Below are 57,064 nucleotides of genomic sequence, written 5' to 3'. Positions count from 1 at the left end.
GCAAGATCCCTGCCGGCGGCGGTTGGCGCATGCTGGGTCGCAGCGCAGGCAAGCACAACGCCCGGGCCGATCGCAGCACCGGCGTCCTCGACAAGCACTACCGGCCCGTGCGCGGCTATCACTTCCTGCACACCGCTATCGATGCGCACTCGCGGCTGGCCTATAGCGAGCTGCTGACCGATGAGCGCAAAGAGACCGCAGCAGCGTTTTGGCTACGCGCCAACGCCTGGTTCGCACAGTGCGGCATCTGCGTTCGAAAAATATTGACCGACAACGGATCCTGCTATCGATCCTATGTGTTCCGCGACGCTCTTGGCGGGATCGAGCACCGCCGCACCCGACCGTATCGCCCCCAGACGAACGGCAAAGTGGAGAGATTCCACCGCACCCTGGCCGACGAATGGGCCTACGCCCGGCTCTACCGCAGTGACGCTGAACGATGCGCGGAATTCGCCATCTGGCTCCACACCTACAATCACCACCGCGGCCACACCGCACTCGGCGGCCAACCACCCGCCAGCCGCGTACCTAACCTCTCAGGTCAGTACAGCTAGGCCTCTAGCTCCATTGCGCCTGCTATGGCCCCATGGCCGCGACAAGATCGAGTAGCCGACTACTCAGGCGCTCGCAAACCCGCCGTGAGACGTTGGGGCGGGTTGAGCGCAGTCAGGTTCTGGGACTGGTGAGCGTCGATGAGGGACTGGCGAAGGGATATTCTCATGAACTTGGATCCGACCTGCCGGAATGCACACGCACCATGGAGCGTCGTGATCGCCTCTCAAAGCAGCGCGGCACTGGCGGGCCTGCTTGCCGGATTCACGCTCACGGCGATTGCATTTCTGTTGGGCAGACAACGCAAAGAAGATAGGATTTTTCACGCGGTCGCATTGTTCGCACCCGGTGTATTAGTTCTCGTGCTTGCGTGCAATCAGTTTATCGGCATATGGGCGCTTGCCCCACCTCAAAATGACCCCCACACAGCAGAAGTTGTGTGCAGCCTCGCTTGGACACAGAGCATGGCCGCTAGCGGCATGCTAGCCGTCGGTTTCGTTGTTACCGTCGCCGGGCTGGGCTGGATAATAGCTCACATCGTGGACGCTGAAGCTGTCTTGGGTGCACAGGAAAAAGACAAGGAAGATCGCAGATCTCTGGTGCATCTCGGAAATTTCCTCGCGTTTGTAGCCATTGTCACCGTATCCCTCCTGTTGACCCGGACGTCGCTAAATTATTTCACGGTGATGGAAGACTTTGGCCTGCACGGGCCAAAGCGATTCAACGGCGCAGTATGGTCCATATTCGGATTAATGACGGCGATCAGTGGCGCGATCATTCTGGTCAGAACGGTAAGGTATTACCGACAACGAAACCAAATTTTCGGAGGCCGCGATTTGCTTAAAGAGTCAAATGCCGCTCGATGGTTCCGGCGCGCTTTTGTCATCTGCGTCGTTGTGCTAACAGCGGTTATGGCCTTAGTAGGACCCCTCTACTCCGGCATCGTCGCTCAAAACAATTCTGTGCCCGGCAAACTGGCGGCCTACTTTGGCTTGGGTTTGTGTCTGCTATTGCCGTGCGTGATTTTTCTGTTCATCTCCGCTTCGCTGCCCGGGCCAGATTTCTGGCATTGGATAAAACCGGGCGAGGCCGACGAGAAGCCAGGAGCGACTGAACAAAGCCAACGCAACCCTTCCCCGCCTAGGCCTCCGGCTCCGGCTGCAGCCGTGGGCGCTGGTACTGCGGCCGCGCCGGCATATGCGCCGCCCCGGCCCAGATCTGCACCTGTTCCCGACCGACGAGGCGGCAACGGTGCGTGGTCGCCAGCTGGCGGGCCGCCTTCGTGAACCCCTGATTGGTAACCACGACCGTCTGGTTGCACCGGTGGTGCAGGGCGCCGGCCACCACCTGCTGGACGGCGGCCACGCCGACGGCCTTCGCCTGCCTTTTGCATTGGACCGCCATGCACGCGCCGTCCCGCTTCGCGATCAGATCCACACCGTAGTCACCCGTGCTGGCGGTGTGCGCGACGCTCCATCCCACCGTACGAAGCTGTGCCGCAACGAATTCCTCGAACTCGACACCCGACATCTGGTCGATGGCCGCCAGGTCCGACGTCGCGTATCGCAGGTCACGCCGTCGCTGCCGCCCGACGCTGTAGCGGTCACGCCGAACACCGAGCCACAGCAGGGCGACGACGGTCAGGGCGAGGCCGCCCAGACCGGCCGAAAATCCCGCCGGGACGCTGCCAGTGGCGTGCTGAGCGAAATACCAAGGGACAGCGAACCCCAACAGCAGCAAGGACCCGGCGATTATCTCCATTGCTCCTCGGATTGGCTGCGTGGACTTGTGCGACGAAAGTACCGGATCGCTATGACAATTCGGCGCAGGCCACCTACTAGGAGGTGATGTCGGCCCTCGCCGGGTCGACGGCCGCGCCTATCGTCTGCTCGAGATCCTCCAGCCTGACCTTCAACGGCAGGAACTCATCCATGCCAAGCTCCGCCCGGACCGCATTGATAAATCGGTTCATTACGGCGCTGACATCGCTCGGCTGTATCCGGTTCGCCATCGGAAGGGCCGCGTAGAGCTGTTGGGTGAAGTTCACGGAAGCGGCCAATCCTGCCAGCCTGACGATGTGATTCGGTAGCAGCAAACGCATCTCGGCGACGATGACGCCCGCTTCCGACAACGTCGATTCCGCCGCCCCGATCGCCTCGAGAACGTCGTTCAACAGCTCCAGCTGCGACGCGGCGTCGGCAGCCCGCGAACGATCCGGATCGAATCCCCGCTTCTTGAAACCCGCCAACGCCCCAGCTGGGTCCTCGCCATTCGAGGGGCGACTCATCAGCTCCTTGAGTTCCTCGGCGCTCTCCTGAATCTTGGCGTTGTCGAGTCGTTGTTTGGATACGGCCTGTATGAACCTGACAGAAACATCGCGCATCTGATCGCGTCTTTGGCGTTCGCGCTCTGCCTTTTCTTCGCGGCGGTGGGCGGACGTCGACGTTAAGAATGTGATCAGGCCGCCCAGCAGAGTACCCACGAGTCCCGCCCCGGCCGTGAACAGTGGAAGCCAACACGGGCGCAGCGGATGCGGCACCTTGCACGGCTGCCAACGTCATCTCATCGTCCCCCGCCCCAAAAGAATTGGAGAAAACCGCCCCGATCCTTCCGGAGGCAAGTGTATGAGTCCCGGACCTCGGAGAGGGCGTCGACAAGCCAAAATCCCGAGGCAGCTTTGAGCGGCCGGTTGCGGCAACCTAGGCGTCGGGGCACACACGACCCGGCTCGAGAGGACGGAACCGAACCCTGGTGCCGTTGCGGGGTGCGAGCATGATGGAGCGCCGCACGATCCGCTCCGGCTCCTCGTCGACGGCGCTGAACTCGCCCTCGCGCAGCAGCGTATGCAGGACGGTGATGAGCTCGCGCATCGTGAACGCGGCCCCCAGACACCGTTTGACGCCGCCCCCGAACGGCACCCACGCGAAAGTCTCGGGTCGGGTGCCGAGGAATCTCTCCGGACGGAACTCGTTGGGGTGCTCGTAGGTGTGCGGGTTGCGGTTGACCGCGATGATGTGGACCACGATGCGGGTGCCGGCCGTCACGACATAGCCGCCGATCGGAAACGGCCGGGCCGCAACGCGTGCCGTGAAGGGCGCCGGCGGCCGGACCCGCAGCGTCTCGTGAATCACCGCGGTCGTAAAGGCTTCCTCACCGCTCAGGGCTTCGGTCTGTACCCGTCGTAGCGCGTCGGGGTGGTGCAGCAACAGGTCGAAGACCCAGGCCAGCGTCGTCGCGGTGGTCTCGTGACCCGCCAGCATCAGGGTGATCAGGTCGTCGCGAATCTCGCTGTCGGACAGCCGTTCCCCGTCGTCGCCGCGGGCGCACATCAGCAGCGAGAGGATATCGAGCTGCTCGCCCAGGCGGGGGTCTTCGCGCCGTCGCGCGATGAGCGGCATGACGACGCCGTCGATCTCGTCGTTGGCTCGCGCCCGCTGCGGCCACACCCTCAACGCGCCGAGGTGACGGAGCGCGTAGCGGACGGTCAATTGCTCCGAGACACCGAGGTTTAGCAGGCGCTCGAAGGGCTTGCCCAGCCGGCGGACCTCTTCGGGATCATCGACGCCGAAGGTGACCCGGACGATCACGTCCAGTGTCAGCGCGCGCGCCGCCTTCAGCATTTCGAACGGGCGGTCAACGGGCCAGCTGTGCATCGCCGCGCGGGCGCAGTTCTGCATGATCGGCACGTAGCTGCTCAGCGCGGCGCCGTGCAGCGGGGGCGTCAAGAACTTGCGCCGGCGCAGATGCTCCGGTTCCTCCTGCACGAACATCGACCCGGAGCCGTAGATGGCCGCCGCCGGTCCGACGCCCTCGCCGCCGAGCAGCACGTCCGGCGGGGCGGTGAAGACCTGCTTGACCAGTTCGGGGTCGGACACGATCGCCACGTCGCGCAGGCTGAGCACGGGCATGGTCATGATCGGACCGTATCGGCGGATCAACCGCAGCATCCGCCGCTCGCCGCCGACAAGATAGGCGACCGCATACGCCGCGGCGAACAGCGGCCGAAGTACGCGCGGAGCCGGCAGGCCGGGCGGACGGCTCAAGGCCACGCTGACGACCGAAACACGGCGGGCCTAGATGGTCAAGGCCCCCCGCGACGGCGTTACGCGCAGTCTGCGCAGACCGGAAGACCCGAGCTCGAGGGGCGCAACCGGCTGCGGTGCTGCACTAGAAAGCAGCTCGAGCACGTGAACTCGTCGGAGCGCTGGGGTATCACCGTCACCGACAATTCCTCGCCGGAAAGATCCGCGCCGGGCAGCTCGAAGAAGACCACGTCGTTGGGGTCCTCGTCGACCACCGCGGTGGGTGTACCGGTGGCCGCGAGTTCGCGTAGCGCGGACGCGTCCTGGGTCTCGACGTCGGGTATGCGGCGTGCGTCGTAATCGCTGGTGGTCGTCATGGCTGTTCCTCCCTGCTGGACGACGGGCTGACGCACTTGCCTGTACTCACCCGTGGCTGAGTCGGTACCCCGATCACGTGTCGATAACACCTAATCGGCTCAAAAAATTGCGCCGACGACAATTGGACGCCTCCCATGGCCGTGGAGGGCCGACTCAGCAGGCGATCGGCGTCTTGGCGTGCGCCGCGGAGCCGCCGGCTCTCGTGCCGTGCAGAAACAATGCGACGTTGGAGGCCCGGCGCTGGCTCCGCGAAACGAAAGCCAGGCCGACCCAGGGCGCCACGACGGCGAGGAGCAGCGCCACGATCGCCGCCCCCGCATGCCCGGTGACCAGCGCAAGAACGCCAACCACCAGACCGACCGCCCAGATGGCGGCAGCCACGCGGCCTGCGATGCCGGGACGCAAGGGGCCGGACGCGTCGAGCATGCGCCCCTTATGCCCGGCCAGGCCGAAAATTAAACATGTCGGCGGCGCCTCGGCCGGGCGACGGTCAACTGCTGGGCGGCGGTGCGGGCTTGTCGGAATTCATTGCCTGCCAGCGCACTTCGGCCGCGCGCACCTTGCGGTGCGTCTGCAACAGCCAGGCCACGCCCGCGGCGCCCGACACGGCGGCCAGCAGCACGACGATCGAACCGACCAGAAGGTGCCCGGTCGCGAACGCGTAAAGCCCGATCACCAGGGCGACCACGGCGACGGCCGCCGACGCGAGGCCGGGGGCATTGGCGGCGTGCGTCAACGATTCGCCGGCATGCTGGCGAGAAGTGCGGTGGTGGTCTACCGGGTCACTTTTCGGGGTTCGCAAATTCTCTCCTCGTGAAAACGCTTTTGTCCCAGTGCTGTTCGCATGGCGGATCGTGCCGAAGCCTCGTCGAGGTCTACCCGCCGCCCCCATGGGCCAAACGACGGCTCGTGTCAGCCTGCCCCGCCGCGGGTATGCCCCGCGGATGCGCAAACCCCCGGCCGTCCTGTTCGACGTGGACGGAACCCTCGTCGATTCCAACTATCTGCACGTCTACGCATGGCAGCGCGCCTTCGACGCCGAAGGCATGCCCGTCGCGGCCTGGAAGATTCACCGCTGCATCGGCATGGACGGCGACACGCTGGTGCGCACGCTGTCCGATGACGCATCCGACGACGTGCAGGATCGGCTCAGCGACGGGCACAGCCGCTACTACCGCGAGGCCACCCCGCTGCTGGCCCCCTTGCCCGGCGCCCGGGAGCTGCTGCGGCGCGTCGCCGCCCTCGGACTGCAAGTGGTGCTGGCCAGTTCGGCACCCGAGGACGAACTCAAAACGCTGCTCAAGACGCTCGACTGTGACGACGTCATCACCGCGAAGACGTCGTCGCGCGACGTCGACACCGCCAAACCCGACCCCGGCATTGTGCAGGTGGCGCTCGACCGGGCCGGGGTGGATGCGGACCACGCGGTGTTCGTCGGCGACGCGGTGTGGGATGCCCACGCCGCCGCGGCCGCGGGACTGCCGTGCATCGGGCTTTTGAGCGGCGGCATCTCCCGCGCCGAGTTGGAGTCGGCCGGCGCGTCACCGATTTTTACGGATCCGCAGGATCTCCTCGAGCATCTGGACTCCACCCGGATCGGGGCGCTACATACCGCGCGTGCGGAGCAACAGCGGTAGGAGCCACCAAAAGAACGCAAACAGCGCCAACGCACAAGCTCCCGCTATGAGCCCGGCGCTGCGCCCGGCAACCGAGTCGAAAACGATGACCGTCACCCCGGTCAGGGCGGTGCCCAGCAGCCCGAGCCCGGCGTAGGCGCATCGGTGCGCCGCCGAGACCAGGACCTGGAGGCGGTGCCGCCGGAACAGCAGCCGGTGAATGCCGACCGGGGTGACCAGCAGCACCGTCGCGCCCACCGAGCAGCCGACGGTCGCCAGGTACACGATCCGCATAGGTTCGGCGAGAACGTCGAAGCGCTGCTGGAACGGCAGCGTCAACAGGAAGCCGGTGAGCAGCTGGACGCCCGTCTGCACGACGCGCAGCTCCTGCAGCAGGCTGTTCCAATTGCGGTCCAGCCGTTCGATTTCGGTCTCGCCGCGCTGGCTGCGATCCCACTGCTGGTCATCTTCCGGATGATCGACGTCGTCACCCATAACACCGATCATCCCACCGGAAGTGATTTGTGGGCCAACGACCTTCCGAAGGGCCGGGCCGCGGTGAAGAATCAACCCGACAGGTCCGACCACGGGGAGAACACGATGCCGACCATCGACCACGAATGGAGTAAACCCGCCGCGATGGCCATCCCCGCGGAGGGATATTTCGAACTGCAGCGCGGCCGGTACGGCCCCGTCTTTCCGCGGACGCCCGCCTGTTACGGCTTCTCCATCATCGCCAAGGTCAAGCCCGGACGCGAAGACGTGATCCGCGAATACGGCAAGACGATCCAGGCTGCGATCGAGTCCCAGCCCGACCTGTTGGCCCCGCTGCGCCTGCACTACCTGCGGTGGGTCCTTTTCGACGTCGGCTTCGGACTGCACTTCCAATACCAAGGGATCTTCGACACCGATTTCGACAAGTACACCGAGGACGCGATAAAACTGTTCTCGCAGTCCGGCGTCACCACCGTCTTCACCAACCTCGAGGGCTTTCCGGAGGATTGGCAGACCAACCCGGACGCCTTCATCAAGTTCGTACGTGAGCACCAGTTCCCCAGCTTCCTGGAGTACGGCGAGTACCCCTACGTCACCGCCGACGAGATCAAAAAGGCGCTGCGCCTCAAGGCCGCCTTCTCCGACATGCTCGACCAGATGCAGTAAATGCTCGGCGCATGCTTGAGTTAGACAACATCCAGCACATCCTGGTGACCCGCACACCGGCGATGACGGGGCGCTACGAATTCTTGTCGTTCGACAGTCCGGCGGGGGGACGAGCGTGGCTGGGCGAGCTGGTGGACAAGGCCCAGTCGGCGTCGGACGTCCGGCGGACGATGGACAGCAGCGACCGGTGGATTACTCTCGCCTTCACCTGGAATGGGCTGCGGGCGTTGGGAGTTCCCGACGATTCGCTGGCCACCTTCCCGGACGAGTTTCGCGAGGGCATGGCGGCGCGCGCCGACATCTTGGGCGACACCGGATCCAACCACCCGCGCAACTGGGTGGGCGGTTTGGCCGGTGAGGACCTGCACGCGATCGCGATCCTGTTCGCGCGCAACGACGCCGAGCACCGGCGTTGCACCGCGGTGCACGCCGACCTCGTCGCACGGTGTCCGGGGGTGCGCGTGCTGTCCTTCCTGGACTTGAATGCGACGCCACCCTTCGACTACGCCCACGACCACTTCGGGTTTCGGGACCGGTTGTCGCAACCGGTGATCGAAGGAAGCGGCGAGCAGCCGACGCCCGGATCCGGGGGCCCATTGAAGCCGGGCGAGTTCATCCTCGGCTACCCCGACGAGGAGGGCGTCATCCCGAAACTGCCGCAGCCCGAGGAACTCTCTCGCAACGGCAGCTACATGGCGTACCGGCGCCTGCGCGAGCATGTCGGCCTCTTCCGCGGTTACCTGGCGTCGCAGGCGCAAACACCAGAGGGCCAAGAGCTCCTCGCCGCCAAGTTGATGGGACGGTGGCGCAGCGGCGCCCCGCTCGTCCTGTCGCCCGAGCGCGACGACCCCGAACTCGGCGCGGACCCCATGCGCAACAACGACTTCAACTACAAGGAGATGGACCCGTTCGGGTATGCGGTGCCGTTGGGTTCCCATGCGCGACGGCTGAATCCGCGCGACACGACGGTCAACATGAACCGGCGCCGCATGATCCGCCGCGGCGCCACCTACGGCGAGGCGCTTCCCGAGGGCGCCGACGACGACGGCGCGGACCGGGGCATCGCCGCGTTCATCATCTGCGCCAGCCTGGTCCGCCAGTTCGAGTTCGCGCAGAACGTGTGGATCAATGATCGCAACTTTCACGAGCTGGGCAACGAACGCGACCCCATCTGCGGAACACAGGACGGCACACTGGAATACAAGATTCCGAAGCGTCCGATCCGAAAGGTTCTCAAGGGGCTGCCGGCCTTCACCACGCTCACGGGCGGCGCCTACTTCTTCCTTCCCGGCATCAACGGCCTGAAGTACCTTGCGAGGACACCGTGAGCGCACCTGCACGCACCTACAACCAGAACCACGTATCCCGAGCGCACACCCCGGGTCGTCGCCGCATCAGCATCTATTGGACCTGGAGTTACCCCTGGGAAGCGCAACACGATCCCGCCGCGCTGGACAATCGGTTCTCCACGATGACCGAGGTCCGCCGGGTGGCCTGGCCGAACTACGAGACGGCGGAATGGGACGAGGCGCACTTCCTGCAGGGCATCGCCGGGACGCTCGAGCTGTTTCACCGCTCGACGCTGCACTTCCAGCAACTGGCCGGCGAGGTGACCGGTCACCCGGTCGCTGTCTTCCAGCGCATCGACCAGGCCGGCTATCACCTACCGATCGACGAGCGGGTGCTGGACGACACCGACACCCTAATGGTCTTCGGGCTCGACCACGTGCTCGGGCAGGAAGAGGCGCGGCCCGCGGAGGTCGAGGCGATTCGCGCCTGGCTGCAGCGCGAGGGCACCTGCCTGCTGTTGGCGCCGCACCACGACGTCGGCTTCACCGACGACGCGAAACAGCGCCAGACGGAGTTCCTGCACCACGGCGACCCGCTGGTTCCCCGCCAACAGCGGTTCAGCCAATACACCCGCTCCCTGATGAAGGCCCTCGACGTACCCGTCTACAACAAGTGGGGCCTGCGGCCGGCGGCCACCGACGGCCAGATCGCGCCGCTGACGGGCTTCCGCGACCTGGACGCCCCCGGGCTGCTGAACCAAGTCACGACCTTCAACTTCCATCCCCACCTGCCGCACTACGAATTGACGGCGCCCGAAAGTGCCGCCCTGCGCGTGCTGGGGCGCCAACGAATCGACCCCACGCGGCCACATCCCTTCACCGAGGCCGGCAACACCGAATTCAACGCCCTGATCTGGATGCCGCCCGACGGGGGCCGGGCCGGCGACATCGTGTTGGTCGACTCCACCAACTTCACGACGCTCTTCGGCGGCACCGAGAGCCTGGCGAACTTCTGGCGAAACTTCTCGCTGATGCGATAGCCCGAAGGCGCGTCAGCGGGTGCTGTTGCCGTCCCGGACGGCGGTCAACGCGTCATCCAGCGTCGGGTACAGCGGGAAGGTCTTGTCCAGACCGGTGAGGTGGATCGGCCGCCTGGTCGCCGGCCCACGCGCGACGACACCGAACTCGATGGATTTGCCTAGTCTTTCGTACGTCGCGGCCAGGATCTTCAAACCGACCGAGCCGAGGAACTCCACCGCCGAAAGGTCGATGACCAGTGCCGTCGGACCGTCCGCGATCACGGAGCTGATGGCCTGCTCGAGCGCCGGGGCGGTGACCAGATCGATTTCGCCGCTGACGCTGACCACGGACACGCCATCGTGGTCGGTAACCAGCGTGGTGATCGAATCAGGAGCTGACAATGGCGATCCTTTGTCCCGGGCCTTGAGTGTGGTGCAAGCCTAGCCTGCCATGCGAACTGCGAGAAGAATATGCCCTCGACAGTTGGGGCGCGATTATCCAGGCTAGTCTCCCCCATAGGCATACTGCGGAGCGCGCTGCGGCACATGGGAGGCCAGATGTCAGATTCGCTGTCGGATTTAGGCACCACCAGCACCGCCGCGCAGACGGTCAGCGAGGGCCTGCTGCCTCAGCTGGTCCAGCACCTGCGCCAGAACCGCACCGTCCTGCGCGAGGAGTGGGCGCGCAGGATCACCGAGGCCGAGCTGCTCACCGCGATGACCCCGGAGGAGATCTTCTCCGAAGCGACGACGGTGTACGACAGCTACGTCGAGGTGCTCGAGACCGGTAGCGTCGAGGCGCTGCAGGATTACGCGCGCGACCTGTCGGAACGCATCATCCCCCGAGGCGTGGAAACCGACGAGGTCGTCGGCATCGTGCTGCTGCTCCGCGACGTGCTGGCGCGGTCGCTGTTCGAGAAGTATCAGACCGACTTCGAGATGCTCAACCGCGTCCTCGACGCGTACGAGCCGGCGGCCAACCGCATCGCCAACACGGTGGCCGTGTCGTTCGTGCAGGAACGCGAGCGCATCATCCGCCAGCAGCAGGAGGCCATCCGCGAGCTGTCGACGCCGGTGCTGCAGGTGCGCGAGCAGCTGCTGATTCTGCCGATCATCGGCGTGCTGGACAGCCAGCGAGCCCGCCAGGTCACCGAACAGCTGCTGCGGGCGATCCGCGCGAACCGCGCGAAAGTCGTCGTCATCGACATCACCGGTGTGCCCACCATCGACTCCACGGTGGCGAACCATCTCGTGCAGACGGTCGACGCGTCTGGGTTGATGGGCGCCAGCGTGATCATCACGGGCCTGTCGTCGGAAATCGCGCTGACGCTGGTCACCATCGGGCTGGACCTGTCCAAGATGAACGCCGTCGGCGACCTGCAGGGCGGCATCGAAGAAGCCGAACGGCTGCTCGGTTACGAAGTCACGCGTACCGGTGAGCAGACCGGATAGCCACCATTAGCACGAGCCCCCCATGCCAGTACCGATCCTGAAACAGGGCGCGATTCTGATCGCTTCGGTGCAGTCGGCGCTCACCGACTCCGACGCCGAACGCCTTCGCTTCGACCTGATGGAAAGGGTCAGCCGGTTTCGCGCGCAGGGAATCATCGTCGATGTCACCGCCATCGACGTGATGGACTCGTTCGCCGCGCGCTCGCTGCGGACCATCGCCCACATGACCCGGCTGCGCGGCGCGGACACCGTGATCGTGGGCCTGCAACCGGAAGTGGCCTTCGCGATGGTTCAACTGGGCCTGCAGTTCGACGACATGAACACCGCACTGGATCTCGAAGAGGGCCTCGCGCTGCTGAATCGCCAAGGCGGAGTGGGGAAATCGACGATCGGGCGCGATGGTGGCGGGTGACATCGTCGTCGACATCCGAAACTCCGACGACATCGTCGCCGCCCGCAAGGCCGGACACCAGCTCGCTCTCGATCTCGGCTTCTCGCTGACCGACGTGACCATGATCGCCACGGCGATCTCCGAAATAGCCCGCAACATCACCAGCTACGCGGGGCGCGGGGCCGTCCGGATCGCCGTGGCCGAACGGGACGGGCGCACGGCCCTGGTGGTGCGCGCGGAGGACGACGGGCCCGGCATCGCCGACATCGAGCGCGCGCTGGAGGACGGCTACTCCACCGGTCGCGGGCTGGGGATGGGCCTGCCCGGCGCCCGCCGCCTGATGGACCGCTTGGTAGTGGATTCGAAACTTGGTCACGGAACGGTCATCGAAATGTGGAAGTGGGTCCCCTCCCGTGCATGAGCATGGCCGGCTCGGGCCGATCGAGTGGGCAAGGGCGGGTCGCCCTATGCCCAGTGAGTTCACGTCCGGCGACCGAGGGGTCGCCGTCGACATCGACGGTCACGCCGCCCTGTTCGGCGTGGTGGATGGCCTCGGCCACGGTCCGGAGGCCGCGGATGCGGCGCTGCGCGCCGTCGACGCGGTCAAGCGCGCGAGCTCGGAGCGGCTCGAGGTGTTGATCCAGCTCTGCCACCGCATGCTGGAGGGCACCAGGGGGGTCGCCATGACGCTGGCCAGGGTGGACTTTGCGGCCCGCACCCTGACGTGGACGGGGGTCGGCAATGTCACCGCGCAGCTGGTGGCCAAGGCGCCGACCGGTGTTCAGATCCGATCGACCGCGCGCCTCACCGGCGGCATCGTCGGCTACCGCATGCCCGAAATCAGGCCCGCCCAGGTGGTTCCGGTCCGCCCGGGCGACCTCCTAGTGATGAGCACCGACGGAATCGCCGAGGACTACCTGGATCACATCGACTTCGCTGCCACCGCCGTGGACATCGCCGAAGAACTCCTGGGAAAGCACGCCAAGGAGATCGACGACGCCATGGTGCTTGCCGCGCGTCACCGGGGAGCATCGAGATGAACGGCAACGACGACTTCCACGCCCAGTACGGCGCCGCACTGCGCAGCTACTTGGACACCCGCGACGAGGACGTCCTGACCGTCGGCCACGAGCTCGGCCGCCGCGCCCTCGAGGAAGACATCAGCGTGCTCGAAATCATCGAGCACCACGTTCGGCTGGTTCTCGACACCTGTCAGGACTACCAAGTCGACGCCCCCATCGCCCTGGAATTCCTGTTGCAGACGCTGGCCCCCCTGGACGTCGCGACCCGCGGATTCCTCGACGGCACCAGGCGCTTCGCGCAGGAGCGGGCCCGGGCCGAGGGGCTTGCCGATCGCGACAAATTCCGTACGGCGCTGGTGAATTCGCTGCAGGAGGGCTTTTTCGTCGCCGACCACGAGGGCTCGGTGGTGGAAGTCAACAACGCCTTCATCGAGATCCTCGGCTATCCCGCCGAGGGGCTGCCATACCGGTGGCCGCACCCGTGGCTGGTCGACAGGAAGACCGCGCGTGAGCAGCAATCGCTGGTCCGCAGCAACGGCAGCGCCGCGTACGAAACCCCGATTCGGCATCGGGACGGACATCTCGCGTGGGTGATGGTCAGCATCAACGCGGTCAAGGAAGCCGGCAGCGACCGGGACGTCTACGTCGGCACGATCCGGGACATCACCGCGGAGCGCGCGTTCGCCGCCCGCGAGAGCGCGGTGCTGCGGCTCGCGACAGCGGTGGCCGTGGCCAAGAGCGTGGCCGAGCTGCTGTCGATCACCCTCGAAGAATGCCGGACGGCGATCGACGTCAAGCGGGTGATCGCCGTCTCGTGGCCCGACGGCGGGGGCGAACCGACCGTTCAGGTGGCGGGCGAACCCGCCGAATCCTCCTGGCGCGAACTGGATCCCTGGCTGCGCGACACGTTCCAGGACGCACGTCACCAGCTGCCGCTGACGGCCAAGACGGTGGACAGGCCCGAGAATCCCGGCAAGGCACAGGGATTGGTGGCGGTGCTGTCCAACACGGGAGACATCGCCCTCTGGCTGGAGCTGCTGACACCCCGCTGGATCAGCGCCGAAGACCGGCTGCTGGTCACGGTGCTCATCGGCCACCTGAGCCTGGCCATGCAGCACGTGCGCCAGTTCGAGAGCGCGCGCGAAACCTCACTGACCCTGCAGCGCGCCATGCTACCCACGGTGCAGCCGCCCGCCGGCTTCGCCGTGTGCTACGAGCCGGCCGTCCTGCCCTTGGAAATCGGGGGCGACTGGTATGACGTGCTGCCGATCGGCGGCAACCGCATCGGCATCGTCGTCGGCGACTGCGTTGGCCGCGGCCTGCCGGCGGCCGCGGTGATGGGCCAGCTACGCAGTTCGGCGCGCGCGCTGTTGATCAACGGCGCCCAGCCGGCACTCGTGCTCGAACAGCTCGACCTGGCGGCGTCGCTTATCCCAAATGCCTACTGCACCACGGTCTTTCTCGCGATCCTGGACACCGAGACTGGCGTCCTGGAATACAGCAACGCCGGCCACATGCCCGCGATGGTCGCGGGTCCGCGGCCCGCGACCACGACGGTGGTGACCGACGCCGCCTCGGTGCCCCTCGCGGTGCGCCGGGCGGAGCCGCGGCCGCAGGCATCCCGGGTGCTGCCGGCGGGCTCGACGCTGATGCTGTACACGGACGGCCTGGTCGAGCGCAAACACGAGTCGATCGACATCGGAATCGCCCGCGCCGCAGACGTTTTGCTTGAGACGACGAAGCTGCCGCTGGAGGACGTCCCACAGACCGTCGTCCGTGCGCTGGCCCCCGCATCGGGGTATGACGACGACGTCGCCATGGTGATATATCGGCATCGGCCGACGCGGCTGCGCATCGAAAGCGATGCCGTCGCCGACCAATTGGTCGACATCCGGCACCGGTTGGCCACGTGGCTGCGCGCCGCCGAGGTTCCGAACGCGCTGGCCGCCGACATCGTGCTGGTCGTCAACGAAGCCTGCACCAACTGCGTCGAGCACGCCTATCGCGGACACCGGGTCGGGACGATGCTGCTCGACGCGGAATTGACCGATGGCCGAATTCGGACGCGGGTGACCGACGACGGTTCGTGGAAGACGCCGGCCGCCGACCCGGGCAACAGCGGGCGCGGCCTGGTGTTGATGCAAGCGATCAGCGACACAATGGAAGTGCGCAACAGCCCGGAGGGCACGACCATCGAGAACACCTTCCGAATTTCGGAACCCCCGAGCTGACGGGCCTTCGTTTGCCTGGCCCGAATCTCGGGTAGTCATCGGCGTGACTCGCGCATCAATCACTGTCGAGCCTGCCCTGCCGGCGGCGCACGGACCGCTGTCGACGGCCGTCCACCGCGCGCTGGCCGGCCCCCCCGCACACGACAACCTCACCCGCATCGGCGCGTCCGTGCGGGACTCCGACCCCTTCGGCCTGGATCTTCAGCTCGCCTTGTGCATGTGCTACGAGCTGCACTACCGCGGCTTCGCGGGCGTCGACCCCAGCTGGGAGTGGAATCCCGCGCTGCTGCGGTTGCGCGCGGAACTGGAACGCGTGTTCCTGGCGGGGGTGCGGCGCGATGTCGGCCCCATCGACCCCGACCAGACGGCGCAAGCCGAGATGGAGGCGATTTCCATCGAGCCCGCCGATGGTGACGGGCCGTCGTATTTCCTGCGCGACTCGGGAACCTGGCAGCAGATGCGCGAATACTTCGTGCACCGGTCGCTGTATCACCTCAAAGAGGGCGACCCGCACGCGTGGGCGATCCCGCGGCTGATGGGCACCGCGAAGGCCGCGTTCGTCGCCGTCGAGTTCGACGAGTACGGCGCAGGCCAGGGCCCGCGCCTGCACCAGCAACTGTTCGCGGACCTGTTGACGGCGGCCGGTCTGGACGAGACCTATCTGGGCTGCCTCGACGCCGTCCCCGCCGAGGCACTGGCCGTGGTGAATCTCATGTCGCTGTTCGGGTTGCACCGTCGGCTGCGTGGCGCCGCGATCGGGCATTTCGCCTCGACTGAGATCACGTCACCGCCGGGATCGCGGCGAATGGTGCAGGCCTTGCAGAGGATGGATGCGCCGCCGGCCTGCGTCGGTTTCTACGGCGAGCACGTCGAGGCCGACGCGGTACACGAACAGGTGGTGCGCATCGACGTCGTCGGCGACCTCGTGGCGCGGGAACCGCACCTCGACTCCGATGTCGTTTTCGGGATCCGCGCGCACGCGGCGGTCGAAAACCGCTTGGCGGACAAGCTGATCGGGGCGTGGAAGCAGGGCCAGACGTCGTTGCGCAGGGCCCTAGACTAGTTCGTCTGCTTCTTGACGCCGCGGCAGCGGCGATGGCTGGTGTCGCACAACGGATAATCGTCGCTGCGCCGGCAGGTGCAGATCGCCACCATGAAGCGGTCGGACTCGACGACATCGCCACCGGGGGTCTCCACCCGCACCGGCCCGGATACCAGCACGGGTCCTCCGGCCACCACCTGTACCCGCGTGGTGGTCATGGCTTGTCCGCCCGGATCACCACGAGCTCCTCTTCCCGGCGCCCACGCGGGATCCGCCCCGTCTCCTCCAGCCAGTTGGCCCGAGCCGACATGACGGGACCGAACGGAATCCACTTGGACGCCATGACTTCGGCCCTCAGGCCGGCCCATTTCAGGCGGTCCAGGGATTGTTGGACGCCGGCGAGCGCCGAATGCACCAGCAAAAGGGATCCGCCGTCGCACAACAACTTTGGCGCCGCCTCGCACAGCGGATCCAGAACCAGGCGCCCGTCGGGACCCGCGTCCCAGGCCCAAGACGGTCCGGCAATCGCGCGACCGGGCTCAGCAACGCCGGCGCGCGGGGCCGGGACATAAGGAGGATTGGCCACCACCACGTCGAACGGCGCCCAGTCGACGGCTTCGGTCCACGATCCCAGGCGAACGTCCACCTCCACGCCGGCCAGGGCGGCGTTACCGCGCGAACAACGCACCGCGTGGTGGCAGGTGTCGCAGGCGGTCACGCTGGCACAGCCCATCTCGGCCGCGGCGATCGCGACGAATCCGCTACCCGTACAAAGGTCGAGGACCCGTCGTCCCGGAATGAGGGCGGTGTGGTGCATTGCGTCGACCAGCAATCGGGAATCCTCTTGGGGCCGATACACATTGTGCGCAACCGAGATCGCAGGCTCGGGATAGGTTGTTGTCAACGTGGGCCTTTCGCTCAGCCTGGCAGAGATCGCCGTGGCGATCACGGCCTGACCTGTGTAATGCCCGCAAACTTGCGGGTTAAAACGGTCCGGCGGCGGCTATCCGGCACTGCCGTGGGCGAATTGCTTGACGATGGTCTCGCAGAACGCCGGCAGGTCCGACGGTGAGCGGCTGGTGATCAGGTTGCCGTCAACCACCACCTCTTCGTCCACCACGTGGGCGCCGGCGTTACGCAGGTCCGTGCGGATGCTGGGATAGGAGGTCAGCGTGCGCCCCACCGCCACGCCCGCCTCCACCAACGTCCACGGTCCGTGGCAGATTGCGGCGACCGGCTTCCCGGAGACGACGAAGTCGCGAACGAACTTCACCGCGGCCTCGTCCAGACGCAACTTGTCCGGGTTCACCGTGCCGCCCGGGAGTACCAGGCCGCCGAAGTCGCCCACCGACGCGTCCGACACGGGGCGGTCGACGGGGAAGGTGCCCGCGGCCTCGAGATCGTGGTCACGAGCCTGGATTTCGCCCGGCTTCAACGACAGCACCTCGACCTCGGCGCCGGCTTCTTCCAGGGCCGCACGTGGCTGCTCCAGTTCCACCTTCTCCACGCCGTCCGCCGCCAGGATGGCAATCTTTGTCCCTTGCAACTCATTTGACATCGCGATACCTCCTTCACGGATGGAGGACGACTTTGGTGCAGCCGTCCTGCTTGTGTTTGAAGATCTCGTAGCCGTGCGGCGCCTGATCGAGCCCGAGATGGTGGGTGATGATGACGGTCGGGTCGATGTCGCCGCTGCGGATCCGTTCCAGTAGGGGCCGCATGTAGCGCTGCACGTGGCATTGGCCCGTCTTGATGGTCAGCGACCGGTTCATGATCGCGCCGATGGGAAACTTGTCCATCAGACCGCCGTAAACCCCGACGATCGAGATGGTGCCGCCGTTGCGGCAACTCATCGCTGCTTCCCGAAGTGCATGCGGGCGTTCGGTTTCCAGCCGCATCGCCTGCTTTACCCGATCGTAGGCGTCCACCGGGGTCGACCCATTGCGCGCCTCCATCCCGACCGCATCGATACAGTGATCCGGCCCCCGCCCGGCGGTGATGTCCTGAAGCCCCTCGAGAACCGGCGTTTCGTCGAAGTTGATGGTTGTCGCGCCGATCTTTTCGGCCAGCTCGAGCCGATAGGGCACCCGGTCGATGGCGATGACCTTCGATGCGCCCAGCAGGAACGCGCTCATGATCGCGAACAGCCCGACCGGACCGGCGCCCCACACCGCCACGACCTGGCCGGGTTGGATATCGCACATCTCGGCGCCCATGTAGCCCGTCGGCAAGATGTCCGACAAGAACAACACTTGATCGTCTGTGAGATCGTCTTCGACCCGAAGCGGTCCCACGTCGGCGAACGGCACCCGGGCGTATTCCGCTTGGCCACCGGCGAATCCACCGAGCATGTGCGAATACCCGAAGAGCCCCGCCGGGGAATGACCCATGAACTTCTCGGCGATGCCCGCGTTCGGGTTCGAGTTCTCGCACAGCGAATACAGGTCGCGTTCGCAGGCCGAGCATGCCTCGCACGCGATCGGGAACGGCACCACCACCCGGTCGCCGACGGCGAGGTTGGGCACCGCCTTCCCGACCTCGATGACCTCGCCCATGAACTCGTGGCCCAGCACGTCCCCGTGCTTGACGGTCGGGATGTAGCCGTCGTACAGGTGCAGGTCCGAACCGCAGATCGCCGTCGAGGTGACGCGCACGATGGCGTCGCGCTCGTTGAGGATCGTCGGGTCCGGAACCGATTTCACCTCAACGCTGTTGCGTCCCGCCCAGATCGTGGCTTTCATGCGGTGGCTCCTTTTCCGTTGTGACCGTTCGGCTGGGCGGGCTGCTGATGCAGCTGCCGGGCCGCGGCGGTGCCTTCCGGCGAGCCGTCCGAGCGCAGCACCTGACCCGTCTCCAGGATTTGCTTGAACCGCCGAAGGTCGTCGTTGACCTGCTGATCGGGCGATTCGCCGAGCAGGGTCGCGGCGGCCTTGCCGACGGCGCCCCCCGGCATCTGGTAGCCGATCCGAACCCGAACCTCGGTTCCGTCGCCGTTGGTGGCGGGCGTGAACTCGACGCTGCCGCCGTTTTGAATCCCCGAGCCGGGCAGCGACTGCCACGCGATCCGCTCGCCGGGTCGGTCCTCGGTGATCTGCGCATCCCATTGCACCGGCTGCCCCACCGGCGCGCTGGCCACCCAGTGCGAGCGCCCGTCCGAGCCGGTCGTGACCGATTGCAGGTGGTGCATGAAGCTGGGCAAGTTCTCCAGGTCCCGCCAGAAGCGGTACACGTCCTCGGGTGGGCGCCGGACCGTGACCGCGGCGCGGACGGTTCGGTTGCTCGCGCCGTTGGCGTGGCGGCCGCCGCCGTCGCGGGTGGCGCGCAGCGCGGCGTAGAGGTCGACCGCCCCGATGCCGCCGAGGACGGTCGCCGAAATCGCGCCCCGGCGCCGGCGACCACGGTCCCGGGCGGCCACCCCGACCAGCAGCAACGCCACATCCAGGACGTCGCCGGCCACCCGCGTCCAGACCAGCCGGTCCGAGCCGACCGACAACGCGGCCCCATGGCCGCATTCGCGGGCGCCGAGCGCGCGGATGACCCGGCGGGACAGGCGCGTGTCGTCCACGCCCGCGATCTCAGCAACCTTCTGGGGCGCCACCAGCTCGGCCAGACCCAGCCCGAAGCTGGCGCCGGCGAGCGCCTTGACCAGCGGCGCCGTGGTGTTGCCGGATCGATCGTTCATTGTCGACTCCCTTGCCGGGCTGGGCGCAAGCGGGCACAAAACGGCTGCTGCACAGCAGATTTGCCGGCCTTACGCCCGCCCTGGCCCTAAGCCCCTGTTGATGCGTCAAACTGCCGGTGGTAGCCCGAAGCCCACGTTGGCTGTCGGATACCCGGGCAGAAACGGCCCAAACTTGTGATCAGCCAGCCGCGTCGCGCAGCGCGTCGAGCAAAGGCTGGGCGGCCTCTTTGAGGAAGAGGTCCTGCGTCTCGCCGCCGATCTGGACCAGCGCGATGTCGGTGAACCCGGCCTCCCAGTAGGGTCGGACCGCCTCGACGATCGCATCCAGGTCGGGGCCGCACGGAATCGACTCGGCAACGTCTTCGGGCCGCACGAATTGGGTCGCGCCGGCGAAACCGGCCGGAGTCGGCAGGTCGGCGTTGACCTTCCAGCCGCCGCCGAACCAGCGGAACTGGTCGTGCGCGCGCTGGATGGCGGCATCCCGGTCGGGATCCCACGACACCGGGATCTGGCCGACCACCCGCCCGCCGCCGGCGAGGTTGGCGGCCTGGCGCGCGGCGTGCCACTCGCGGACGAGGTCCGCGTCGGGCTCCACGGCTATCAGGTGTTCGGCCAGCCTGGCGAACCTCTCGACGCCCTTCGCCCCGGACATCGCGACCCCGATGCCGATCGGGACGTCCGGGACGTCCCACAGCCGCGCCGAGTCCACCTGGAAGTAATCGCCGCGCCAGTTCACCAGGTCGCCGCCGAACAGCTCGCGGATGATCTTGATGGCTTCGCGCAGCATGTCCTGCCGACGCTCGACGGTGGGCCAGCCCCTGCCGACGACATGTTCGTTGAGGTTCTCGCCGCTGCCCAGGCCGAGGGTGAACCGGCCGTCGGACAGGATCTGCACGGTGGCGGCCTGCTGCGCGACGATCGCGGGGTGATACCGCATCGTCGGGCAGGTCACGTAGGTGTACAAGTCCACCCGTTCGGTGGCGTGCGCCACCGCACCCAGAACCGCCCAGGCGTTCGGCGCGTGCCCCTGCGACGTCAGCCAGGGCGAGAAGTGGTCACTGCACACCTCGAAGTCGAACCCGCGATCTTCGGCTGAAACTGCGTGCCGCACAAGGTCTTTGGGTCCACTCTGCTCGGTCATCAAAGTGTAGCCAAAATTCGTCATAGCCAACTGGATACCCAGGCGTTCCTGGTCGTAACGCCGCGGCAAAAAATCGGAGTGTGAATCGTGGGCACTTTGTGTGAACCCCGGGCGGACGAATCGCCGAAATCCCGCCCTGAGGACGCACTGAAAACCGCCACCGCACACTCAAGGCCGTGCGGCTAGTCCGCGGTGGTGATGGAGTCTCCCGTGACGCCCGCCGCCCGGCGGGCCGCCAGCCTGCGCTTCTGCGGCTCGATCGTGTAGCGGGGGTCGCGGGTCGACTCCAGCCCCGCCTCGAAGAACCCGAACCGCAGCATTGCCGAGGCCGTCAGCAGCGCCATCCCGGACAACGCGGCGACGCCGCGGTGCTTCCCGCCGAGCAATGCGCCCAAACCGCCTGCGGCCGCGAGCCGTTCGCTCCACGCGAGCAGCCGGCCCGGCCTGCCGTGGTGCAGCGGTTCCCTGGTGACCGGGTCCATCCGGTGTTCGGTGAACCTGGCGGAGACCAGATCGCTCACCGCCCCGATGACGGCCAGGGTGCGGGCGGGCCCGGCCTCGGCGACCGGGGTGGTGATCATCGCCAATCCCGACGCGGCCAGGGTCGCCGAGCTCGCGAATACGAACGGCAGGTCTTTGTAGGCGGCGTTCCACGTCGGGGTTGCGGTGTCGCTGAGCAGCACCGCGGTGTAGACGGCAAGCGGCGGCGCGAGGACCGCGGCTTCCAAGCCGGCCGGGCCCTCGAGCGCGCGCAGCGCGGGCCGCAGCGGGCCCAGCGGGATGCGCTCGCCGGTCATCCGGTCGATCTCGGAGACCGCGGCCAACCCGATCCCGGCGCTGAAGGAGCTCAGGATCCACGATCCGACGCTCATCGGCGAGGTCAGCTTGATGGTCCGCAGCATGTTCACGAAACGCTCGGGCCGGCCAAGGTCCTTCACCAGCGCGACCGCGCCCAGCATCACCGCGATCAGCGCGGACAGCCTGGTGTTGCGGCGCAGCTTGTCCCGGCCGGTGAGCTGGGCGCCGGCCGCCAGCAGACCCGACCCACCGGCGACGCCGCCCAGGAACAGGTATGCCGCCACTTCGTGTCCCCACGGCGCGGGCTTGACCACCGGGCGTCCGTAATACGAGCTGAACTCCGCCTCAGGCACCATCGGCATCTCACGCGAGCCGTCGGCACCGCCCTTGCGCCCCTTGCCCTTTCCGCTGCGCCGCCGGCCGCCCGTCGGCTCGGGCGGGCGCACGCTGTCGAATTCCGAGGTGGTCACCTGCTCCTCCAGAACGCCAGCACCGCCGCGCCGAACATGCCGGCCGCGGCCAGGCCGGCCCGCTTGAACATTTCGGGCAGGTCGGCCGTGCACACCCGCGGGTCGGGTGGCAGCCCGTAGACCTCCGGCTCGTCGAGCAACAGGAAGATCGAGCCGGTGCCGCCCACCCCGTCGTACTCGTTGGCGCCGTAGAGGCGGGCCTCCGTCAGCCCCTGGGCGTGCAACGCGGCGACCCGCTCCCGCGCCTTGACCACCAGGTCGTCGTGGTCGCCGAACTTGATCGAGGTGGTCGGGCAGGTCTGGGCGCACGCCGGTGTCTGGTCCTCGACCAGGCGGTCATAACACAGGGTGCACTTCTGGGCCACCCCGGAAACCGGTTTCTCGCTTGGGGAACCCGGTCGCTGCGCCGGCGTCGTAAAGGTGCCGTCGCTGCGCCGCTCGACCACCCCGAACGGGCACCCCGCGACGCAGGTGCCGCACCCGTTGCAGACATCGGCCTGCACGACGACCGTGCCGAATTCGGTGCGGAACAACGCACCGGTCGGGCAGACGTCGAGGCATCCGGCGTGCGTGCAGTGCTTGCACACATCCGACGACATCAGCCAGCGGAACTCCGGCGTGTCCGGCGGGCTGGTATCCGGAGGTGCCGGCACGGCGGGCATGCCCAAATCGATTAGCGCCCGGCCGGATTCGCGCGCCTGCTCGATGCGGTCGCGGCCCTGCTCGATGAACGCGACGTGCCGCCATGTGCTGGCGCCCAGCGCGCCGGTGTTGTCGTAGGACGAACCCAGCAGCTCCAGCTCCCCGTCGCGCGGGTTGCGGTTCCATTCCTTGCAGGCGACCTCGCAGGCCTTGCAGCCGATGCAGATCGAGGTGTCGGTAAAGAATCCCTTGCGCGGCTTGGGAACTGCCCAACCTGCTTCGGCGGCCGGGTCAGTCGGTCCGCTCAGCTGGCCCATCGGCTCCCCCTTCCCCGACGGCGTCGCTCAGTCGTACATTTCCCGTCTCGGCGGTGGCGCCCGAGCGAGATTGGTATTCGGCGATCAGGCGGAGCAGCTCTTCGCCCTGCGGCCGGCGGCCGGGCCGGATGTCGCACGACCCGGCCTTTGACTCCTGGATCTGCACGTTGGGATCCAGTGTGACGCCCAACAAGTCGTTGGCCGCATCCCCGCTGACCACGGCGTCGCCGCCGACGCCCCAGTGGTAGGGCAACCCGATCTGATGCACGGTGTGGCCGTTGATCACCAGCGGCGCAACGCGTTCGGTGACCAGCACCCTCGCCTCGATCGCCGAGCGGGGCGAGACGATGGTGGCCCACCCGTAGGGCTCCAGGCCGCGCTCGGCGGCCAGCTCAGGAGACACCTCGCAGAACATCTCCGGCTGCAGCTCCGACAGGTAGGGCAGCCACCGGCTCATGCCGCCGGCGGTGTGGTGCTCGGTGAGCCGGTAGGTGGTGAACACGTACGGATACACGTCGGCCCCGGGCTCGCCGGCGCTGGGCGCGCTCAGGTTGTCCTTGCGCGGGAACGTGATTCGCGACGGGTTTCGTTGCTGGGGATACAGCGCGTTGGCGACCGGGGACTCCTGCGGTTCGTAATGCGTGGGCAGCGGCCCATCGACCATCCCCTTCGGGGCGAACAGCCAGCCTTTGCCGTCGGCCTGCATGATGAACGGGTCGTCGCCGGCCAGTGCATCCGGGCCGCCGATGTCCGGATCCGGCCGGACGTGTGGGGCGCGGTCGACGGGGAAATCGGGCACGTCGTCGCCGACCCAACGGGCGCGCTGCTCGTCCCACCAGATGTAGCGCTTGCGCTCACTCCACGGTTTGCCATCCGGGTCGGCCGATGCGCGGTTGTACAGGATGCGGCGGTCGGCCGGCCAGGCCCAGCCCCACTCGGACTGGCTGGGACTCGGACCCCCCAGCGGCGCCCGCCGGGCGGCCTGGTTGACCCCTTCGGCATACACGCCCGAGTAGATCCAGCAGCCGCACGACGTCGACCCGTCGGCGCCCAGCTCGGTGTACCCCGGCACGGGCTGGCCGGCCTTGGGCCCGGTCAGGTAGCAGCCGCTGATCTCGGCGAGCACCGCGGTGGGGTCCGGCTCGCCGTGCTCGTCGGTGGGGTAGTCCCAGGTCAGGTCCAGCAGCGGCCGGTCGCGTTCGTCGGTAGAGCCAGCCAGCCGCTGCCGGATTCGCTTGCCCAACTCGACGAAGAATTGCAGCTCGCTCTGGCAGTCGCCGGGCGGGTCGACGGCTTTGTGGCGCCACTGGACGAGGCGTTGGGTCTGGGTGAACGAACCGGCCTTCTCGACGTGCGTCGCGGCCGGGAAGAAGAACACCTCGGTCTCGATTTCCTCGGTCTTCAGTTCGCCGGAAGCGATTTCGGGGCCGTCCTTCCAGAAGGTGGCCGACTCGATCAGGTTGAGATCGCGGACCACCAACCACTTGAGGCGCGACATCCCCATGCGCTGCAACCGGCCGTGCGCCGAGCCGACGGCCGGATTCTGGCCGAGCAGGAAGTACCCGTCGACGTCGTCGTCGAGCATCGACATGACCGTCTGGTACGTGCCGTGCGGGCCTGACAGCCGCGGCAAATAGTCGTAGGCCCAGTCGTTGTCCGCCCGGGCGGCGTCTCCCCACCACGCCTTGAGCAGGCTGACGAAGTAGGTGTCCGCGTCGGCCCAGAAACCCTTCTGATTCTTTGGCCCGACCGCTTCGATGTACTCACGGAACGTGTCGTGCACGCCGGCCTTCGGCATCGACAAGTAGCCGGGGAGCAGGTTGAACAACGTCGGAATGTCGGTCGACCCCTGGATCGTGGCGTGACCGCGCAACGCCATGATCCCGCCGCCCGGGCGACCGACGTTGCCGAGCAACAACTGCAGAATCGTTGCGGTGCGGATGAATTGGGCTCCCAGCGTGTGCTGAGTCCAGCCGACGGCGTAGGCGAAACAGGTGGTCCGCTCACGCCCGGAGTTCTCGACGATCGAGCGGGCCAGGTAATCGAAGTCTTCGGCGCTGATACCGCAGACGTCGCGCACCATCTCCGGCGTGTAACGCGCGTAATGTCGTTTGACGATCTGAAACACCGTGCGGGGATGCTGCAGGGTCTCGTCGCGCAGCACGCGAGCGTGCGGCAAGGGCGGACCGCCGCTGCCGTGCACGTCGCCGGCCGCTCGGGCGGACGCACTGGCGCCATGCTCTTGACGGTGTTCGTCCTCTTCCTGTCCGGCATACGCCCAGGTCGACTGGTCGTACTGCCCGGTTTCGGGATCATAACCGGAGAACAGACCGCCCAGATCCTCTGTGTCGCGGTAATTTTCGTTGATCAGGGTGGCCGCGTTGGTGTACGCGACGACGTACTCTTTGAACCACAGTTCGGCAGAGATGATGTGGTTGATCAGCGCCCCTAGCAGCACCACGTCAGAGCCGGCCCGGATCGGGATGTGCTTGTCCGACACCGCCGACGTGCGAGTGAACCGCGGATCGACGTGAATCACCTTGGCGCCGCGCGATTTCGCCTCCTCGACCCACTGAAAGCCGACGGGATGACACTCGGCCATGTTCGAGCCCTGGATGACGATGCAGTCCGCGTTGGCCATGTCTTGCAGTGTTTGGGTGGCGCCACCGCGCCCGAAGGAGGTCCCCAGACCGGGAACCGTGGAGCTGTGTCAAATACGAGCTTGGTTCTCGATCTGAATCGCACCGGCGGCGGTGAAGAGCTTCTTGATGACGTAGTTCTCTTCATTGTCCAGTGTGGCACCGCCGAGTGCGGCGATCTTCATGGTGCGCCGCAGCGGATGTCCCTTCTTGTCGATGTCCTGCCAGGAATGGCGGCGCGCCTCGACGAAGCGGTCGGCCACCATGTCGATCGCGGTGTCCAGCTCGAGCGGCTGCCACTCGGTCGCTCGCGGAGCGCGGTAGAGCACCTTCAGCTGCCGGCCTGGCGAGTTCACCAGCTGTTCACTGGCAGCACCCTTGGGACACAAGCGGCCTCGCGAGATCGGCGAGTCCGGGTCGCCCTCGATCTGGACCACCCGGTCGTCCTTGACGTACACCTTCTGCCCGCAGCCGACGGCGCAGTAGGGACAGATGCTTTGGACCACGCGGTCGGCCGTCGTCGTGCGCGGCGCGACGGCGCGGGTCTGTTTCGAGGTGACGGCCGACCCGCGGCCGAGCTTGTCTCCCGAGCGCAGCTGACGCACGACGGGCCACTCCAGGAATAGCTTGCGCATAGCCATGGCCTCTACCCTAGTGCGCCCTTCCGAAACCCCGCCGCTCAGCGCACCACGATCGGGTGCTCGCCGCGCGGCACCAGCTCCCCGATGACGGGGGCACCCGGGATCTCGCCGGCGATCAGCAAACCGCCGGAGGTTTGCGCGTCGGCGAGCAGCAGGGCCTCGTCCTCGCCGACCGCGGACAGGTCCGCGTGCGGCGCCACCCAGTCGAGGTTGCGCCGGGTGCCGCCGCTGACGTAGCCGGCCGCCAGCGCCTCGCGCGCGCCATCCAGATACGGCACCGCCGCCGAGTCGATCACCGCCGTGACGCCGCTGGCCCGCGCCATCTTGTAAAGGTGGCCCAACAGGCCGAAACCCGTTATGTCCGTTGCACATTCGGCGCCCGCCGCCAGCGCCGCCGCGGCCGCATCGGCGTTGAGCGTGGTCATCACGTCGATCGCCTGCTCAAAGCGCTCCCCGGTGGCCTTGTGCCTGCTGTTCAGCACGCCGACGCCGAGCGGCTTAGTCAGCGCCAGCGGCGTGCCGGGTTTGCCGGAGTCGTTGCGCAGCAACCGATTCGGGTCCGCGACCCCCGTGACGGCCAACCCGTATTTGGGCTCCGGGTCGTCGACGCTGTGCCCGCCGGCGAGGTGGCAGCCGGCCAGGCCGCAGACGTCCAGCCCGCCGCGCAGCGTCTCGGCCGCCAGCTCGAACGGCAGCACGTCGCGCGGCCAACCCAGCAGGTTCACCGCGACCACCGGGCGCCCGCCCATCGCGTACACGTCGGACAGCGCGTTGGTGGCCGCGATCCGGCCCCAGTCGTAGGCGTCGTCCACCACCGGGGTGAAGAAGTCCGTCGTCGCGATCAGCGCCGTGCCGCCCTCGATCCGGACCGCCGCCGCGTCGTCGCCGTGGTCGAGCCCGACGAGCAGCTCGCCGAGCGGGTCGCGCGGCGCGGCCGGCCCGAGTCCGCGGACGATGTCCTCCAGCTCACCGGGCGGAATCTTGCACGCGCAGCCGCCGCCGTGGGCGTACTGGGTCAGTCGGTAGGTCACGAAGTCCATACTTGTCGACATGGTCCGAGGAGGCGTGTCCGGTCTGGTGACCGGCGCGGTCTTCAAAACCGTCGAACGGCAGACGCTGCCGCTGGCGGGTTCGATTCCCGTCCGCCTCCGCCATACTCCCTCGAGCCTGACATGAGCGACCCGCGCCGACGGGTGCCCGGGACCGACGTCCTGCTCGCCGATCCGCGCCTGGTCGAGGCGCAACGCGTGCTGGGCCGCGCACTGGTGAAGTCGGTGATCGTGGAGGCGCAGCGGCGGGCCCGCGCCGGGGAGATCGAGCCCGAGCGCGTCGCCGAGCACGCCGTCGCCGCCCTTCCCGCCACCGCGTCGAGCCTGCGGCCCGTCCTCAACGCCACCGGCGTCGTCGTACACACCAACCTCGGCCGGGCACCGCTGTCGCGGGCCGCCGTCGACGCGGTGGTCGCCGCGGCCGGGACGACGGACGTCGAGTTCGACCTGACGACGGGCCGGCGCGCGCGCCGCGGCCGGGGCGCGCTGGCCGCCCTGGCGCGCGCGGTGCCCACCGCGGGCGGTGTGCACGTCGTGAACAACAACGCCGCCGCCCTGCTGTTGACCGCCCTGGCGCTGGCCCCGTGCAAGGAGATCGTGCTCAGCCGCGGCGAGCTGGTGGAGATCGGCGACGGCTTCCGCATCCCCGAGCTGCTGGCGTCCACCGGTTCGCGGCTGCGCGAGGTCGGCACCACCAACCGCACCAGCCTGCGCGACTACGCCGACGCGATCGGGCCCGACACCGGTTTCGTGCTGAAGGTGCACCCGTCCAACTTCCACGTCACCGGGTTCACCTCGACCGTCGACGTGACACAGCTGAAGGACCTGAACGTCCCGCTGGTGGTCGACATCGGGTCCGGGTTGCTGGCGCCGCACCCGCTGCTGCCCGACGAACCCGACGCCACGTCGATGCTGCGCGACGGCGCCAGCCTGGTCACCGCGAGCGGCGACAAGCTGCTGGGCGGCCCGCAGGCCGGCCTGCTCTTCGGCGACGGCGAGCTCATCGAGCGGCTGCGCCGGCATCCGGCGGCGCGCGCCCTGCGCGTGGACAAGCTCACCCTCGCCGCGCTGGAGGCCACCCTGACGGGCCCGCCCCCACCGGTGGCCCAGGCGCTGGACGCCGACGTGGCGCGGCTGCGGGCCCGCGCCGAATCGCTCGCCGACCGGCTGCCCGACGCCGTCGCGGTGGACTGCGTCGCCGCGGTCGGCGGCGGGGGTGCGCCGGGCGTCGCGTTGCCCAGCGCGGCGGTGAGCCTGCCCGAGTCGTACGCGGCCGCCCTGCGCGCGGGGAGCCCGCCCGTCGTGGGCCGCCTGGAATCCGGCCGCTGCCTGCTCGACCTGCGCACGGTGGCGCCGGAGGACGACGAGCTGCTGGCGGCGGCGGTGCGGGCATGTTCGTCATAGCCACGGCCGGGCACGTCGACCACGGAAAGTCGACCTTGCTGCACCGGCTCACCGGCATGTGGCCCGACCGGCTCGCCGAGGAGCGGCGCCGGGGCCTGACCATCGACCTCGGCTTCGCGTGGACCGAGGTCGGCGGCCGTCAGGTCGCGTTCGTCGACGTGCCCGGCCACGAACGGTTCGTCGCGAACATGCTCGCGGGCGTCGGGCCGGTGCCGGCCGTCTTGTTCGTCGTCGCCGCCACCGAGGGCTGGATGCCGCAGTCCGAGGAACACCTGGCGGCGCTCGACGCCCTCGGGGTCCGGCACGGGCTGCTGGTGATCAGCAAGGCCGACCTCGCCGATCCCGGTCCGGCCATCGAGCACGCGCGCGAACGGTTCGCCGCCACCTCGCTCGGCGTCGTGCCCGTCGCGGTCGGCACCGACCTGGAGCGGGTGCGCGCGGGGCTGACGGCGCTGATCGATCGGCTGCCGCCCCCGGACCGCGACGCCGACGTGCGGCTGTGGGTCGACCGGTCATTCTCCGTCCGGGGGGCGGGCACGGTGGTGACCGGAACGCTGACGGCGGGCACCATCCGGGTGGGCGACGAGCTGGAACACGCCGGGCGCCGCGTGACGGTCCGCGGGCTGCAGTCGTTGGGCCGCAACGAAATCGAGGTCGGCGCGGTGGCGCGGGTGGCGCTGAACCTGCGGGGCGTGGACCGCCACGACATCGGCCGCGGGGACACCGTCCGGACGCCGGGCGTGTGGCTGGACACCGCGGAGATCGACGTCGGCCTGCGGTCGGCCGGCACGCTGCACCGCCAGCTGGTGCTGCACGTCGGGTCCGCGGCCGTGCCGGTGCAGGTGCGCGCGTTGGGGACGGCCGCGGCGCGGCTGCGCCTGGCGAACCCGCTGCCGTTGCGGGTCGGGGACGTCGGGCTGCTGCGCGATCCCGGGGAGCACCGGATCGCGGCGGGCATCGAAGTGCTCGACGTCCGACCGCCCGGGCTGCGCCGTCGGGGCGCGGCGCGCGAACGCGCCGCCGAGCTGGCGGCCGGCCGGGTCCGCCCGCCTGACTGCGCGCGGGCGAGCGACCTGCGCGCGATGGGCCTGCCGGCGCGCGGGCAGCGGGTGGGCGACTGGGTGGTGGACCCGCAGTGGTGGGCCGAGCGGCGCGGCCGCGCGACCGAGGCGGTGCGGCAGTGGGCGGGCGAGAACGACGTCGCGGCGGGCATGCCGCTGGAGACGCTGCGGCAACGCACCGGGCTGCCCGCCGCCGAACTGCTGGCGCCGCTGCTCGCCGGCACCGGCCTGGAGGTGGCGGACGGGCTGGTCCGTCCTCCCGGTGCGGGCCTGCCGGCCCGCGTCGACAAGGCGGTGCGTTCGATCGAGGAATGGCTGGCGGCCGAGCCGTTTCGGGCGCCGGAGGCCGCCGAACTGGCCGACCTCAAGCTCGGCCCCCGGGAGCTGGCCGCCGCCGTGCGCGCCGGGCGGCTGGCCCGGATCGCCGACGGCGTGGTGCTGGGTCCCGACGCGTTCGATCGGGCGGCCGATGTCCTGGCGAAGCTGCCGCAGCCGTTCACCGTCAGCGAGGCCCGGCGCGCCCTGGGCACCACCCGTCGCGTCGCCGTGCCACTGCTCGAGCGGCTCGACGACCGGCGTGTCACCAGGCGGGCCGGCGACGGCACCCGGACGATGGCCTGATCAACTCTGGTTGGTGATGGAAACCTTTGTGGAAGAGCCTATTTCGGGCTGCCCGAGCGGTATCAACTCGAGTTCGCCGAGGGTGGCCGCCACCGTGACGAATGGCTGCGCGGCCTCGACCGCGTTGGCTTCGCGGGCTGCCTCTGCTCGCAACGCCCTGGCGACTTCCCCGGCCATCGGCCGACCGGTCGTGTCGTTGGACGCGGAGAACCGCTCGGTGACGAACTCCAAGTGGGCTTCCAGCACGGCCCGGGCGGACGGGTAGGACCCGTTCGGGGGCAGCGTCCTGATGTCGGCGATCATGTCCGCCGCGAGGCGCAACCACGTGGCCCGGTTGGCCGCCCGCACCACCGGAGTGCGCAGGTCGGCCCCGCTACCCGTCTCCGAAAGATAGTGCCGCACAGCGTCATCCACTCTTCGGCTGCACACGAGGGCATCGTGGCTGAGGGCGGCGAGTTCGGAGTCGCTGTCTTCCGAGCGACCCTCGGTGACCCGCAGCACGGCCGCCCGGAGGTAGCGCAAGTTGACATCGACCGCCGCTCGAATCAGCGCCGACACCGCAACCGTGGCGCCCCGGGGCCACAGCAGCAGCGACACGACCAGGCCGACGGCCGCGCCCATCGCGATGTCTTCGATGCGCAGCAGGCCGACGCGCCAGCCGGCGGGCGCGGTGAGATTGAGGATGACCAGCAGGCTCAACGCCCCCACGGCCTGGGCGATGGTGAACGAAACGAACCGCGGCAGGTAGGTCGACCCGAAAATGGTGATCGGGACCAGCAGCCACAGCGCCACGGGTTGCGAACCGACGGCCCCGACGAGCAGCCCACCGACGATGATCCCCAGCGTCGTACCGACAACCGCCTGAACGACTTTGGTTCTGGTGGTCAACGCGCTGCTGCTGAGCACCAGCATCGTTCCCACCACGACCCAGAAGCCATGCTCCACCAGATGCAGATGAGTGACGGCGACCGCCAGGGCCAACCCGACCCCCATGCGCAGGCCGTTGTGCGCCGCGACGGAACGGGTGGCCAGGAACGCCGCCGCCGCCGCCGTGCCGGCGGCCGTCTCCGACGCCAGCCGGTCGGCGAATCCGGTGGGCGGCAGCTGCAGGCCTAGGGCCCGTGCCCACACCGGCCGCGCGTCGGCCGCGGCGGCCGCCGCGATGACCCTGCCGATCAATGCGATGGTCGTCGTGATACTTCGGCATCCCAGCAGCTGTCGCCCCGTCGCACCGCCAGACTCGTCGTCCGGTGCGTCGAGAATCAGCACCACGTCGTCGCGGTAATTGCGCCGTGCCAGCGACCGCAATTCGGCCAGCACCTCGTCCAGGGTGGCGCGATTTGTGGCGCGATGGGCGAGTTGCGCTGCGTCGAGCAATCGGGAGCAGCATCGCAGGATTTCGACGGCAGGCGGGTTCAGCGTGCCCAACGTCCTCCCGGTGTCGTCGTCGACGAGGTCGGCGACCAGCTCGAGAAGGTCGACGACGCGTACCAGTGCCCGGCTGCCGGCGCTGAGGCCGACCGGGCGGCAGCTGGCGGCCAGAAAATTCGCCCGCAACGCGTCCATGGCCGTGGTCACGTCCTCGGCCGAACCGGTGCCCTCGATCCGGTCGGCCAGCGCCGTGCACACCTGTCGGACGTGCCGGCGCAGGGCACCATAGTGCCGCGGCGGAAGGAAGAACAACGCCGCCGGCACGCACAGCAGGACGGCGATCAGCCAACCCAGCAACCGCTCGCCGATGGGCCCGGTCGGCGTGCAGACGGGCCAGACGTAGCACAACAGGGTCGCGCGCTGACCGGCGGAGACCGTCGTGCTGAGCAAGCTGGCCAGGGTGGCCGCGATCGCGAGGAGAAACATCAAAGCCACGGCCAGCCAGGGGATTGGGGCGACCAAGGTGCCGACGGCGATCAGGACGATCCCGTTGGAGGTCAAGCCGAGGTAACCCACCGCGCGCTGCTGCCGGTTGCCGGGAAATTCGGTGACCACCAGCAGCCAGAAAGCGCCGAGCAGCGCATACAGCGGTGTCACTGCGCCACCCACCAGAGCGAAGGCGACGCCGGCCGTTATCGGCACCATGATCGCCGCCCGGACGGCCCGTTTCAGCGCGTCGCGCTCGGGATCCGCGGTGCGCAACTGCTCCAACGTTTGCCGGATCGAGGGGACCCGGATCAGCATGACTGGATGATAGAGCCGTTGCGGGCGTGGAGTCGTTGCGGGCGGCCGCGGATTCCGGCTCACCGCAGAGTAATTGGCCCTACAGGCGTTCCTTCACCGCGGCCGACAGCCGCGCGCCGTCGGCCTTCCCCGCCGCGATCGCGGTGGCCGCCTTCATGACCATGCCCATCTGCTTCATGCCCGGCCGCTCGCCGATCTCCTCGGCGACCTGTGCGATCGCGGTGTCGGCGACGTCGGCCAGCTCCGCCTCCGTGAGCGGCGTGGGCAGGTACTCGTCGATGACCCGGGCCTCGGCGTGCTCGTTGGCGGCGAGCTCACCGCGACCGTTCTGGGTGTAGATTTCGGCCGCCTCGGAACGCTTGCGCGATTCCCTGGCCAAAACCTTGATGACGTCGTCGTCGGTGAGCTCGCGCGCCTGCTTGCCGGAGACCTCCTCGGTCTGGATCGCGGCCAGCAGCATGCGCAGGGTCGCGGTTCGCAGCTTGTCCTGGGCCTTCATTGCCTGCGTCAGGTCGTCCCGCAGCCGGGATTTCAATTCCGCCATGGCTGAGACGCTACGCGCCGCGGCGCCGGTCGAGATTGAGAAATGCCCGGACCGCCGACAGGATGGAGCCCATGACGAACGACGGGCCCGGCCGCGCAGGCCTTGAAGGACACAGCACCCGGTGAACGCGCTGCCGCCGCCCGGTTACCCGGCATTCCCCCCGCCCGGCCAGTACGCACCGCTCGGCTACCCGCCGGCCGGGTATGGCCCCCCACCGGGGTACGGCGCGCCGCCGCCGGGCTACGGCCCCCCGCCGGGCTACGGCCCCCCGCCGGGCTACGGCCCGCCGCCGGGCTACGGTCCGCCACCGGGCTACGGTTCGCCACCGGGATACGGCCCGCCGCAATTGGTTCCCGGGGCGCTCAAGCCCGGGATCATCCCACTGCGGCCGCTGACGCTCAGCGACATCTTCAATGGCGCGGTCGGCTACGTCCGGGCCAACCCCCGGGCGACGCTGGGGCTGACCGCGATGGTGGTCGTGGTCATGCAGCTCGTCTCCATGCTCGCGACGTTCGGGCCACTGGCCGCCTACGGCAGGATCACCGTCGCACGCTCCAGCGAGCTGAGCGGCGGCGTCGTAGGAGCGTGGCTGGGCTCGATGGCCGCGGGGATGATCGTCACCTGGCTCGGCGGCATGCTGCTGTCCGGCATGCTCACCGTCATCGTCGGGCGGTCGGTGTTCGGAGCGCCGATCACCATCGGCGAAACCTGGGTCAAGATTCGCGGGCGGCTGCTCCCACTGCTCGGGTTGGCGCTGCTGGAAGGCGTCGCCGTGGCGGCCCTTTTCGGGCTGGTGGCGGTGATCATCGCGCTGTTGGCGGTCGCCGGCGCCCCGGCGCTGGCGGTCCTGTTGGGCCTCCCGCTGGTGCTCGCGGCGATCGTGGCGCTGGTCTACCTCTACACCATGGTGTTGTTCGCGCCGGTGCTGATCGTGCTGGAGCGGCTGCCCGTCATGGAGGCGATCACCCGATCGTTCCGGCTAGTCCGTGGCGGCTTCTGGCGGGTGTTGGGCATCCGGACGCTGACGTTCGTGGTCGCGTCCTTCATCGGCAACGCCGTCGCGCTACCGTTCAGCATCGTCGGTCAAGTGCTGCTGGTCAGCGGCGGGACCCCGTCCACCGGCGGGTTGCTGCTGAGCAGCGCGATCGCGTCGGTCGGGGCGGCCATCGGCCAGATCATCATCGCGCCGTTCAACGCCGGGGTCATCACGCTGCTCTACACCGACCGCCGCATGCGGGCCGAGGCGTTCGACCTGGTGCTGCAGACCGGCGCCACGGGCGGCCCCTACGCGGCCGCGTCCACCGACAACCTCTGGCTGACCCGGCCGGTGTAGGACCAACTGACCGTGCCCTCCATCGACATCGACCGCGATGCCGCCCACCAGGCCGCCCAGATAGAGCTGGGCAAGCCGATCTATTCGAAAGGCTCGGCCGCCCAACAATTCGCCGAGTGGGTCAACGAACTGATCTACCGGCTGCTGGACAAGACCGCCTCGATACCCGGCGGATGGTTCACCACCAGCGTGCTGCTCATCCTGCTGGCAATCGCGGTCGTGGTCGCCATCCGTATCGCACGACGCACCATGCGCACCAACCGCGGCGGCGACTACCAGTTGTTCGAGGCCTCCCAGCTCACCGCGGCGCAGCACCGCGCCACCGCCGAAAGCTATGCCGCACAAGGCGACTGGTCGGCGGCGATCCGGCATCGGCTGCGCGCCGTCGCGCGCCAACTCGAGGAGACCGGCGTGCTGGAACCGGCACCCGGCCGCACCGCCAACGAGCTGGCCCGGGACGCAGGCGCGGCGCTGCCGCACCTGGGAAGCGAATTATCTGATGCCGCAACGGCATTCAACGACGTGACCTACGGCGAGCGGCCCGGAACCGAGGCCGGCTACCGAATGATCGCCGCACTCGACGACCATCTGCGCTCGCGCTCGCCCGCCGCGGCGCCGGCGGCCGGCCGGCCCGAGGCCACCGACTCCTGGGCGCAGGTCCGATGACGGCGACGCGTCCGGCGGCGCCAATGCCGGTGCGGCGCTGGCGAACATGGGCCTGGGTGGTCCTCACCATCGTCGCGCTCGCCGTCATCGCCGGCGTCAGCGCCTACCTGACCGCACCGCGCCCCGGCGCCCGGATGGATCCGAAATCGACCGAGCCGGACGGGGCGCGCGCGCTGGTGACGCTACTGCGCGACGGCGGCGTCGAGGTGGTGGTGGCCGACACCGTCGCCGACGTCGAACGCGCGGCCCGGCCGGGCACGCAGATCCTGGTGGCGCAGAGCCAATACCTCACCGACACCGCGCTGCTGGATCGGCTCGGCAACGCCCCCGGCGATCTGCTGCTGGTGGAACCGACGGTGCGCACCCGGGAGGCGCTGATGCCCGGGGTCCGCATGTCGGCCGGCAGCATGGCATTCGACAAGAGCCCGAATTGCTCACTGCGCGAGGCAGACCGCGCCGGAACGGTGCGATTCGGGCCCAGCGACACCTACCGGGCGACCGACGGCCGGGCCATGACGAGCTGCTACGACGGGATACTCATCCGGTACCGCGACGACGGGCGAATCGTCACGGTGGTCGGCAGCACCGACTTCATGACCAATGGAAGCCTGCTGCAGGCGGGCAACGCCGCCCTGGCCATGAACCTCGCGGGCGCACGGCCCCGGCTCATCTGGTACGCGCCCCACCGTGTCGAGGGTGAAACGTCGTCCCCGTCAAGCGTTTCCGATTTGATCCCGGAAAACGTGACCTGGATCGTGTGGCAGCTGTGCGTCGTCGTACTGCTGGTTGCCCTGTGGAAGGGCCGCCGGCCGGGCCCGCTGGTGGCCGAGGAATTGCCCGTGGTCGTGCGCGCGTCGGAGACCGTCGAGGGCCGCGGCCGGCTCTACCGGTCCCGGCGCGCCCGCGACCGCGCCGCCGCGGCGTTGCGCGCCGCCACGATTCAGCGACTGCTGCCCCGACTGGGCCTGGGCCCGGGCGCGCCGGCTCCTGCGGTGGTGGCGACCGTGGCCCGGCGCAGCGGCGCCGACCCGGGATTGGTTTCCTACCACCTGTTCGGGCCACCGCCGGCCACCGACCACGACCTGCTACAACTTGCCCGTGCGCTCGACGACATCGAAAGGCAGGTCACACGAACGTGACGCAATCACAAACCCCGACCGCTGAGGCGGCACGCGAGGCGCTGCTGGCGTTGCGGTCCGAGCTGGCCAAGGCCGTCGTCGGGCAGGAGGGGGTCGTCAGCGGCCTGGTGATCGCGCTGTTGTGCCGGGGACACGTGCTGCTGGAAGGTGTTCCGGGCGTGGCGAAGACGCTGTTGGTGCGCGCGATGTCGGCCGCCCTGCAGCTGGAGTTCAAACGGGTGCAGTTCACTCCCGACCTGATGCCCGGCGACGTCACCGGCTCGCTGGTGTACGACGCGCGCACCGCCGCGTTCGTGTTCCGGCCGGGCCCGGTGTTCACCAACCTGCTGCTGGCCGACGAGATCAACCGCACCCCACCCAAAACGCAGGCCGCGCTGCTCGAGGCGATGGAAGAGCGTCAGGTCAGCGTCGAAGGCGAGGCCAAGCCGCTGCCCGACCCGTTCATCGTCGCCGCGACCCAGAACCCGATCGAGTACGAGGGCACCTATCAACTGCCCGAGGCCCAGCTCGACCGGTTCCTGCTCAAACTCAACGTGACGTTGCCGTCGCGCGACGCCGAGATCGCCATCCTCGGCCGGCACGCGCACGGCTTCGATCCCCGCGACCTGTCGGAGATCAACCCGGTGGCCGGGCCGGACGAGCTTGCGGCCGGGCGCAAGGCGGTGCAACAGGTCCTGGTCGCAGACGAGGTGCTGGGCTACATCGTGGACATCGTCGGGGCCACCCGCTCGTCGCCCGCCCTGCAGCTGGGCGTGTCGCCGCGCGGGGCGACGGCGCTGCTGGGCACCGCGCGGTCGTGGGCCTGGCTGTCGGGCCGCAACTACGTCACCCCCGACGACGTGAAGGCCATGGCCCGCCCGACCCTGCGGCACCGGGTGATGCTGCGCCCCGAGGCCGAGCTCGAAGGGGCGACGCCCGACGGCGTGCTCGACGGAATCCTGGCGTCGGTGCCGGTGCCACGCTAGTGATCCTCACTGGGCGCACCGGGCTCCTGGCGCTGATCTGCGTCCTGCCTATCGCGGTATCGCCTTGGCCCACAAGGGCTTTCGTGGTACTGCTGGTGTTGCTGGTGACATTGGTGGTAGTCGATGCCACGCTGGCGGCCAGCACCCGTGCGCTGCGCTATACCCGTTCGGCGGATTGTTCGGCCCGGCTCGCGCAACCGGTGCTGGTCACCGTGGAGGTGCACAACGACGGCCGCCGGCGATTCCGCGGCCAGATCCGCGACGCCTGGCCGCCCAGCGCGTGCGCCGAGCCGCGCATGCACGCCGTCGACATCGCCGCCGGGCAGGCACAGCCGCTGGAGACCCGGCTACGGCCGGTTCGTCGCGGCGATCAGCGCGCGGCCGCGGTCACGGCGCGTTCGATCGGGCCGCTGGGACTGGCCGGGCGGCAGGGTTCGCGGTCGGTGCCGGGTCAGGTCCGGGTGCTGCCGCCGTTCCTGTCGCGCAAGCACCTGCCGTCGCGGCTCGCCAAGCTGCGCGAGATCGACGGCCTCCTGCCGACGCTGATACGCGGGCAGGGAACCGAGTTCGATTCGCTGCGTGAGTATGTCGTCGGCGACGACGTGCGCTCGATCGACTGGCGCGCGTCCGCCCGGCGCGCCGACGTGGTGGTCCGCACCTGGCGACCCGAACGCGACCGGCGCGTGGTGATCGCGCTCGACACCGGGCGCACGGCGGCGGGTCGCGTCGGCGTCGACCCCACCGCCTCCGACCCGGCGGGCTGGCCCCGGCTGGACTGGGCGATGGACGCTGCGCTGCTGCTGGCCGCGCTCGCGTCGCGGGCCGGCGACCACGTCGACTTCCTCGCCCACGACCGGGTGAGCCGGGCCGGCGTGTTCGGCGCGTCACGCACCGAGCTGCTGGCCCAGCTGGTCGATGCGATGGCCCCGGTTCAGCCCGCGCTGGTCGAATCGGATTGGCGCGCAATGGTTGCCACCATCTTGCGGCGCACCCGGCGGCGGTCGCTGGTGGTGCTGCTGACCGACCTCAACGCGACCGCCTTGGAAGAGGGCCTGCTGCCGGTGCTGCCGCAGCTGTCGGCCAAGCACCACGTGATGATTGCCGCCGTCGGCGACCCGCGTGTCGACCAGATGGCCGCCGGGCGCTCCGACGCGGCCGCGGTATACGACGCCGCGGCTGCCGAACGCTCCCGCAACGACCGGGGCGCGATCGCGACGCGGCTGCGACGCGGCGGCGTCGAGGTCGTCGACGCCCCGCCCACCGAGATCGCGCCGGCCCTCGCCGACCGCTATCTGGCGATGAAAGCCACCGGGCGGCTTTAGTTACATTCCGCGAGAGTGCAACTACCGACGGCCCCACTCGGAAAACGCGTCGCCAGTTGCACTTTCGCGGCTCAGCCGGTCGGCACCACGTCGGGCGCGTCTTCGACGTCGCCGGTCTCGCCGGCCTTCGCCGCCCGGCGCCCGAAATACACGATGTACGACAGGAACGCGGCCTCGGCGATGACCCCGATGCCCACCCGGACAAACGTCGGCAGCGGTGACGGCGTCACCAGCGCCTCGATCAGCCCCGAGACCAGCAGCACACCGACCAGCCCGACGGCGACCGAGACGACGCCACGGCCCTGCTCGGCCAGCACCTGCCCACGGGGACGATCGCCCGGCGAAATCACCGACCAACCCAGCCGCATCCCCGTTGCGCCGGCAAGGAATACCGCCGTCAGCTCCAGCAACCCATGGGGGATCAGCAGGCCCAGCAGGATGCCGCCCTTGCCGGCCTGAAACATCAGCCCGGCGATCAGCCCGAGGTTGGCGGCGTTGTTGAACAAGATGATCGGGATCGGCAACCCCAGTACCACCGACATGGCGATGCACTGCGCGGCCACCCAGGAGTTGTTGATCCAGACCTGCAGCGCAAACGCGGCGGCGGGGTGTTCGCTGTAGTACGACGCGACATCGTGGTTGACCAATTCGTCGATGTCACTTGGTGTTCCGAGGGCCGACTGCACCTCAGGATTGCCGGCCACCCACATCGCGATGATCACCACGACGGCGAAAAACGCCACCGCCGTTCCCAACCACCACCGCCAGGTGCGGTACGCCACCACCGGGAACGACACCGTCCAGAAGCGGACGAACGTGCTGCTCAATGGCGCATGGGCGCCCGTGACCACGGAGCGGGCCCGCGCAACCAGGCTCGACAGCCGACCGATGAGCAGCGAATCCGACGACGCGGACCGCAGCATCGACAGATGGGTGGAGACCCGCTGGTAAAGCTCGACGAGTTCGTCGACCTCCGCACCCGTCAACGACCGGCGCCTCTTGACCAATTGGTCGAGCCGGTCCCACGTACCGCGATGGGTCAGCACGAATGCGTCGACGTCCACCCTGCGCAGCCTAATCGGCCTGTACCGTTCGGTGTTATGTCGGAGGTGGTGACCGGGGACGCCGTGGTGCTCGACGTGCAGATCGCTCAGTTGCCGGTGCGGGCGGCCAGCGCACTGATCGACATTACGGTGATCTTCATCTGCTACGTGCTCGGCCTGATGTTGTGGGCGGCCACCCTGACCCAGTTCGACTCCGCGCTGAGCACCGCCGTCCTGCTCATCTTCACGGTGCTGGTGGTCGTCGGCTACCCGTTGGCGTTCGAAACCGCCACGCGCGGAAGGTCGGTGGGCAAGATGGCGCTGGGCCTGCGGGTGGTGTCCGAGGACGGCGGCCCAGAACGCTTCCGGCAGGCGCTGTTTCGGGCGCTGGCGTCGGTGGTGGAGATCTGGATGCTCGCCGGGAGTCCGGCGGTGATCTGCAGCATCTTCTCCCCGAAGGGCAAGCGCATCGGCGACGTCTTCGCCGGCACGGTCGTCGTGAGCGAGCGCGGCCCTCGGTTGAGCCCGCCGCCGGTGATGCCGCCGTCGCTGGCGTGGTGGGCATCCTCGCTGCAGCTGTCGGGATTGGGGCCCAGCCAGGCCGAGGTGGCACGCCAATTCCTTTCCCGCGCACCGCAACTCGATCCTCACTTGCGCCTGCAGATGGCCTACCGGATCGCCGGCGACGTCGTGTCGCGCATCGCTCCGCCACCACCGCCTGGGGCCCCGCCGGAGTTGATGCTCGCCGCGGTGCTCGCCGAGCGGCACCGCCGCGAACTGGCCCGGCTGCGTCCCCAACTGCCCCCGATGCCGCCCGCGGGGCCCTGGCCGCCGCCGGCCCCACCGGCCGCGCCCTGGCCGCCGCCGCCCCCGCAACAGCCGTGGCCGCAGAGCGATCCCGGCGGCTTCGCGCCGCCCGGCTAGCCGGAGACCGCCGCCGCCATCAGCAGGACGTCGGCGATCAGCAGCGCCCAACCCACCAGCGGAACCGCGATGCCGCCGCGGCGCTTTGCGGTGAAGAACGAGATCAGCAGGACGACGAACGCCACCACCGGTGCGCCATAAAACGCGACGCCGAAATCGATGCCGCCGCGCCCCAGGTCGGGACAGCTGCGGTCCGCACACCCGGCGGTGCTCATCACCGCACCGAGCGCGAACAGCATCACGATGGCCGCCGCCGGCACCGTCGCCAGCGCCAACCCCCAGTTCACCCACGGCCACGCGTTGCGACCTTGGGCCTCGCCGCCCCGGGTGGGGTCGGTCGCACTTTGCGTCCCGCCGCCCACCGTCAGGTTGTTATCAGCGTTCATCCCCCAGGTGCTACCCGCGGCCCGGGCGATGCAAACCGCGGGCGAGGACCTCGGACCAAAATTCGCTTTACGCAGCTCAACGCGGTTTCGTTGCCACCCAAGCCGGAGTTATCGGAATATCTCGTTGCATCGCGTTAGTTTCCGATATATCGTGATATGACGTAGCGCGCGATCGGCGCGTTACCCACAAACGATCGAGAGGAACTACCAACAATGAGCAACCCATTCACTCCCCCCGAGGGCCCCTTCGCCGGCCGGCCCGGCTTCGGATTCGGCTTCGGCCCCGGCCCGGTGGACCGCCGCGCCCTGCACGACGCCAGGCGTCAGGCCCGGCGGGAATTCCGCGAACACCTGCGCGACCACGCCGGTGACCACTTCGGCCCCGGTTTCGGGCCGGGATTCGGCCCCGGGTTCGGCCCGGGCTTCGGCTTCGGCCCCGGCGGCCGTCGTGGCGGCCGACGTCGTGGCGGCTCCGGCCGCGGACGCCGCGGCGACGTGCGCGCGGCCATCCTGGCCCTGCTGGCCGAGCGGCCGATGCACGGTTACGAGATGATCCAGCAGATCGCCGAGCGCAGCAACGGAATCTGGCGGCCCAGCCCCGGGTCGGTATACCCGACGCTGCAACTGCTCGACGACGAGGGCCTGATCAGCGCGAGCGAAAGCCACGGCAGCAAAAAGCTTTTCGAGCTGACCGAGGAGGGACGCGCGGCGGCCGAGAAGATCGAGACCAAGCCGTGGGACGAGATCGCCGAGGGCGCCGACCCGGGTGCGGTCAACCTGCGCGCGGCCATGGGCCAGTTGTTCGGTGCGGTCGCGCAATCCGCGCACACCGCCACCGCCGAGCAGCAGCAGCGCATCGTCGAGATCATCAACAACGCCCGCCGCGAGGTCTACGGCATCCTCGGCGAGGACTGAGGCCCGGCAGGAGCGGGCCCTGGACTAGGACACATCAACCCAGTCCAGGGTCCGCTGCACGGCCTTGCGCCAACCCGCGTATCCGGCGTCGCGCTGCTCGTCGTCCCAGTTGGGCGTCCAGCGCATGTCCTCCTGCCAATTCGACCGCAGGTCCGACGGATCGGCCCAGAACCCGACGGCCAAGCCCGCCGCATAGGCGGCGCCAAGCGCGGTCGTCTCGGCGACCACCGGCCGCACCACGTCCACGCCCAGCACGTCGGCCTGGATCTGCATGCACAGGTCGTTGCCGGTGATGCCGCCGTCGACCTTCAAGACCTCAAGGCCCACACCGGAATCCGCCTTCATCGCGTCCACCACGTCGCGGCTCTGGTAACAGATCGCCTCCAGCGTCGCCCGCGCCAGGTGCGCGTTGGTGTTGAACCGCGAGAGCCCCACGATCGCGCCGCGGGCGTCGGATCGCCAGTAGGGGGCGAACAACCCGGAGAACGCCGGGACGAAATACACCCCGCCGTTGTCGGGGACCTGACGGGCCAGCGACTCGCTCTGCGCGGCGCCGCTGATGATGCCGAGCTGATCACGCAACCACTGCACCGCCGAGCCAGTGACCGCGATCGAACCCTCTAGCGCGTACACGGGTTTGGCGTCGCCGAACTGGTAGCAGACCGTGGTCAGCAGGCCGTTGTCCGAGCGCACGATCGTCTCGCCGGTGTTGAGCAGTAGGAAATTGCCGGTGCCATAGGTGTTTTTCGCCTCGCCCTCGGCCAGGCACACCTGACCGACCATCGCCGCGTGCTGGTCGCCCAGGACTCCCGTGATCGGCACCTCGCCACCGAGCGGCCCGGTATCCAGCGTCACCCCGTAGGCCTCGACGGGAGAGGACGCCGCGATCGCCGGCAGCATCGCGCGCGGGATGGCGAAGAACGACAACAGCTCGTCGTCCCAGTCCAGCGTTTCCAGGTTCATCAGCATGGTGCGGCTGGCGTTGGTAACGTCGGTGACGTGCGCGCCGCCCCGCGGGCCCCCGGTGAGATTCCACAACACCCAGGTGTCGGCGGTGCCGAAAAGGGCGTCGCCGCTCTCGGCGGCCTCGCGGACCCCGTCGACGTTTTCCAGGATCCATTGCAGCTTGCCGCCGGAGAAATACGTCGCCGGCGGCAGGCCGGCCTTCCGGCGGATCACGTCCCCGCGGCCGTCGCGGTCCAGCGCGGACGCGATCCGGTCGGTGCGGGTGTCCTGCCAGACGATCGCGTTGTAGTACGGCCGCCCGGTCCGCTTGTTCCATACCAGTGTTGTCTCGCGTTGGTTGGTAATCCCCAGGGCTGCAAGGTTTTTCGTCGATAGGTTAGCCCGGTTCAATACCGACATCAGCACCGACGACGTGCGCTCCCAGATCTCCACCGGGTCGTGCTCGACCCAGCCCGCGCGGGGCAGGATCTGCTCGTGCTCGAGCTGATGGCGAGCCACCTCGGCACCGTCGTGATCGAAGATCATGCAGCGGGTGCTGGTGGTGCCCTGATCGATTGCGGCTACGAATTCAGCGGACTCGGCCAACTAGCTCTCCTCCACCCGTGATTGACACCTGTAGGTCCATCATGGTCTACCCACCAGACCGGCGTCAGCACTGGTCAGCCTGTCGCCCTTGCGCTGCCGCCGGTAAACCTGTTGCATCGGCGTTGTGGGCGAAGAGGTCAAGCGCACCACGTATGACCGCGCGCAGCGCTCGGAATACCGGCGCAAGGTGCGGTTGTGCCTGAACGTCTTCGAGACGATGCTCGCCCAGTCACGCTTCGATTCCGACCGGCCGCTCACCGGCATGGAGATCGAGTGCAACCTCGTCGACGCCGACTACCAGCCGGCCATGTCGAACCGGTCCGTGCTGGAGGCCATCGCCGACCCGGCTTTCCAGACCGAATTGGGCGCCTACAACATCGAATTCAACGTGCCGCCCCGCCCGCTGCCGGGCCACACGGGGCTGGACCTCGAGGCCGAGGTGCGGGCCAGCCTCAATGACGCCGAGGCCAAGGCCAACTCGGGCGGCGCCCACATCGTCATGATCGGCATCCTGCCCACGCTGATGCCCGAACACCTCGACGACGGCTGGATGAGCGACTCCACGCGGTATGCCGCCCTCAACGACTCGATTTTTTCCGCGCGCGGCGAGGACATCTCGATCGACATCTCCGGCCCGGAGCCGCTGAGCTGGAACGCCGCCACCATCGCGCCCGAATCCGCCTGCACCAGCATGCAATTGCACCTACAGCTCGCCCCCGCGGAGTTCGCGGCCAACTGGAACGCTGCCCAGATCGTCGCGGGCCCGCAGCTGGCCCTGGGGGCCAACTCCCCCTACTTCTTCGGCCACCAGCTGTGGTCGGAGACCCGGATCGAGGTGTTCACCCAGTCCACCGACACGCGGCCCGAGGAACTCAAGGCCCAGGGCGTGCGGCCGCGGGTGTGGTTCGGCGAACGATGGATCACCTCCGTGCTGGACCTCTTCCAGGAGAACATCCAATATTTCCCGTCCCTGCTGCCCGAGGTGTCCGACGAAGACCCGGTCGCCGAGCTGGCCGCCGGGCGCACCCCACACCTCCCGGAGCTGCGCCTGCACAACGGCACCGTGTACCGGTGGAACCGGCCCGTGTACGACGTGGTCGACGGGCGAGCGCACCTGCGGCTGGAGAACCGGGTGTTGCCGGCTGGGCCGACCGTCATCGACATGCTGGGCAATTCCGCCTTCTATTACGGCGTGCTGCGCGGCCTGTCCGAAGACGAGGATCCGCTGTGGAACCGGATGGGTTTCCTTGTGGCGCGGGAGAATTTCCTCGAGGCGGCGCGCCACGGCATCGACGCCCGGCTGCTCTGGCCCGGACGGGCCAAGGTGACGGCGCGTGAGTTGGTGCTCGACACCTTGCTGCCGATCGCCGACGACGGGCTGCGCCGCTGGGGCGTCGACGCCGAGGTGCGCGACCGGTTCCTCGGTGTCATCGAGGGTCGCGCCCGGGCCGGCCGCAACGGCGCCAGCTGGCAGGTGTCCACCGTGCGTACGCTGGAAGCCGGCGGCATGAGCCGGCCCGCCGCGCTCGCCGAAATGCTGCGACGGTACTGCGAACACATGCATAGCAACGAGCCGGTGCACACCTGGGATCAATAGGGGAACCATGTCATCCGAAATCATGGACTGGGACGGTGCGTACCGCGAGGAGGGCGAATTCCAGGGGCCGCCACCGTGGAACATCGGTGAGCCGCAGCCGGAGTTGGCGGCGTTGATCACGGCCGGAAAGTTCCGCAGCGACGTGCTGGACGCCGGGTGCGGGTACGCCGAGCTGTCGCTGGCGCTGGCCGCGCAGGGCTACACCGTGGTCGGCATCGACCTCACGCCGACCGCCGTCGCGGCCGCCACCGAGGCGGCCCGCGAGCGGGGCCTATCCACCGCGAGCTTCGTGCAGGCCGACATCACCGACTTCGCCGGCTACCCATCCGGTTCGGAAGGACGCTTCTCGACGATCGTGGACTCGACCTTGTTCCACTCGCTCCCGGTCGAGGGCCGCGACGGCTACCTGCGCTCGATTCACCGCGCCGCGGCGCCGGGCGCCGGCTATTTCGTCCTGGTGTTCGCCAAGGGCGCCTTCCCCGCCGAGATGGAGCCCAAGCCCAACGAGGTCGACGAGGACGAGCTGCGTGCGGCGGTGAGCAAGTACTGGGAGATCGACGAGATCCGGCCCGCCTTCATCCACGCGAAAATCCCGCCGCTCGGCGACGCGCCGTTCGAATTCCCGCCGCATGACCGCGACGAGAAGGGCCGGATGAAGTTGCCGGCCTTCCTGCTGACGGCGCACAAGGCCGGCTGAGACCTGGTCAGGGCCCCGCGCCGCTCACAGTGGGGGGATCTCGAACTGGAAGAGCGGAACGGATTCGATGGTGACGCTGGGGACGAAGATGTTGGGCAGGCTGAAGCCACCGACGCCGATGGACGAGATCGTCAACGGCGGCAGGGCGAAGCCGGGCTCGCTGATCGGCGGCAGCGTGAAACCGCCGACGCCGATGGGCGGAATGGTGATGGACGGGATGGTGAAGCCAGACAGCCCAATGGACGGAATGGTGAAGCCCGAAAGGCCAATGGGCGGTACGGTAAACGACCCCAAGAGAATCGGGGGGATGATGAATCCCGCGATGAATCCCGGTGTATGCATGCCGATCGAAGCGTTTATGTCGAAGTTCTGCAGGTTCACGCTTATGGTGCCGAGCAGCGCAGAGTTGATCGTGACCAGTGTTTGATTGTTCCCCAGCACCTCGAAATCCGGGAATTGTATCTGGGGGAAGTTGATTTGCGGAACAGTTACCTGGGGCAACGTGATGCCGGGAAATTGGATTTGCGGAAGGCTGAAGCCCGGCACAGTTATCGCCGGCAGGTTTATCGGTGGCACCGATATGGCCGACGTGGTTATCTGCGGCAGGCTGAACGCACTCACGCTGATGGGAGGCGACGTGAAGGGCGGAATGATTATGGACGGAATGGATATCGGCGGCAGGCCGAAGGCGGAGAGGTTTATCTGAGGGATGCTCACCGGCGGTATGGCGATCCTCGGTGTGCCGATCGTGACCAAGGTGCCGGCCGACCCGGTCTGGATGTCGATGATGCCGTCGAGCAGGTTGAAGTCCTGGACGGGTGCCGCCGCAACGGCCGCCTGCGCGGCGCCTGATACCTGCGCCACGTTGGAGGCCTCCGCGGCCGCATAGGCGCCCGCGCCGGCGTTCAGCAAGGAGACGAACTCCTGATGGAACGCCTGGGCCTGTGCGCTGAGGGCCTGGAATTCCTGGCCGAAGTTGCCGAACATCGAAGCGATCGCGACCGAAACCTCATCCTGAGCCGCAGCCGCAATCCCCGTCGTGGGACCCGCCGCGGTCACCGCCGCCGCCAACGACGAACGCACACCCGCCAAGTCCGCGGCCGCACTTTGGACCAGATCCGGCGTTGCCATCACGAACGACATCTCGCACCCCTTTCTCACGGCTCGTCATCGAGCGGAGGCCGGTGAGTGTTGTCGAGCCCTGGACCAGCGGCCGCGGCTACCGACCGGATATGAGTGAGTACAACCGATTTCCATACCTTCGGTCAAGGAAAATAGCTATTTTCAGAATGGGCATTCGCTAGCCGGACAATTGCGGCGGAACAGTCCAGAAAGCGCCAGGGAGCGGGGTACTTATATCCGCGCGAACGGCACCGCCGCCGGCGTGACACGCCGCCGACACTTCCGGCGCCCCGCGGCCGGTCAGGGACCTGTGCCCAGCAGGCTGGCCGCGACGTCGTTAAGGATCGAAATGAAGGTGTTCGCTTCGATGGTCAGCCCGTTCAACCAGGTGGGGATGGGCGGGATCGTGAACTGGTCTTCCTGAACGGGCGCCACGGTGATTTGGGGGATGTCGACGCCGGGCAGGTTGAAGCCGCCGACGCCGACGGGCGGGATGGTCAGCGGCGCCGTGGCAAAACCCGGCCAGCTGACCTGGGGCAGCGTGAAACCGCCGACACCGATCGGCGGGATTGTCAGCGGTGCCGTGGCGAAGGCCGGCCAGCTGACCTGCGGCAGCGTGAAACCGCCGACGGCGATGGGTGGAACGGTGACCGACGGGATGGTGAAGCCGGAAAGGCCGATGGACGGGAACACATAATTGCCGCCGCTCGGGTTGCTGACGCTCAGGATCGGCAGGGTCAGAGCCCCGATTTGAATACTGGGGATACCGAATTGGGAAATAAACCCTTGCGTGGCGAAGCCGAGTGACGGCGCGTTGATATCGAACGACTGAAGGTTGATGTTGTAGTTCGGAAAAAGAATATTACCGGTTGTCAGGGTGACCACCGTCGCGCCGTTACCCGGAACGTTGATGTCCGGGAATTGTATCTGCGGAAAGTCGATTCGGGGAACGGTTATCGACGGGAGGCTCCAACTCGAAACCTGGATCAGGGGCGTCTGGAACGGCGGTATCGTCACCGCGGGCAGATTGATCGGCGGCACCGAAATGGCGGGCGTCGTTATCTGCGGCAGGTTGAATGCGCCCACGGTGATGTTGGCGGGCGTCGTCCCGGCCGGAATATTGATCGAAGGTATCGAAAGTTGCGGCAGGTTGAACGGACTCACCGTGAGATTCGCGAGCGTCGCGCCGGCCGGAATGTTTACGGCCGGAATGGTGAGCTGGGGCAGGTTGAAGGGGGCGACGCTGATCGGGGGAACGTGCACCGCCGGCAGCGTGAAGCCCGGTGTGCTGATCGTGAATTGAATGCCCCCCGTCCCGATGTTGATGTCCAGGAGGCCGTTGAAAAGGTTGAAGGTTCGATAGGTCGCGGCGGGTACGGCCGCGGCCGGCGCAGCACCGGCTACCGCGTTGCTCAGCACCTGCCCGGCGTTAACGGCCTCGGCACTGCCATATGCCGCAGCGCCGGCATTCAGGAGGCTTTCGAATTCCGCATGAAATGCCTGCGCCTGGGCGTTCAGAGCTTGAAATTGCTGGCCGGCGCTGCCGAAGACCAAAGCGATTGCGTTCGATACCTCGTCTGCCGCGGCGTTCGCAATCCCGGTGGTGGGCCCGCCGATCGCGGCGGCTTGCGTCAGCGAGGCACGAATACCCGCCAAGTCTTGGGCTGCACCCTGCACCGCTTCCGGCACGGTAACCACATACGACATCTCCGTCTCCTTTCACGCACGCCGAAAACGGCAGAGCAAGGCGAATGTGACGGCGGCCGAAGCCAATTCACCGGTCGGCTCGTCCCAGGCGGCATGCAGCATCTCAGGCGGTGACATAGCGAAGTTCATCCCGCACCTCTTTCACCGGCCCCATCGCCGAGCGGGCGAGCAGATTTCCGAAGAGTGATCCGCCGCGTGCTGCTAAAGCCAAAAGCTACCGCACACATGCCTAATAAGAACAGGCTTTTCCGTACTTTCGGTCAAAATTAGAGTGGAAATTGACGAGTTCGGTATTTTCAGCCCGTCGCGGCTGTCGCTGCGATCAGCGCCTCGGCGAAGGTCTCGAGGTCGTCGGCGGTCGTATCGACGTGCGGGGAAATCCGCAGCACTGGCCCGGAGAGTTCTTGCGGCGCGCGCGCCACCCCGGCATAGGTCGTCACAATTCGCCGCTCGGCGAGCAGCCAAGCACGCACCGCTTCGGGGTCGGCGCCGTCGGCGGGGGCCAGCGTGGTGATGGCGCTGGGCTCCTCGGCCTCTTCGACGACCAGCCAGCCATCGACATCGGTCAGCAGTGTGCGGGCGATCTCGCCCACCTCGGCCAACCGGGCACGGACAGATTCCGGTCCGTATGCCAGATGCTCCCCCACCGCAACCGAAAATCCCACGCGCGCAGCGACATTCGCTTCCCCGAACCCCAGTTGCTGGGCCACCGACAGTTGCGCCGCCCAGCGCGGCGCCGGCAGCCGCGGCGTCAGTCGATCCATCAGCTCGGGCCGCAGGGCCAGGACACCGACGCCCCGCGGTCCGGCGATCCACTTGCGCGACGACGAATACACGGCGTCGGCGCCCACCGCGCAGTCGATGTGGCCCAACGCCTGTGCGGCGTCCACCACCAGCGGCAGGCCCAGCTGGCCGCAGAGCTTGGCCACCATGGCGAGCGGCTGCACCACGCCGCGGTGGCTGGCCAGCGGGGTGAGATGCACCAAATCAGGTGGGTCGCTCTCTAGATCGAACGCCGCCTCGTCGATCGCCAGCCGGCCGTCGTCCAGGGTCGGCAAGGTCCGCACCTCGAACCCGTGGGCGGCCATCACCGCCAGGTTGGGGCCGTACTCGCCGGGCAGGCAGGCCAGCGTGCGCCGCTCGGCCGGCCAACCGCCCAGCAGCAGGTCCAGCGCATGCAGGGAGCCGGTGGTGAACACCACCTCGGCGTCGGGCACGCCGCACAGCGTCGCGACCGCCGCCCGGCCCGCCTCGAGCAGCGGGGCGGCCGCCTCGGCCGCGACGTACCCGCCGACCTCGGATTCGTGCAGCGCATGCTTGGCGGCGGCGTCCATGGCGGCGAAGCTTTGGCGCGAGCAAGCGGCGCTGTCCAGGTGTAACCCGGCCACGGGCGGGCGCGCCGCCCGCCACCGCTCGGCCAGCGAACCGCCGAGGCTCACTTAACGGCCAACGACAGCCCGAAGTCGCCCGCTTCGTCGGTCCACCATCGGATCCGGCGCAGTCCGGCGTCGGCCAACTCGGCGCTCACCCCGTCCGGGCGGAACTTGCACGACACCTCGGTCAGCATCTCTTCGCCGTCCGCGAAATCGACGGTCAAGTCGAGCGCGCCGACGCGCACCCGCTGGCTCCGGCCGGACCGCAGCCACATTTCGATGCGCTCCTCGTCGGTGTTCCACCGCGCGACGTGCTGGTAGGCATCGATGTCGAAGTCGGCGTCGAGTTGGCGGTTGATCACCGCGAGCACGTTGCGGTTGAACCGGGCCGTCACACCGGCGGCGTCGTCGTAGGCGCGCACCAGCCGGTCGGCGTCCTTGACCAGGTCGGTGCCCAGCAGCAGGCTGTCCCCCGGCCGCATCACCCCGGCCAGCGTCGCGAGGAACTGCGCGCGCGGCTCGGGGGTGAGATTGCCGATCGTCGACCCCAGGAACACGAACAGCCGTCGCCCGTCGCCGGGGATCTCGGTCAGATGTTCCTCGAAATCCCCGCAGACTGCGCTGATTTCGACGCCCGGGTACTCGCGCTGGATGGCGGTCGCGGTCGCCGACAGCATGCCGGCGTCGACGTCGAACGGCACGAATCCGCGCAGTGAGCCGCGGTCCCGCAACGCATCCAGCAGCCGGCGAGTCTTCTCCGAGGTACCGGCACCCAATTCGACCAGCGTGTCGGCCTCGCTGGCGGCCGCGACCTCGGCCGACCGGGCGCGCAGGATCTCCGCCTCCGCCCGGGTCGGGTAGTACTCGGGCAACCGGGTGATCTGGTCGAACAGGTCGCTGCCAACCGAATCGTAAAACCACTTGGGCGGCAACGACTTCGGCGTCTGCTGCAGCCCATCGAGCACGTCACGACGCAATGCGTGATACGCCGAGTCGGCGGCCAGGTGGTTGGACAGCGTCAGCGTCATCGAGATCCTTTCGAGTTGAGTGGGGTCAACTGAATCCCCTCCGAGGTGACCTCCACCAGGTGACGGTCCGGCACGTCTTCCCAGTCGGGCGCGTCGTCGTACGGTTCGCTGGCCAGCACCACCCCGTCGTCGCGGCGCAGGATGAACAGGGTGTCGCCCCACGCGGTCGCCACCAGCCGAGAGCCGTTGGCGGCCAAGATGTTCAGCCGCGCCAAGGGGTCGGCCGCGCCGACTTCGCCGATGGTGTCGGCCAGCGCGTCCAGCCCGCGCTCGAAGATGGTGGCCGCGAGTATGGCGCTGTCGCAGACGGATTCGGCCGACGAGGTGAGCGGAAGCACCGCGCGGTCGACGATGCCGTTGTGCGACAACAACCAGCGGCCGTCGGTGAACGGCGCCGTCGCGCTGGCCTCGATCGGCATGCCGACGGTCGCCGAGCGCACCGCTGCCACGACGCAGTGGCTGTGCAGGGCCGGCGCGACCGAGGCGAACGACGCGTCGCCCCACAGCGGCGCCGGGCTGCGCCAGCGTCGGGGCGTGTCACCGTCGAAAAACCCGACGCCCCAACCGTCGGCGTTCATCAGGCCGTGCTTCTGGCGGCGCGGGGCATACGACTGCACCCGCAGCCCGCACGGCGGATCCAGCACCAGCGACGAGACGCTCACGTCGGCGCCGAGCCAGCCCAGGTGACGGCACATCAGTCGGCCACGTCCCAGGCCAGGCGGACACCGGAGAAGATCTGCCGCCGGATCGGGTGGTCCCAGTTACGGAAGCTGGGCCGCACGATCCCCGGCTCGACGGCCCACGACCCCCCGCGCAGCACCCGGTAGTCGCCGTCGAAGAAGGGCTGCGAGTAGCGCTCGTAGATCATCGGGACGAACCCCGGCCACGGCCGCAGCGGCGAGGCGGTCCACTCCCAGACGTCGCCCATCATCTGTTCGGCCCCGTACGCCGAAGCGCCCGCGGGGTACGCGCCGACGGGCGCGGGCCGCAGCGCGCGGCCGCCCAGGTTGGCCACGGCATCCGACGGCTCCTGCTCCCCCCACGGGTAGCGGCGCCGGGCGCCCGTCGCCGGATCCCACGCGCAGGCCTTCTCCCACTCGATCTCGGTGGGCAGCCGGGCGCCGGCCCAGGCCGCGTAGGCCTCGGCCTCGAAGTAGGTCACGTGCTGCACCGGCTCGTCGGCGGGGATGTCTTCGATGTAGCCGAACCGCGCGCGGGTCCGGCCGTCCGAACCCCAGAACTGCGGCGCGGTCAGACCCGCGGTCTGTCGGTGCTGCCAGCCCCGCTCGGACCACCAGCGCGGCTGGTCGTAGCCGCCGTCGTCGATGAAATTTCGCCACTCGCCGTTGGTGACCGGAACCCGGCCGATCCGGAAAGCCGGCACGTCGACGACGTGAGCCGGGCGCTCGTTGTCGAGCGAGTACGGTTCGCTCGCCGCGTCCACCCCCAGCACGAACGGGCCGCCGGGCACCAGCACCGACGTTCCCGCCAGCCCCGGACGACCCGCGGGCAGCACCGATCCGTCGCGTAACAGCGGCGCGCCGGTGCGCAGGTTGAGCGCCTGCAACATCGTCTCGTCGTGCTGGTTTTCGTGGCTGACCACCATCCCGAAGGCGAACGCCGCTTGGTCTCCCGCGGGGTCGTCGGGCAGGGCGTCCAGGGCGTCCAGCGCGGCGGAGCGCACGGTCCGGCAATAGGACCGCGCGCGCTCGGGGGACAGCAGCGGCAGCTCGACGCGGCTGGCCCGGGAGTGTTCGAAGGCGTCGTACAGGCCCTCGACGGCCGGCGGCAGGATGCCCGGGCGGGACGGATCGCCGCCGCGCAGCAACCAGAACTCCTCTTGCTGACCGATGTGCGCAAGGTCCCACACCAGCGGGCTCATCAATGGGTCGAACTGCCGCCACAGCTCGGCGTCGTCGAATTCGACCAGCCGCAGCGTCCGCGCCCGCGCCCGCGCCATATCGTCGGCGAGCTTTTCCCGGGAAGTCACGCGCCCCCTTGCGGCCAGCGCGCGGCCCTGGAGACCGTGGCCTCGATGCCATGCTGAATCACCTCGTCGGAGAAGTCGTCGCCGGGACATCGGCCGCGCTCGACTCCGCCGACCAGCAGCTGCATCGCCTCGGTCAGTTCCGCCGGCGCCCGCTCGGCGGCGACCGCCACGCACTTGTTGGCCGCCTCGTAGAGCCGCCGGTCGCGCAGGCCGACCCGGGCGGCGGTGTCCCAGGCGGTGGCGACCGGTTCGACGGCCTCGGCCGCGATGTCGGCGGCGGCCGGGTCGTCGAGCAGCGTCACCAAGGTGAACACCACGGCGGGCCAGAGGGCGTCGGGCACGCTGTCGAGGTAGCGGATCTCCAGCCACTGTCTGGGCCGGACCGGCGGGAACAGCGTGGTCAGGTGGTATTCCAGGTCGGCGATCGTCGGGCGCCGGTCACCGAGCAGCGCCCGGCCGTCCACCCAGTCGGCGAAGGGCACCCACCGCGTGACGGCCGTGGCCTCGGGGTTGTGCACCAGCATCACCGGGGCCTTGAGCGCATAGCGCGCCCAGTCGGTGCCCGGGTCGTCACCGCTGGCCCCGAGGATGGGCCCGCACCGCGCCGAGTCCATGTCACCCCACACCCGCTGCCGGGTGGAGACCCAGCCGGTGAACTCCCCGCCCAGCATCGGGGAGTTGGCGGCGATGGCAATCATCGTGGGGCCCAGGGCGTGCGCCAGCCGGACCCGTGCCGCCCAGCCGTCCCGCGGCCCGGCGTCCACGTTGACCTGGATCGAGGCGGTGGACGTCATCATCGCCGCGCCGGCCTCGCCGGAGCGGCTGGAGTGGAAGAACTCTTCCATCGCCTGGTAGCGCGCGCCGGGGTTGATGCGCCTCGGGGGCCGCAGCGGATCCGCCCCGAGGAAAACCAGTCCCAGCCCGGCGTCGGCGAAGGCCGACCGCAGCACGGCCTGGTCCCGGTTCATCGCATCGATGGAGGCCAACACCCCGGCGGCGGGCGGACCGGACAGTTCGACGGCGCCGCCGGGTTCGACCGTGACGGCGCTGCCGCCCGGCAGGTCGGGCAGGTGCTCGAGCACGTCGGCGATTTCGTCCCAGCCGGGCCTGCGATGCGGGTCGGCCGGGTCGTGGCAATGCCCTTCGAGCTCGAGGCCGATGGACCGCAGGGGTGCATCGGACAGGCAGGTCTCGGCGATGTACGTCGCGGCGGCGGAGGAGTCGACCATCTCGGCTTGGGCGGTGCTGACGGCCGCGGGCGTCATATCACTATCCCTTCGAGGGCCGGGCCGACCCGGCATGGCCGACGGACCGCTGGTTGCACCGCTGACGGAGAAATAATCGCCACTACTTCATCTTGCAGATCGCACCGACATATTCCCGTCCTGCCGGACTTTTCCGCGACGGACCACCCGAGTGTCCGGAACCACGCTACTGACCCAGCGCGTTCTGCATGGCCCCGGCCAGCACGTTGACCGCGGGTCCCGCGTTGCCAGACTGGCAGACCTTGGCCTGCAACAACACGTTTTCGCGCAGCCTGGTTTGATCGAAGCACCGACGGTCGGTCCCCGCTTCCTGCTTCGTCCAGTTCGCGTCGCCGCCCGTCGCCGGGCCGCCGTCGAACGACCACACCTGTGTGATGCCGTTGTCCAGATGCATCGCAGTGGTCTGGCCCGAACAGCCGACGGTCCGGTCCACCACACGATGGAACGCCCGGCCCGCGGCGTCGTTGCTGGCGAACACCCCGACGGCCTGCTTGACGAAGTGGGTCTGGTCGTTGGCCGACGTCTGTGTGGTCGCCCCGTTGAACGACGCGAGATCTGGATCGTCGAAGACTTCGGGCAACCCGATATCGGCCCAGTTGTTGCACACCGGCAGGTCGACCGAATAGCCCTGGAACGGCTGCGTGAACACCGACTCCCAGCCCATTGGTCCGCCGACGATGTTGCCGACCGATCCCTTCGGCAGGACCGCGTAGTTCACCACCCCGGGCTCCGATGGGTGAGCGACCGCCGCGGGAACAGCCAGCGCTCCCCCGACCGCCACACCGATGGTCATCACCGCCGCGCCGATGCGCATGGTCATGGGTTTCGATCATGCCAGGGCGGCTGCCGGGTGGCGAACATCGATTATCGGGCCCGGACCTCCTTCGAGGCCTTCGCGTAACCGCAGTCGGCCCAACAACTTTCGGTGCGGCGGAACGAACTGGACCCCGCGTTTCTGTAATGGTTCAAGAAAGGCGGTTATGCCTACGGGCGCGGATTGCCCGGGGTGTTCGGCGCCGGCGCCGGAGCGCTGGGCGTCGGTGTCTGGCTGGGACCACCCGGACCGCCGCCCGCCGGCGGACCGCCGGGGCCACCCGGACCGCCCGGACCGACGCCCGGCGGACCCCATGGGCCCATGCCCGGACCCCACTGCCCGCCGTACTGCCCCGGTCCACCGGGGCCACCAGGTCCGCCGGGTCCGTACATCATTCCGTGATGATGCTTGTAGTGATGCCAGTGATGGCTGACTCCCATGACCATGGCCCCGGCGAAGAAGACGGTCGAGAGGATGAAAACGATCCCGGCGACGATCACCACCCACGCGGCGGCCACATAGACCTTCGGAGGCTTGACCGGCGCGTACGCGGGCGGGGCCGCGGCGACGGGCGTCGGTTGCGTTGACGGTTCGGGTGTTTGGGTCATGCCTTGAATATTGCCCCTGTCGCCGAGGGCGATAACAGGTCCGAGACGCAATTGTTGCTGAGAATCGAGCGGCCCGGCGCTCATGCGAGCGCCGGGCCATCGGATATGGGTTTACCGACCCGCGGGACTACGGCGTCCGGGACGGGGCGACGGACGACGGAATCTGGCTGGGCCCCGGGGCGCCTGGGGTCGCCGAAGCGGGCCCACCGCCTTGGACCGCCGCGGGACCACCGCCGGGGCCGCCCGGACCGCCGGGGCCGAAGCGGTGCGGATGCATGAACGCCGCGTGGTGCTTGTGGTGGTGACCGCCGTGGCCGTGATGCCCGAGCGCCATGCCGGTGAAGAAGATCACCGAGATGATGAACACGACTCCGGCGACGATGGCAACCCATGCCGCGGCCAGGAAGACCCGAGGGGTCCGGTAGAGCGCCGGCGCTGCCGCCGGCGCGGGTTCGGTTGCGGTAGCTGTCCGCACAGTTGGGGTTTCAGATGTTTCACTCATGAGACAAATGATGCGTGCGTCAAGAGTAGTTATGGCTATGCATCAGTTAAGTAGCAGCTATGAGCTAAAACCCGGTTCTACCTGGCCAAATCCCGGGGTCGCTAGCCGATCGGCGCGGCGGTGTCCGACACTGGGGCGCTCGACCGACCCTGGCGCTTGTGACGTGGCCGGGGTTCGGCTAAACCGCAGATCCGGCCGTCGCTGCGTTACCGTGAATCGGTCCTGATCACCCTCCATCGGCTCGTGCAGCGAGCGAAGGTGCGGGACGTTCCTTGTCTGTCGCGACCAGTGAGAGGTGCGGGATGTCGTTTGTGATCGCAGTGCCGGAGGTGGTGGCGTCGGCTGCTTCGGATGTGGCGGGCATCGGGTCGATGATCGGCGCCGCCAAGGCCGCGGCGGCGGCTCCGACCACCGGGGTCCTGGCCGCCGCCGGCGACGAGGTGTCGGCGGCGATCGCGTCGGTGTTTTCCACCCACGCGCAGGAGTTTCAGGCGCTCAGCGATCAGGCGGCAGCGTTTCATAACCAGTTCGTCGAGGCATTGGCCGGCGCCGGCGGCTTGTATGCGGGCGCGGAGGCCGCCAACGCCTCGCCCTTGGCGAGCCTGCTGGGGGTGATCAATACCCCCACCGAGCTGCTGCTGGGACGCCCGCTGATCGGCAACGGCGCGAACGGCGCCGCCGGGACCGGGGCCGCCGGCGGGGCGGGCGGGATCCTGTTCGGCAGCGGCGGCAACGGCGGGTCCGGCGCACCCGGAGGA

The 57,064-nt window shown here is 68.5% G+C and carries 56 protein-coding genes and 1 tRNA gene; 24 read left to right on the top strand and 33 right to left on the bottom strand.

The features are described from left to right. A partial coding sequence (locus tag AWB92_RS21585; RefSeq protein WP_142282207.1) for an integrase core domain-containing protein occupies positions 1-554 on the top strand: 554 nt, incomplete at its 5' end. Between the two features lie 1,138 nt (positions 555-1,692). Here the strand turns inward: AWB92_RS21585 and AWB92_RS21580 are convergent. The 6 genes from AWB92_RS21580 to AWB92_RS21555 form a co-directional block, all read right to left on the bottom strand. Then, positions 1,693-2,313 (bottom strand): restriction endonuclease, encoded by a 621-nt coding sequence (locus tag AWB92_RS21580; protein WP_085189265.1) that lies wholly within the window; start codon positions 2,311-2,313, stop codon positions 1,693-1,695. A 76-nt stretch (positions 2,314-2,389) separates the two neighbouring features. After that, positions 2,390-3,034 carry a hypothetical protein gene (locus tag AWB92_RS21575; protein WP_085189263.1) on the bottom strand — a complete coding sequence of 215 codons (645 nt, stop codon included), beginning with the start codon at positions 3,032-3,034 and terminating at the stop codon, positions 2,390-2,392. 217 nt (positions 3,035-3,251) lie between these two features. Further along, a complete protein-coding gene (locus tag AWB92_RS21570) occupies positions 3,252-4,601 on the bottom strand; it encodes a cytochrome P450 (protein ID WP_173817465.1) in 1,350 nt (449 codons plus the stop codon). Between the two features lie 53 nt (positions 4,602-4,654). Further along, a complete protein-coding gene (locus tag AWB92_RS21565; RefSeq protein ID WP_085189260.1) occupies positions 4,655-4,951 on the bottom strand; it encodes a DUF4193 domain-containing protein in 297 nt (98 codons plus the stop codon). Positions 4,952-5,105: 154 nt separating this feature from the next. Further along, positions 5,106-5,378 (bottom strand): hypothetical protein, encoded by a 273-nt coding sequence (locus AWB92_RS21560; protein ID WP_085189258.1) that lies wholly within the window; start codon positions 5,376-5,378, stop codon positions 5,106-5,108. A gap of 64 nt (positions 5,379-5,442) precedes the next feature. Next, positions 5,443-5,754 (bottom strand): hypothetical protein, encoded by a 312-nt coding sequence (locus AWB92_RS21555; protein WP_085189256.1) that lies wholly within the window; start codon positions 5,752-5,754, stop codon positions 5,443-5,445. Positions 5,755-5,896: 142 nt separating this feature from the next. On the opposite strand from AWB92_RS21555, the gene AWB92_RS21550 reads away from it, so the two are divergent. Further along, positions 5,897-6,589 carry an HAD family hydrolase gene (locus AWB92_RS21550; RefSeq protein ID WP_085189254.1) on the top strand — a complete coding sequence of 231 codons (693 nt, stop codon included), beginning with the start codon at positions 5,897-5,899 and terminating at the stop codon, positions 6,587-6,589. Here the strand turns inward: AWB92_RS21550 and AWB92_RS21545 are convergent. Continuing rightward, entirely contained in the window at positions 6,557-7,063 is a 507-nt protein-coding gene (locus tag AWB92_RS21545; protein WP_085189252.1) for a DUF6328 family protein, read from the bottom strand. The two genes, AWB92_RS21550 and AWB92_RS21545, sit on opposite strands and share 33 nt — an antisense overlap. Positions 7,064-7,168: 105 nt before the next feature. Here AWB92_RS21545 and AWB92_RS21540 point away from each other — a divergent pair, with 105 nt between their 5' ends. Genes AWB92_RS21540 through AWB92_RS21530 form a run of 3 tightly spaced genes read left to right on the top strand, consistent with a single transcriptional unit; the run spans position 7,169 to position 10,058 of the window. Next, positions 7,169-7,729 (top strand): hypothetical protein, encoded by a 561-nt coding sequence (locus AWB92_RS21540; protein WP_068101872.1) that lies wholly within the window; start codon positions 7,169-7,171, stop codon positions 7,727-7,729. A gap of 11 nt (positions 7,730-7,740) precedes the next feature. Continuing rightward, positions 7,741-9,057, top strand: a complete 1,317-nt coding sequence (locus AWB92_RS21535) for a peroxidase (protein WP_085189250.1) — start codon at positions 7,741-7,743, stop codon at positions 9,055-9,057. Next, positions 9,054-10,058 carry a hypothetical protein gene (locus AWB92_RS21530; RefSeq protein ID WP_085189248.1) on the top strand — a complete coding sequence of 335 codons (1,005 nt, stop codon included), beginning with the start codon at positions 9,054-9,056 and terminating at the stop codon, positions 10,056-10,058. The genes AWB92_RS21535 and AWB92_RS21530 overlap by 4 nt, the downstream gene beginning before the upstream one ends. Before the next feature lie 12 nt (positions 10,059-10,070). Here AWB92_RS21530 and AWB92_RS21525 read toward each other — a convergent pair whose 3' ends face one another. Continuing rightward, on the bottom strand, positions 10,071-10,439 hold the full coding sequence (locus tag AWB92_RS21525) for an STAS domain-containing protein (protein WP_239645615.1): 369 nt from the start codon (positions 10,437-10,439) through the stop codon (positions 10,071-10,073). Positions 10,440-10,595: 156 nt separating this feature from the next. Between AWB92_RS21525 and AWB92_RS21520 the strand changes: the two genes are divergently transcribed. From AWB92_RS21520 to AWB92_RS21495, 6 genes are read left to right on the top strand one after another with little or no spacing between them, the layout of a single operon-like run. After that, complete coding sequence (locus AWB92_RS21520; protein WP_068184707.1) at positions 10,596-11,489, top strand: STAS domain-containing protein; 894 nt, start codon at positions 10,596-10,598, stop codon at positions 11,487-11,489. A gap of 22 nt (positions 11,490-11,511) precedes the next feature. Beyond that, entirely contained in the window at positions 11,512-11,901 is a 390-nt protein-coding gene (locus AWB92_RS21515) for an STAS domain-containing protein (protein ID WP_067157499.1), read from the top strand. Beyond that, positions 11,891-12,301, top strand: a complete 411-nt coding sequence (locus tag AWB92_RS21510) for an anti-sigma regulatory factor (protein WP_068184765.1) — start codon at positions 11,891-11,893, stop codon at positions 12,299-12,301. Before AWB92_RS21515 ends, AWB92_RS21510 begins: the two co-directional genes overlap by 11 nt. A 46-nt stretch (positions 12,302-12,347) precedes the next feature. Then, positions 12,348-12,920 (top strand): SpoIIE family protein phosphatase, encoded by a 573-nt coding sequence (locus AWB92_RS21505; protein ID WP_085189246.1) that lies wholly within the window; start codon positions 12,348-12,350, stop codon positions 12,918-12,920. Next, positions 12,917-15,133: a SpoIIE family protein phosphatase gene (locus AWB92_RS21500; protein ID WP_085189244.1), complete on the top strand. Its 2,217-nt coding sequence runs from the start codon at positions 12,917-12,919 to the stop codon at positions 15,131-15,133. Before AWB92_RS21505 ends, AWB92_RS21500 begins: the two co-directional genes overlap by 4 nt. A gap of 43 nt (positions 15,134-15,176) precedes the next feature. Then, positions 15,177-16,196: an iron-containing redox enzyme family protein gene (locus AWB92_RS21495; RefSeq protein ID WP_085189242.1), complete on the top strand. Its 1,020-nt coding sequence runs from the start codon at positions 15,177-15,179 to the stop codon at positions 16,194-16,196. Here the strand turns inward: AWB92_RS21495 and AWB92_RS21490 are convergent. The 10 genes from AWB92_RS21490 to selD all read right to left on the bottom strand — a co-directional run bounded on the left by AWB92_RS21490 (position 16,193) and on the right by selD (position 27,536). Beyond that, a complete protein-coding gene (locus tag AWB92_RS21490) occupies positions 16,193-16,393 on the bottom strand; it encodes a CDGSH iron-sulfur domain-containing protein (RefSeq protein ID WP_068184718.1) in 201 nt (66 codons plus the stop codon). The genes AWB92_RS21495 and AWB92_RS21490 overlap by 4 nt on opposite strands. After that, a complete protein-coding gene (locus AWB92_RS21485; RefSeq protein WP_085189271.1) occupies positions 16,390-17,079 on the bottom strand; it encodes a HemK2/MTQ2 family protein methyltransferase in 690 nt (229 codons plus the stop codon). Before AWB92_RS21485 ends, AWB92_RS21490 begins: the two co-directional genes overlap by 4 nt. Positions 17,080-17,178: 99 nt before the next feature. Next, positions 17,179-17,733 (bottom strand): type 1 glutamine amidotransferase domain-containing protein, encoded by a 555-nt coding sequence (locus tag AWB92_RS21480; protein WP_085189240.1) that lies wholly within the window; start codon positions 17,731-17,733, stop codon positions 17,179-17,181. A gap of 13 nt (positions 17,734-17,746) precedes the next feature. Next, the gene (locus AWB92_RS21475; protein ID WP_085189238.1) at positions 17,747-18,916 is read right to left on the bottom strand and encodes a zinc-dependent alcohol dehydrogenase; all 1,170 of its coding nucleotides are present in this window, start codon (positions 18,914-18,916) and stop codon (positions 17,747-17,749) included. Next, the gene (locus AWB92_RS21470; protein ID WP_085189236.1) at positions 18,913-19,857 is read right to left on the bottom strand and encodes an SRPBCC family protein; all 945 of its coding nucleotides are present in this window, start codon (positions 19,855-19,857) and stop codon (positions 18,913-18,915) included. The genes AWB92_RS21475 and AWB92_RS21470 overlap by 4 nt, the downstream gene beginning before the upstream one ends. Before the next feature lie 178 nt (positions 19,858-20,035). Next, positions 20,036-21,022 (bottom strand): LLM class F420-dependent oxidoreductase, encoded by a 987-nt coding sequence (locus AWB92_RS21465; RefSeq protein WP_085189234.1) that lies wholly within the window; start codon positions 21,020-21,022, stop codon positions 20,036-20,038. A gap of 158 nt (positions 21,023-21,180) precedes the next feature. Further along, positions 21,181-22,266 carry an NrfD/PsrC family molybdoenzyme membrane anchor subunit gene (gene nrfD / locus AWB92_RS21460; RefSeq protein ID WP_085189232.1) on the bottom strand — a complete coding sequence of 362 codons (1,086 nt, stop codon included), beginning with the start codon at positions 22,264-22,266 and terminating at the stop codon, positions 21,181-21,183. Beyond that, complete coding sequence (locus tag AWB92_RS21455) at positions 22,263-23,225, bottom strand: 4Fe-4S dicluster domain-containing protein (protein ID WP_085189269.1); 963 nt, start codon at positions 23,223-23,225, stop codon at positions 22,263-22,265. Before AWB92_RS21455 ends, nrfD begins: the two co-directional genes overlap by 4 nt. Further along, positions 23,200-26,505, bottom strand: coding sequence for a formate dehydrogenase (gene fdh, locus AWB92_RS21450; protein ID WP_241523539.1), 3,306 nt, complete (start codon positions 26,503-26,505; stop codon positions 23,200-23,202). Before fdh ends, AWB92_RS21455 begins: the two co-directional genes overlap by 26 nt. 38 nt (positions 26,506-26,543) lie before the next feature. Next, positions 26,544-27,536 (bottom strand): selenide, water dikinase SelD, encoded by a 993-nt coding sequence (gene selD / locus AWB92_RS21440; protein ID WP_085189267.1) that lies wholly within the window; start codon positions 27,534-27,536, stop codon positions 26,544-26,546. A gap of 28 nt (positions 27,537-27,564) precedes the next feature. On the opposite strand from selD, the gene AWB92_RS21435 reads away from it, so the two are divergent. From AWB92_RS21435 to AWB92_RS21425, 3 genes are all read left to right on the top strand, one after another. Beyond that, a tRNA-Sec gene (locus AWB92_RS21435) sits at positions 27,565-27,659 on the top strand. An 18-nt stretch (positions 27,660-27,677) separates the two neighbouring features. Continuing rightward, entirely contained in the window at positions 27,678-28,958 is a 1,281-nt protein-coding gene (selA, locus tag AWB92_RS21430) for an L-seryl-tRNA(Sec) selenium transferase (RefSeq protein ID WP_085189226.1), read from the top strand. Beyond that, positions 28,946-30,640, top strand: coding sequence for a selenocysteine-specific translation elongation factor (locus AWB92_RS21425; RefSeq protein ID WP_085189224.1), 1,695 nt, complete (start codon positions 28,946-28,948; stop codon positions 30,638-30,640). Before selA ends, AWB92_RS21425 begins: the two co-directional genes overlap by 13 nt. Here the strand turns inward: AWB92_RS21425 and AWB92_RS21420 are convergent, their stop codons facing one another. Together AWB92_RS21420 and AWB92_RS21415 are read right to left on the bottom strand one after the other, a co-directional pair. Further along, a complete protein-coding gene (locus AWB92_RS21420) occupies positions 30,641-32,815 on the bottom strand; it encodes an FUSC family protein (protein WP_085189222.1) in 2,175 nt (724 codons plus the stop codon). It abuts the gene before it with no gap. Between the two features lie 79 nt (positions 32,816-32,894). Beyond that, positions 32,895-33,359 (bottom strand): GatB/YqeY domain-containing protein, encoded by a 465-nt coding sequence (locus tag AWB92_RS21415; RefSeq protein ID WP_085189220.1) that lies wholly within the window; start codon positions 33,357-33,359, stop codon positions 32,895-32,897. A gap of 121 nt (positions 33,360-33,480) precedes the next feature. Between AWB92_RS21415 and AWB92_RS21410 the strand changes: the two genes are divergently transcribed. Genes AWB92_RS21410 through AWB92_RS21390 form a run of 5 tightly spaced genes read left to right on the top strand, consistent with a single transcriptional unit; the run spans position 33,481 to position 38,784 of the window. Next, entirely contained in the window at positions 33,481-34,692 is a 1,212-nt protein-coding gene (locus tag AWB92_RS21410; RefSeq protein ID WP_085189217.1) for a hypothetical protein, read from the top strand. 12 nt (positions 34,693-34,704) lie between these two features. After that, complete coding sequence (locus AWB92_RS21405) at positions 34,705-35,358, top strand: DUF4129 domain-containing protein (protein WP_068132941.1); 654 nt, start codon at positions 34,705-34,707, stop codon at positions 35,356-35,358. Continuing rightward, entirely contained in the window at positions 35,355-36,497 is a 1,143-nt protein-coding gene (locus AWB92_RS21400; protein ID WP_085189215.1) for a DUF4350 domain-containing protein, read from the top strand. The genes AWB92_RS21405 and AWB92_RS21400 overlap by 4 nt, the downstream gene beginning before the upstream one ends. Further along, a complete protein-coding gene (locus tag AWB92_RS21395; protein ID WP_068101774.1) occupies positions 36,494-37,462 on the top strand; it encodes a MoxR family ATPase in 969 nt (322 codons plus the stop codon). Before AWB92_RS21400 ends, AWB92_RS21395 begins: the two co-directional genes overlap by 4 nt. Beyond that, entirely contained in the window at positions 37,462-38,784 is a 1,323-nt protein-coding gene (locus tag AWB92_RS21390) for a DUF58 domain-containing protein (RefSeq protein ID WP_085189213.1), read from the top strand. Before AWB92_RS21395 ends, AWB92_RS21390 begins: the two co-directional genes overlap by 1 nt. 71 nt (positions 38,785-38,855) lie before the next feature. Here AWB92_RS21390 and AWB92_RS21385 read toward each other — a convergent pair whose 3' ends face one another. Beyond that, positions 38,856-39,848: a stage II sporulation protein M gene (locus AWB92_RS21385; RefSeq protein WP_085189211.1), complete on the bottom strand. Its 993-nt coding sequence runs from the start codon at positions 39,846-39,848 to the stop codon at positions 38,856-38,858. Positions 39,849-39,884: 36 nt separating this feature from the next. On the opposite strand from AWB92_RS21385, the gene AWB92_RS21380 reads away from it, so the two are divergent. Then, positions 39,885-40,751, top strand: a complete 867-nt coding sequence (locus AWB92_RS21380; protein WP_085189209.1) for an RDD family protein — start codon at positions 39,885-39,887, stop codon at positions 40,749-40,751. Here the strand turns inward: AWB92_RS21380 and AWB92_RS21375 are convergent. Next, entirely contained in the window at positions 40,748-41,137 is a 390-nt protein-coding gene (locus AWB92_RS21375) for a hypothetical protein (RefSeq protein WP_085189207.1), read from the bottom strand. The two genes, AWB92_RS21380 and AWB92_RS21375, sit on opposite strands and share 4 nt — an antisense overlap. Positions 41,138-41,350: 213 nt before the next feature. Between AWB92_RS21375 and AWB92_RS21370 the strand changes: the two genes are divergently transcribed. Continuing rightward, the gene (locus AWB92_RS21370) at positions 41,351-42,052 is read left to right on the top strand and encodes a PadR family transcriptional regulator (RefSeq protein ID WP_085189205.1); all 702 of its coding nucleotides are present in this window, start codon (positions 41,351-41,353) and stop codon (positions 42,050-42,052) included. 24 nt (positions 42,053-42,076) lie between these two features. Here AWB92_RS21370 and glpK read toward each other — a convergent pair whose 3' ends face one another. Next, the gene (gene glpK, locus AWB92_RS21365; RefSeq protein WP_085189203.1) at positions 42,077-43,603 is read right to left on the bottom strand and encodes a glycerol kinase GlpK; all 1,527 of its coding nucleotides are present in this window, start codon (positions 43,601-43,603) and stop codon (positions 42,077-42,079) included. A gap of 124 nt (positions 43,604-43,727) precedes the next feature. Between glpK and AWB92_RS21360 the strand changes: the two genes are divergently transcribed. Continuing rightward, positions 43,728-45,200, top strand: coding sequence for a glutamate--cysteine ligase (locus tag AWB92_RS21360; protein WP_085189201.1), 1,473 nt, complete (start codon positions 43,728-43,730; stop codon positions 45,198-45,200). A 7-nt stretch (positions 45,201-45,207) separates the two neighbouring features. Next, on the top strand, positions 45,208-45,897 hold the full coding sequence (locus AWB92_RS21355) for a class I SAM-dependent methyltransferase (RefSeq protein ID WP_085189199.1): 690 nt from the start codon (positions 45,208-45,210) through the stop codon (positions 45,895-45,897). Positions 45,898-45,921: 24 nt separating this feature from the next. Here the strand turns inward: AWB92_RS21355 and AWB92_RS21350 are convergent, their stop codons facing one another. From AWB92_RS21350 to AWB92_RS21305, 10 genes are all read right to left on the bottom strand, one after another. Further along, positions 45,922-47,040 (bottom strand): PE family protein, encoded by a 1,119-nt coding sequence (locus AWB92_RS21350; protein ID WP_085189196.1) that lies wholly within the window; start codon positions 47,038-47,040, stop codon positions 45,922-45,924. Positions 47,041-47,319: 279 nt separating this feature from the next. Beyond that, positions 47,320-48,726, bottom strand: a complete 1,407-nt coding sequence (locus tag AWB92_RS21345) for a PE family protein (protein ID WP_085189194.1) — start codon at positions 48,724-48,726, stop codon at positions 47,320-47,322. A 296-nt stretch (positions 48,727-49,022) separates the two neighbouring features. After that, positions 49,023-50,165: an ergothioneine biosynthesis PLP-dependent enzyme EgtE gene (gene egtE / locus AWB92_RS21340; RefSeq protein ID WP_085189192.1), complete on the bottom strand. Its 1,143-nt coding sequence runs from the start codon at positions 50,163-50,165 to the stop codon at positions 49,023-49,025. Next, positions 50,162-51,127, bottom strand: a complete 966-nt coding sequence (gene egtD / locus AWB92_RS21335; RefSeq protein ID WP_085189190.1) for an L-histidine N(alpha)-methyltransferase — start codon at positions 51,125-51,127, stop codon at positions 50,162-50,164. The genes egtE and egtD overlap by 4 nt, the downstream gene beginning before the upstream one ends. Then, the gene (gene egtC / locus AWB92_RS21330) at positions 51,124-51,822 is read right to left on the bottom strand and encodes an ergothioneine biosynthesis protein EgtC (RefSeq protein WP_085189188.1); all 699 of its coding nucleotides are present in this window, start codon (positions 51,820-51,822) and stop codon (positions 51,124-51,126) included. The genes egtD and egtC overlap by 4 nt, the downstream gene beginning before the upstream one ends. Then, the gene (gene egtB, locus AWB92_RS21325) at positions 51,822-53,117 is read right to left on the bottom strand and encodes an ergothioneine biosynthesis protein EgtB (RefSeq protein WP_085189186.1); all 1,296 of its coding nucleotides are present in this window, start codon (positions 53,115-53,117) and stop codon (positions 51,822-51,824) included. Before egtB ends, egtC begins: the two co-directional genes overlap by 1 nt. Continuing rightward, the gene (egtA, locus tag AWB92_RS21320; protein WP_142282227.1) at positions 53,114-54,382 is read right to left on the bottom strand and encodes an ergothioneine biosynthesis glutamate--cysteine ligase EgtA; all 1,269 of its coding nucleotides are present in this window, start codon (positions 54,380-54,382) and stop codon (positions 53,114-53,116) included. Before egtA ends, egtB begins: the two co-directional genes overlap by 4 nt. 166 nt (positions 54,383-54,548) lie before the next feature. Further along, positions 54,549-55,196: a sensor domain-containing protein gene (locus tag AWB92_RS21315; RefSeq protein WP_142282230.1), complete on the bottom strand. Its 648-nt coding sequence runs from the start codon at positions 55,194-55,196 to the stop codon at positions 54,549-54,551. Positions 55,197-55,366: 170 nt separating this feature from the next. After that, complete coding sequence (locus AWB92_RS21310; RefSeq protein WP_085189180.1) at positions 55,367-55,804, bottom strand: hypothetical protein; 438 nt, start codon at positions 55,802-55,804, stop codon at positions 55,367-55,369. Between the two features lie 127 nt (positions 55,805-55,931). Further along, positions 55,932-56,279 (bottom strand): hypothetical protein, encoded by a 348-nt coding sequence (locus AWB92_RS21305; RefSeq protein WP_142282229.1) that lies wholly within the window; start codon positions 56,277-56,279, stop codon positions 55,932-55,934. A 329-nt stretch (positions 56,280-56,608) separates the two neighbouring features. Here AWB92_RS21305 and AWB92_RS21300 point away from each other — a divergent pair. After that, on the top strand, positions 56,609-57,064 hold a 456-nt coding region (locus AWB92_RS21300; protein ID WP_142282226.1), incomplete at its 3' end, for a PE family protein.

This window comes from Mycobacterium sp. IEC1808 (assembly GCF_002101935.1).
Taxonomy (GTDB): domain Bacteria; phylum Actinomycetota; class Actinomycetes; order Mycobacteriales; family Mycobacteriaceae; genus Mycobacterium.
The sequence above is the reverse complement of the archived record's forward strand: the minus strand, read 5'-3'. Positions and strand labels throughout refer to the sequence as shown.

Excerpts from the sequence above, each read along its gene's own strand:
- egtD (WP_085189190.1), bottom strand. The coding sequence starts at position 51,127 with ATGACGCTGACGCTGTCCAACCACCTGGCCGCCGACTCGGCGTATCAC.
- AWB92_RS21500 (WP_085189244.1), top strand. The coding sequence starts at position 12,917 with ATGAACGGCAACGACGACTTCCACGCCCAGTACGGCGCCGCACTGCGC.
- AWB92_RS21505 (WP_085189246.1), top strand. The coding sequence starts at position 12,348 with ATGCCCAGTGAGTTCACGTCCGGCGACCGAGGGGTCGCCGTCGACATC.
- AWB92_RS21480 (WP_085189240.1), bottom strand. The coding sequence starts at position 17,733 with ATGTCAAATGAGTTGCAAGGGACAAAGATTGCCATCCTGGCGGCGGAC.
- AWB92_RS21545 (WP_085189252.1), bottom strand. The coding sequence starts at position 7,063 with ATGGGTGACGACGTCGATCATCCGGAAGATGACCAGCAGTGGGATCGC.
- AWB92_RS21370 (WP_085189205.1), top strand. The coding sequence starts at position 41,351 with ATGAGCAACCCATTCACTCCCCCCGAGGGCCCCTTCGCCGGCCGGCCC.
- AWB92_RS21380 (WP_085189209.1), top strand. The coding sequence starts at position 39,885 with ATGTCGGAGGTGGTGACCGGGGACGCCGTGGTGCTCGACGTGCAGATC.
- AWB92_RS21310 (WP_085189180.1), bottom strand. The coding sequence starts at position 55,804 with ATGACCCAAACACCCGAACCGTCAACGCAACCGACGCCCGTCGCCGCG.
- AWB92_RS21515 (WP_067157499.1), top strand. The coding sequence starts at position 11,512 with ATGCCAGTACCGATCCTGAAACAGGGCGCGATTCTGATCGCTTCGGTG.
- AWB92_RS21540 (WP_068101872.1), top strand. The coding sequence starts at position 7,169 with ATGCCGACCATCGACCACGAATGGAGTAAACCCGCCGCGATGGCCATC.
- AWB92_RS21550 (WP_085189254.1), top strand. The coding sequence starts at position 5,897 with ATGCGCAAACCCCCGGCCGTCCTGTTCGACGTGGACGGAACCCTCGTC.
- AWB92_RS21400 (WP_085189215.1), top strand. The coding sequence starts at position 35,355 with ATGACGGCGACGCGTCCGGCGGCGCCAATGCCGGTGCGGCGCTGGCGA.
- AWB92_RS21350 (WP_085189196.1), bottom strand. The coding sequence starts at position 47,040 with ATGTCGTTCGTGATGGCAACGCCGGATCTGGTCCAAAGTGCGGCCGCG.
- AWB92_RS21375 (WP_085189207.1), bottom strand. The coding sequence starts at position 41,137 with ATGAACGCTGATAACAACCTGACGGTGGGCGGCGGGACGCAAAGTGCG.
- AWB92_RS21580 (WP_085189265.1), bottom strand. The coding sequence starts at position 2,313 with ATGGAGATAATCGCCGGGTCCTTGCTGCTGTTGGGGTTCGCTGTCCCT.
- AWB92_RS21565 (WP_085189260.1), bottom strand. The coding sequence starts at position 4,951 with ATGACGACCACCAGCGATTACGACGCACGCCGCATACCCGACGTCGAG.
- AWB92_RS21425 (WP_085189224.1), top strand. The coding sequence starts at position 28,946 with ATGTTCGTCATAGCCACGGCCGGGCACGTCGACCACGGAAAGTCGACC.
- AWB92_RS21490 (WP_068184718.1), bottom strand. The coding sequence starts at position 16,393 with ATGACCACCACGCGGGTACAGGTGGTGGCCGGAGGACCCGTGCTGGTA.
- AWB92_RS21520 (WP_068184707.1), top strand. The coding sequence starts at position 10,596 with ATGTCAGATTCGCTGTCGGATTTAGGCACCACCAGCACCGCCGCGCAG.
- AWB92_RS21475 (WP_085189238.1), bottom strand. The coding sequence starts at position 18,916 with ATGAAAGCCACGATCTGGGCGGGACGCAACAGCGTTGAGGTGAAATCG.
- AWB92_RS21535 (WP_085189250.1), top strand. The coding sequence starts at position 7,741 with ATGCTTGAGTTAGACAACATCCAGCACATCCTGGTGACCCGCACACCG.
- AWB92_RS21355 (WP_085189199.1), top strand. The coding sequence starts at position 45,208 with ATGTCATCCGAAATCATGGACTGGGACGGTGCGTACCGCGAGGAGGGC.
- AWB92_RS21470 (WP_085189236.1), bottom strand. The coding sequence starts at position 19,857 with ATGAACGATCGATCCGGCAACACCACGGCGCCGCTGGTCAAGGCGCTC.
- AWB92_RS21345 (WP_085189194.1), bottom strand. The coding sequence starts at position 48,726 with ATGTCGTATGTGGTTACCGTGCCGGAAGCGGTGCAGGGTGCAGCCCAA.
- AWB92_RS21455 (WP_085189269.1), bottom strand. The coding sequence starts at position 23,225 with ATGGGCCAGCTGAGCGGACCGACTGACCCGGCCGCCGAAGCAGGTTGG.
- AWB92_RS21315 (WP_142282230.1), bottom strand. The coding sequence starts at position 55,196 with ATGCGCATCGGCGCGGCGGTGATGACCATCGGTGTGGCGGTCGGGGGA.
- egtC (WP_085189188.1), bottom strand. The coding sequence starts at position 51,822 with ATGTGCCGTCACCTGGGCTGGCTCGGCGCCGACGTGAGCGTCTCGTCG.
- AWB92_RS21560 (WP_085189258.1), bottom strand. The coding sequence starts at position 5,378 with ATGCTCGACGCGTCCGGCCCCTTGCGTCCCGGCATCGCAGGCCGCGTG.
- selA (WP_085189226.1), top strand. The coding sequence starts at position 27,678 with ATGAGCGACCCGCGCCGACGGGTGCCCGGGACCGACGTCCTGCTCGCC.
- AWB92_RS21415 (WP_085189220.1), bottom strand. The coding sequence starts at position 33,359 with ATGGCGGAATTGAAATCCCGGCTGCGGGACGACCTGACGCAGGCAATG.
- AWB92_RS21465 (WP_085189234.1), bottom strand. The coding sequence starts at position 21,022 with ATGACGAATTTTGGCTACACTTTGATGACCGAGCAGAGTGGACCCAAA.
- AWB92_RS21420 (WP_085189222.1), bottom strand. The coding sequence starts at position 32,815 with ATGCTGATCCGGGTCCCCTCGATCCGGCAAACGTTGGAGCAGTTGCGC.
- egtA (WP_142282227.1), bottom strand. The coding sequence starts at position 54,382 with ATGACGCCCGCGGCCGTCAGCACCGCCCAAGCCGAGATGGTCGACTCC.